Source organism: Curtobacterium sp. HSID17257 (genome assembly GCF_003989515.1).
Lineage (GTDB): Bacteria > Actinomycetota > Actinomycetes > Actinomycetales > Microbacteriaceae > Curtobacterium.
On record NZ_RBLU01000011.1, the window covers coordinates 1 to 51,197 of the forward strand.

The window sequence follows — 51,197 nt, forward strand, 5'->3', positions numbered from 1 at the left end:
TCGGCCGCGCGGGTTCAGCCGGCGGCCCGGCGCACCAGCTCGCGCAGCCGCTGCTCGACCTCGTCGGTCCACTCGACGACGGCGAACGAGGTCGCCCACATCGGCCCGTCGTCGAGCGCAGCGTCCTCCTGGAACCCGACGGTCGCGTACCGCGCACCGAACTTCGACGCCGGCTGCACGAAGGTGACGACCTTGCCGTCCCGCGCGTAGGACGGGAACCCGTACCAGGTCTTCGGATCGAGCTCAGGAGCGACCTCGGTCACGAGCACGTGGTACCGCGACGCCAGCGTCTGGTCGAAGCCCTCGAGCGCCTCGATCGCGGCCGTGCAGGCCTCGCGTTCGGCCTCGCGCTTCGCGGCGCCCTTCAGCCCACGTGTCGCCTTCCGCTCCTCCGCCGCCTGCTGCATCGCGGCACGCTCCGCGTCGCTGAACACTCCAGCCATGTCCGTCTCCCTCGCCGTTCCCGGTCGGTCTGCCCGGTCCGCGACCGGTGCTGACGGCATCCTGGCACCGCGGGTGCGCACCGCACCACCCGGCGGACGGGAGGCACGGTGCCGGACCGCCACGAGCCTCCCGTCCGGCACACGTCCGGGTCGCGCAGACGACAGGAGCGCGCCGGTCCGAGGACCGACGCGCTCCTGTCTGCGCTGGGCTGCGTGTCAGCGGGTGGTGCGGGCTCCGGCGCGGGGCAGGAGCACACCGAGGACGATCATCGCGACCGCGAGGAACGCGTGCAGCACGTTGTCGGCGCTGTTCAGCGGGACGAAGTTCGCCGCGCCGGCCATGTTCGCGACGAAGAGACCGAACACGAACAGCACGGCGTAGATGATGCCGCCGACGAGCAGGTACGAGCGCGAGCCCGCGGCCGAGCGCGCGGCGAGCAGACCGACGATGCCGAACAGCAGGTGCACGATGTTGTGGAGCACCGAGACCTGGAACAGGCCGAGGAGCATGGCCATCGAGCTGTTGCCGGCGAAGGACAGCGTGCCCATGTCCATGGTCAGGCCGGGGATGAAGCCGGCGATGCCGACGATGAGGAAGACGATCCCGAAGAGCAGTGCGCCCTTCTGGACGAGGGTCGAACCGGTACGGGGGGATGCTGCGCTGGACATGTGGTCTCTCCTTGTGTGCGAGGACCGGGTCGTGGTTCCGGTCGATGAGGTGACGAGCGTCACGCTCGGTTGGGTTTCACGGTAGACATGCAGCCCGCTCTCGGTTTCCCCCCGTCCGGGGGGACGCGTCGAACGGACAGGACCCGCCGTACGGTGGGACGGTGCGGGGACTCGACTGGGACGGCTACCGGAACGTGCGTGACCTCGGCGGGCTCCCGACCCCGCTGTCCCCGACCGGTGCGACGCAGCTCGGCCGGATCGCACGCGGTCCGCGCCGCGAACTGCTCACGGACCGGGGCTGGCAGGACGCGCGTCGATGGGGCCTGCGGTCGGTGATCGACCTGCGGTGCGCCGACGAGGTGGGGCGGCGCGACGGCGATCCGCTCGTCGCTCCGGACGCCCTGGCCGGGATCACCGTCGTCGCGGCGCCGACGGAGGACCAGGACGAGCCGGAGTTCCGCGAGGTCTGCTTCCCGATCCTCGACTCCCCCGAGTACTGGCGGCACAACTGGCGGATCCTGCCCGACCTGGTGCTCGGTGCGCTGCGGGCGATCGCGGACGCGCCGTCCGGGGTGCTCGTGCACTGCAGTGCGGGGCGCGACCGGACGGGCATGATCAGCACGCTGCTGCTCGCGGGCGCTGGCGTCCCGCCGACGGTCGTCGCCGAGGACCACGCGGCCTCCGTCCGGGCGATGGCCGGCACCGGCACCCACGCACCGGGCGACCGCCAGGCGACCTGGGATGCCGAGCAGGTGACCGAGTGGCTCGCCACCGTCACACCGATCGTCGAGGACGTCGCCGCCGACGTCGACGCGGCGTTCGCCGCCGTCGGGGCCGACGACGACCTGCGCGCACGGTTGTGCGCTCGGCTCACCACGCCCTGACCACGCGCGTGCTGACGGACGGGAGGCGCGGTGCCGGACCGCACCGCGCCTCCCGTCCGTCAGCCGCTCACGTCCGTCGTGGTCACGGTCCGGGGACGGTGACGCGGACGGCGCTGATCCGGCCGGCGCGCGTGCGCGCCGTGGTGTCCGGGTCGTAGCTGTCGGCGGTGGCGAGGTAGAGGGTGCGGCCGTCCTCGCCGCCGAGGGCACAGTCGATCGCGCACAGTCCGGGGGCGTCGACGCGGTCGGTGACCTCGCCGCCCTCGACGACCCGGAGGAACTCCCCCGTGTCCACGGAGCAGACCCAGATCGCGCCCTCGGCGTCGACCGTGCTGCCGTCGGGGGTGACCCCCTCGGGCAGCGCGGCCCACTCGCGTCGACCGGTGAGCGATCCGTCCGGCTCGATGTCGAACGCGGTCAGTCGACCGCCCCAGGTCTCGCTGACCACCAGGGTCCGTGTGCCGGGGAGCACGTTGGCGCTGTTCGGGAACACCAGACCGTCGGCGGCGAGCCGCGCGGAGCCGTCCTGGTCGACGAGGTAGAGCGGCCCCGGGCGCAGCTCCTCGCCGCCGTACAGGTCGTAGCCGAACGCGCCGACGTACGTCCGACCGGTCGCCTCGTCGACGACCAGGTCGTTGAGGAGCGAGGGCTCGGTCGACGACAGGTCGGCGAAGGGCTCGTTCGTGCCGTCCGGGCGGACGACCTGGATCGTCCGCGAGTTCATGGCACTGACGATCAGTCGACCGTCGGCGAGCCACCCGAGGCCGGACGACTGGCCGTCGATGGTCGTCTCGAGGCGCGGCCGCACGTCCGGCGAACCGGGGTCGACCGAGAAGACCTCGCCCGTGTGCATGTCGGAGTACCAGAGCCGGCCGTCGTGCCAGCGGTTGCCCTCGGGGAACCGGATGCCGGAGACGACCTCGGTCGCGGAGTCGATGGTGGTGTGCACCCGTCCAACCTGCCAGTCGGGACTGGCGGTCACCTGGCGCTCGTGGCCGGCGTCCAGCCGAGCTCCGGACCCAGGCGCCCGGCCGTGTCCTCGATGATCTGCGCGTAGTCGTCGGGTGCGAACGAGAACGGCAGCGCGAAGGCGACCTCCGTCGCCACCTGGTACCCGGCGTCCGCGCGGAGTCGGTCGGCGATCTCGGCCGAGCTCCCGACCAGGTCGGCGGCGAACAGCAGCTGGCCCGGCCCCTGCGGCACCCCGACCCGACCGGCCCGGGACTCGGCGTACGCCCGGTAGCGTGCGACCTGCTCCGGCGTCGCCGTGTCGGTCGGGATGACCACGAGGCCCTGCGACACCCGCGCCGCAGCGGGGTCCGGGTGCGCGTCGAGGTACGCCTCGACCTGGGCGCGCTGGTTCGTGGCGAAGTCCGTGCCGACCTCGCTCCGCGTCACGCTCGAGGTGAGCAGGTGGAAGCCGTTCTCGGCCGCCCACACCGCGGACCGCGTGCTGCCGGTGCCGTACCAGATCCGGTCGGCGAGCCCGGGGCTCTGCGGTTGGACGGTGGTGGCGAACTCCTCGATCCCGCGTCGCTCGACGACCGGCGTGACGGCGTCGCCGCGCACGAGGTCGCGGAAGCGCAGGAGCCGGTCGTTGCCGAGGTCCTCGTGCTCGGCGGTGTCCGGGTGGATCGCGTCGCGGTAGAGGTCGTAGTGCATCGGCGTCCCCACGGAGAACCCGGGCTGCAGCCGACCGCCGAGCAGCACGTCGACGGTGCCGAGGTCCTCGGCCAGGCGGAACGGATTCTCGGCGCCGATCGGGGTGACTGCGGTGCCGAGGGCGATCCGCGAGGTGCGCTGCGAGGCGGCGGCCGTGATCGCCACGGGTGACGAGATGCCGTGCTGCAGGTGGCGGTGCCGGAGCCAGGCGCTGTCGAAGCCGAGGGCTTCGGCCCGTTCGATCACGCGGAGTGTCTCCTCGTGGCCGTCGGCCGGGCGCGCGGGGTCGAACGAGCCGATGGTCAGGAAGCCGAGGCGCTCGAGGGGACGGTCGTCGGAGGGCATGCTCCGATCGTGGCAGACCGGGGCGCGGGGCGTCGGTGGTCCCGACGTATCCTGACTGCATGAGCATGGAAGGCGCTGCCTGGAGCTCGCTGTACAAGATCTCGTCCGCGAAGGACGCCGGGCGGGGCTTCTCCCGCGAGTCGCTCCGGCGGATCATGACGTTCGCCGTGCCCTACAAGGTGCAGCTCGTGGTGTTCATCGCGCTGTCCGTCGTGGGGGCGTTCCTCGCCGTCGCGACGCCGGTGCTCGCCGGTCAGGTCGTCGACGTCATCGCGGCCCGCGGCGCCGTGTCGACCATCGTCTGGCTGGCCCTGGTCATCGCGCTCGTGGCCGTCGCCGACGCCGCGTCGTCGCTGCTGACCCGCTGGTACTCGGCGCGGATCGGCGAGGGTGTCATCCTCGACCTCCGCACCGCGGTGTTCAACCACGTGCAGAAGATGCCCATCGCGTTCTTCACCCGCACCCGCACCGGCGCGCTGGTCAGCCGGCTGAACAACGACGTGATCGGCGCGCAGCAGGCCTTCAGCGGCACGCTGTCCGGCGTCGTGACGAACTCCGTGGCGCTCGTGCTGACCCTCGTCGTCATGCTGAGCACCTCGTGGCTGGTGACGGTCATCGCCGTGGTCATGCTCCCGGTCTTCCTCGTCCCCGCGCGTCGGATGGGCAGCCGCCTCGCGGCACTCCGCCGCGAGGCCGCCGACCACAACTCCGCGATGAGCACGCAGATGACCGAGCGGTTCTCCGCGCCGGGCGCGACCCTCGTCAAGCTGTTCGGGCGCCCCGACGAAGAAGCCGAGGAGTTCCGCGTCCGCGCCGCCCGCGTGCGGGACATCGGCGTCCGCACCGCGATGCTGCAGTTCGTCTTCGTGACCGCACTCATGCTCGTGTCGGCGCTCGCGCTCGCACTCGTGTACGGCCTGGGCGGCACGCTCGCCCTCGGCGGCCAGCTGAACACCGGCGACGTCGTCACCCTCGCGCTCCTGCTCACCCGCCTCTACGCACCGCTCACCAGCCTGGCGAACGCCCGGGTCGAGATCATGAGTGCCGTCGTGAGCTTCGAGCGCGTCTTCGAGGTGCTCGACCTCCGGCCGCTCATCCAGGAGAAGCCCGACGCCGTCACCCTGCCCGACGGTCCCGTGGCGGTCGAGTTCGACGACGTCCGCTTCGCCTACCCGTCCGCCGACAAGGTCTCGCTGGCCTCGTTGGAAGAGGTCTCCACGCTCGACACCCGCGGCGGCGACGAGGTCCTGCACGGCGTCTCGTTCCGGATCGAGCCCGGGCAGACCGTCGCCCTGGTCGGGTCCTCCGGCGCCGGCAAGTCCACGATCGCGCAGCTGCTCTCCCGCCTGTACGACGTCGACAGCGGTGCCGTCCGACTCGCCGGCACGGACGTCCGCGACGTCACCTTCGAGTCGTTGCGGCACACGATGGGCATGGTCACCCAGGACGGGCACCTGTTCCACGAGACCATCGGCGCCAACCTGCGCCTGGCCCGCCCCGAGGCCACCGACGACGAGGTGTGGGACGCCGTGCGACGCGCGCGCCTCGAGCCGCTGATCCGGTCGCTGCCCGACCAGCTCGACACCATGGTCGGGGAGCGCGGCTACCGACTGTCCGGCGGCGAGCGCCAGCGCATGACGATCGCCCGACTCCTGCTCGCGCAGCCCCGCGTCGTGATCCTCGACGAGGCGACGGCGGCGCTCGACTCGACGTCCGAGGCCGCCGTGCAGGCCGCCCTGAGCGAGGCGCTCGACGGCCGGACGGCGATGGTCATCGCGCACCGGCTCTCGACCATCCGGAGTGCGGACCTCATCCTGGTGATCGAGGACGGCTCCGTCGTCGAGCGCGGCACGCACGAGGAGCTCCTCGCCGCCGGCGGCCGGTACGAGGAGCTGCACCGGACCCAGTTCGCCGTGCAGGCGGACCAGGCACCGGACCCCGCTCCGCTGCCGGAGACCAGCGTCCGCTAGCGCCTGCCGTCGCGGCGCCTCCACCTGCACGACACCTCAGCCGATCCGCCGGACCTCGGGAGCGACATCGGAGCACCGTGGGCAGCACCGGACCCACAGGAGGAACCATGCTGCTCGAGGGCAAGACCATCGTCGTCACCGGCGGGAACAGCGGGATCGGTGAGCAGATCTGCCTCGCCGCTGCTGCCGAGGGCGCGAACATCGTCATCGACTACGTCGCGCACCCGGAAGCGACCGACTCGCTGATCCACCGCATCGAGGAGGCCGGTGGGCACGCGGTCGGCGTCGACGCCGACATCACGAGCGCATCCGACCTGCACGCGATGGTGCAGAAGGCCGTGGACGCGTTCGGCTCGCTCGACGTCCTCGTCAACAACGCCGGGATCGAGGACCGCAAGTCGCTGCTCGAGGAGACCGAGGACGGCTACGACGAGGTCATGGCCGTGAACATGAAGAGCGCGTTCTTCGGCACCCAGGCGGCAGCGAAGCAGTTCATCGCGCAGGGGCACGGCGGACTCGTGCTCAACATCTCGAGCGTGCACGAGGACTGGCCGATGCCCGGCAACCTGGCCTACTGCGTGTCGAAGGGCGGCATGCGGATGCTCGCCCGGAGCGGCGGCGTGGAGCTCGGGCCGCACGGCATCCGGATCGTGAACATCGCTCCCGGTGCGGTCGACACCCCGATCAACACGGCGACGACCTCCGATCCCGACAAGCTCGAGCGGCTCGACGACGCGATCCCGCTCGGGCGTCCGGCGAAGCCGCACGAGATCGCCGAGGTCGTCGTGTTCCTGGCGTCGGGCAAGGCCGCCTACATGACGAGCACCACCGTCACGATCGACGGCGGGATCTCGCAGGGCAGCGTCGGGCTCTGAACGCGACCCGCTGACGGCCGGGAGGCGCGGTGCCAGCTGGCACCGCGCCTCCCGTCCGTCCTGTGGTCGCGTCTACCGGACCGCCACCACCCGCACGTCCCAGGCCCCGAGCGACAGCTCGGATCCTGCGGCGAGCGCCGCGCCGTCGAGGACGTCCTCCGCGTCGACCGGCACGGTGAAGGTGCTCGGCGTCCAGGACCAGTTGTGCACGACGTGCACGGTCTCGCCGCGGGCGTTCGTGGCGGTCTGCACCGACTGGGTCTCCGTCTGCGGACGCCAGGCCGTCGCCCAGCTCCCCCGTTCGACCGCCCAGGCGGCGACCGCCGCGGCGAGCGCCGGGTCCGGCACCGTCCCGACGTACGTCACCCGGCCGGAGCCGTGCGCACGGGTGGTCACGGCGGCGAACCGGCCGTGGTGCGGGTGGTCGTAGTCGACGAGCACGTCGGCGTCGTCGACGAGCAACCCGTCCGCCCAGCGGGTCGCCGTCGCGCCGGTCGGCACCGTGAAGCCGTGGTCCACGGCAGCGGTGCCCGCGGACACCGGTACGCGTCGGCTGAGGTTGCTGAACTCGTCGTAGTGCACGCCGGCGGCCACGTCGAGGAAGGCCGGCTTGCGCTCGAGTCGGGCGCGGGCCTCCTGGTCCTCGTACCCGGTGCGGATGCCGACGACCAGGTGTCCGCCGGCCTCGGCGTAGTCCGCGAGCCACCGCAGCTGGTCGTCCGTCGCGATGGTGAACGCCGCTGCGACGAGGACCGGGCGCTCCCGGGCGACCACGGCGGCATCGCGGTCGAACACCTGCGACGGGTGCACCGTGTTCGCCTGCAGGCCGGCCTCGAACACCCCGCGGGCGAACGCGTCGTACACGGTCTGCCACGAGCGGCGGTCGGGCTCCGCTCCGTCACCGAGTGCCGGGTGCTCGTTCAGCGCCCACTTCGACTCGTTCGAGAACAGCAGGGCGACGTCGGCGTGCGGCCGGAGCCCGGCGACCCGGTCCCCCGCGTGCCGGAACTCGGCGCCGATGCGGGCGATCTCCTCGTAGGTGCGGCCCGGCTGCTGCGAGTGCGGCAGCACCCCGCCCCAGTAGGTCTCGACACCGAAGTGCAGCGTGTGCCAGTGCCAGTACTCGATCATCGACGCGCCGCGGGAGACCAGCGCCCACGCGGCCTGCCGCCACTGACCCTCGTAGGCGGGTTCGTTCATCCACGAGAAGCCGATCGCCTGCGCGTTCGTCTCGGTCACCAGGAACGGGGCCTGCTTCGACCCGTACATCCGGTCGCCGGTCGCGACGACGGACCACGCGCCGGAGGACGTCCAGTACTGCGGCGCTTCGTCGGTGTTCGGGAGTTCGAGGGCGTCCTGCATCCGGTAGTACGGGTTGCCCGCGGTGACGTCGAGGGCCCGGGTGAGGGCGTCGTCCTCGACCGTCGGTCGCTCGTACGAGATGCAGGTGGTGACGAACTGGTCCTCGCGGGCGTACTCACGCACGATCTCGGCCTGCCACGCGATGAAGTCCGTCGTGAGGGACGCCTGGAACCGGCGCCAGGCCAGGTCGTACTGCGGCTGCACGTTGCCGTCCGGTGTCCACAGGTCCGCCCAGGTCGACAGCCGGTGGGACCAGTAGGTCAGGCCCCACTCCTCGTTGATCCGCTCGACGCTGCCGTAGGTGTGGCGGAGGTGGTCGACGAAGCGCTGGAACACCTCGGGGTTGGCGATGAGCTCGTTCCCGGGCTCGTTGTCGACCTGGTAGCCGATGACGGCCGGGTGCTCGGCGTAGCGGGCGACGATCTTGCGGATGACCCGCTCGGCGTGGAACAGGAAGGCGGGGTGGGCGTGGTCGATCTCCTGGCGGGCGCCCCAGCCGATCGACTCCCCCGCGGTCCGGCGTCGCACGTTCACCTCGGGCACGATGCGGGCGAGCCACATCGGCAGCGCGTAGGTCGGCGTGCCGAGGATCACGCTGATGCCGTGCTCGTGCGCCGCGTCGAGCACGGGCGCGAGCCACTCGAGCTCGAACCGGCCGTTCTCCGGCTCCCAGGTGCTCCAGACGGATTCGCCGACCCGGATCACCGTGAAACCGGCCTCCTGCATGAGGCGCATGTCCTCGTCGAGCCGTGGGGTGGGCTGGTACTCGTGGTAGTACGCGGCGCCGAAGAGGACGCGGTCGTGCTGCATGGTGCGGGGTGCTCCGTTCGTGGTGCGGTGGTCCGTGGTGCGGTGGCCCGAGGTGCGGTCCGTGGTGCGGTGGTCCGTGGCGCGGTCCGAGGTGTCGGTCATCCCTTGACCGCCCCCGCGGTCAGGCCGTCGAGCAGCTGCTTCCGGAGGAGCAGGAACACGAGGATCGTCGGCACGCTCGCCAGCACGGCGCCGGCGAGGACGAGGTCGTAGGACCGGTTCTCCGACGCGAAGATCGCGTTCAGCCCGAGCGGCAGCGTGTACTGGTCGGAGTTCGACACGAGCACGAGCGGCCAGAGGAACGAGTTGTAGCTCTGCAGGAAGCTCCACACGGCGAGCGCCCCGAGGGACGGCCGGAGCAGCGGGAGCACCACGCGACGGAAGGTGCCGAACTCCGAGTTGCCGTCGATGCGGGCGGCCTCGATGATCTCGTCCGGGATCGACTGGGTGATGAACTGCTGCATCATGAAGATCCCGAACGCCGGCGCCACCCACGGCACGATGAGCGAGAACCACGGGTTCGCGAGCCCCGACTTCACCACGAGGATGAAGAGCGGCACGAGGATCACCGCGAACGGGACCGACAGCGACGAGAACATCACTGCGAACAGGACCCGCTTGCCCCGGAACCGGAACTTCGCGAACCCGTACCCGGCCATCGCGCAGACGAAGACCGACACGACGGTGGCGATCACGGCGGTGCCGACGCTGATGCCGAACCACGCCCAGAACGGCTGCGTGGTGAGCAGGTTCACGTAGTTCTCACCGGTCGCCGGGCTCGGGACGAGCGTGGGCGGGGTGGAGAAGATGTCGCCGCGGCGTTTGAACGAGCCGGACAGCGCCCACAGCAGCGGGAACACGAACACGAGCAGCAGCACCACGAGCGTGGCGTAGAGCAGGCCGCGGCGGGCGATCCACCCGGGGGTGCGCGGCGGGCCGGACCGGGGGCGGCGTGCGCCGCCTCTGGTGGTCACGGCCTCGGTGACGGTGGCGGTCATGCGTCCCTCCCGATGGCGAGTGCGCGGTTGAGGATCTGGCTGACTCCGAAGACGACGACGAACAGGACGACACCGGCCGCGGCCGCGTAGCCGAACTGCTGCCGTTCGAAGGCGGCGCGGTAGATGAACATGGCGACGGAGAGCGTCGCTTCGCCCGGGCCGCCCTTCGTGAGCAGGTAGGGCTCGTCGAACAGCTGGGCGGCGCTGATGAAGCTCGTCACCACGACGAAGGCGGTCACGGGGCGGATCGCCGGCAGGGTGACGTTCGTGAACTTCCGGAAGGTGCCGGCCCCGTCGAGCGAGGCGGCCTCGTACTGCTCCGGTGAGACGTTCTGCAGCGCGGCGAGGAAGAAGATCGTCAGGTACCCGACCGTGCGCCAGAGGAGCACGAAGCCGATCGCGACCTTCGCGAGCGTGGGGTCGCCGAGCCAGTCGGTGTTCGGCAGCCCGAACAGGGCCTTCAGCGTGGCGTTGAGCAGCCCGTAGTTGGTGTCGAAGACCAGGCTGTAGATGAGCGCGATGACGATCGGCGACAGCACCATCGGGATGAAGAACGTGACGCGGAACAGGTCACGCGCTCGGAGCCCCTTGGCGTTGAGCGCCTGTGCGACGAGCAGCGAGACGGGCACGATGACGAACACGGCGATGAGCGTGTAGATCAGCGAGTTCACCAGGGCCGTGCCGAAGCTCGTGTCCCGGAACAGGTTCGCGTAGTTCCGCAACCCGATCCAGTTCGGTGTCCCGAGGCCCACCCACTCGGTGAGCGACAGGTACACGGCGGCGAGCACCGGCACGATCATGAACAGGGCGTACAGCACGTAGAACGGCGCGATGAACAGGTACGGGGCACTGCCGCCGTTCGTGTTGAGGCGGCGCCGCCTGCCCGGTGGATCGGCTGCTGCGGGCGAGGCGGACACCGGGATGCCGGTGGCGGTGGATGTGGACAACGTCGTCCTCCTCAGGCGCGGGTCTGACCGCGGAAGTCGGCCGCAGCGGCGTCGAGCGCCTGCTTCGGGGAGATCTGGCCCTTGTAGGCCTTGATGAGGTAGCCGCTCAGGACGGTCTGCAGGATCGCGGCGTTCGCGCTCTGGTGCTGCGAGGGCACCTCGTCGATGACCGACTCGTAGACGCCGAACAGCTGCTGCCCGCCGAAGTACGGGTCGCTCAGCGCTGCGAGCCTCGGGTCGTCGTACACGGAGCGGAGCGTCGGCAGGTACCCGAGGTCCTCGTACCGCTTCACCTGCTGGTCGGGGTCGAGGTACGCGGCGAGCACGAGGTCGATGCCGGCCTGCGTCAGCGGCTTGTCGCGGAGCACCGCGAAGCCCGTCCCGCCGCCGACGCTCGTCGTGCTCCCGCCGCCGGCGAACCGCGGCAGGTTGCGGACCCGCCACTTGCCCTCCTGCTCAGGCACGTTCGGCTTGATGCCGTAGCTCGCGTACCAGGAGGGCATGTCGACCGCCAGGATCGTGCCGCCCTTGAGTCCGGACTGCAGGCTCGGTCCGTACATGTCGGCGACGGTGGCGATCGCGCCGGTCTGCACGCCGTCGACCAGGAACTGCAGGGTCCGCTCGGCCTCGGGCGTCTGGATCGCGATGTCGCCGGACTCGTCGTACAGGTCGCCGCCGCGCTGCAGCAGCAGGATCTGGTAGCTCTGCAGTGTGCCGCCGGGGTCGGTGACCGCGACCGCGTGGAGCGAGACGCCCTTGCTCTTGTTGAGCTTCGCGCCGACCGCCATCGTCTCCTCCCACGTGGCCAGGTCGTCGGGGATCCCGAGCGCCCGGAACTGGTCGGCACGGTGGTAGTAGACGCAGAGCGGGGTGTCCGAGTCGAGCGCGTACAGGCGCCCGTCCTTCGAGAACGGTGTCAGCCGCGCGCTGATCAGGTCGTCCCGCTTCGACGCGACCGACGACGACAGGTCGCTCAGCAGCTCCTTCGCGATGTCGCCGCGGAGCATCCGGCAGAACGCGCCGATCTCGAGACCGGCCACGTCCGGCGTCCCCGTCCCCGCGACCGCCTGTGCGATCAGCTTGGTCGGGATGTCCGCCGCCGCGATGGTGGTGATGTCGAGGGCGTAGTCGAACCGCGACTTCCGGTCGGCGACCGGGAGGGCCTCGGTGAAGAACTTCTCGTAGCCGGGGTCGTGCGTCCAGAAGGACAGGTCGGCCCTGCCCGAGCGGACGGCCGCGGTCGACTGCGGGGAGCAGGCGGCGAGCAGCCCGCTCAGTGCGAACGCGCCGCCGGCGGCGGCGCCCCAGCGGAGCAGGTCGCGCCGGCTGGGCGCTCGGTGGCCGTCGCGGCCGGGAGGCACGGCTCCCGTCGATCCGGGAGGTCGCGTTGGTACTGGGGTCACGTGCTGACTCCTGACGTCGTCGTCGGGGTGATCGGTGGGTTGGGTGGCGAGCGCTCGTGAGCGCTCACTCGTCGGACCGACGCGAGTCGCGCCTCCCGGCCGGGTTCAGTCGGCGGGGCGGAGGTGACGGCGCTCGGCGGAGGGCGGCGCGCTGGTGGCGCGCGTGATGAGCTGGCCGGGGAGCATCCGGTGCCGCTCGGCGGGCGGGTGGCCGTCGAGGGTGCGGAAGAGGCGGTGCATCGCGAGACGGGTCGACTCGTCGAAGTCCTGGCGGATCGTGGTGAGGGGCGTCGGGAGGAAGGCGGCGATGGGCATGTCGTCGAAGCCGACGATGCTGATGTCGCGTGGGACGGAGAGCCCGGCCTGCTGGATGGCGGACATGGCGCCGATCGCCATCTGGTCGTTCGCGACGAAGACCGCGGTGACGTCCGGCCGGGTGAGCAGCGAGCGCATCGCATCGTGGCCGCTCCGGGGAGACCAGTCCCCCTCGACGGGTGCGTGCTCGGCGACACCCGCGTCCTGCAGAGCGGCGCGCCAACCCTGCTCGCGGCGGACGCTCGACGTCCAGTTCGCCGGGCCGGCGATGTGCCAGACGGTCTCGTGACCGAGGGCGAGCAGGTGGTCGGTCGCTGCGAAGGCGGCACCGCTCTCGTCGAGACCGACGGCCAGGGTGTTCTCGCGGTCGGCGACGTCGGGCGGGCCGAGCGTCAGGACCGTGACGCTGGTCGGTATGCGCAGCTGGTCCATCTGGTTCTCGACCGGCTCGGACAGGACGATCGCCTCGACGCCCTGTTCGACGAGGGAGTCGACCGCGGGCTGGAGCTCCTCGGCCGAGGCCGTCACCGTGCGGACGATCGACAGGGCGTAGCCGTTCGAACGGCAGGCCTGCTCGACGCCGGTGAGCATCGCGGTCGGGCCGTACAGGTCCGTGCCGATCGTGATGATGCCGACGCGTCGGGATCGCTGGGACTTGAGGGTCCGTGCGGCGGCGTTCGGGCGGAAGCCGAGCTCGGCGATGGCGGACTCGACCTTGGCGCGGACGGCCTCGGTGACGTGGGGTTCGCCGTTGACCACGCGCGAGACGGTCTTCTGCGACACCCCGGCGAGGGCGGCGACGTCGGTCATCGACGCTGGGCGGAGGCGGCGCACGGGGGCGGTGTCGCTCATGGGCCAGCTCCTTCGCTGCGTCGGGTGGTCACCCGTCGAGCGGGCGTGGGAGCAAGACAACCACGGCGATGACTACGTAGTCAAGACCCGACCGGACCTCGCCGCCCAGGGTGTGGGCCGTGCGGCGCACTGCACGCGGCGGCCGCGTCCGGTCACCCCAGCAGCTCGACCCCGTAGCTCACGACGACCGCCCGCAACTCCTCCAGGTACGTCTGCGCCTGCTCCGTCAGGGGCACTGACGAGTGCGCGATCCACCCGATCTCGATGCGCTCGTCGACGTCGAGCGGGATGGCGAGGATCTCCGGGTCGAGGTCGTCACTGATGAGCCCGGTCGAGATCGTGTACCCGCCGAGCCCGATCATGAGGTTGAAGATCGTCGCCCGGTCCGACACCCGGATCTCCCGCTTGCTCGACATCGTCGACAGGATCTCCTCGGCCAGGTAGAAGGAGTTGTTCGCGCCCTGGTCGAACGTCAGGCGCGGCAGCTCGGCGAGGTCGTCGAGCGTCGCCCGCTCCTGCGTCGCCAGCGGGTTCCGTCGGGCGACGAAGACGTGCGGCTGCGCGACGAACAGCGGCGTGAACACGACCCCGGCGTCCCGCATCAGCTTGCCGAGGACCTGTCGGTTGAAGTCGTTGCGGTAGAGGATGCCGAGCTCGCTCCGCAGCGTCCGGACGTCCTCGATGATGTCCCACGTGCGGGTCTCGCGCAGCGAGAACTCGTACTGGTCGGCGTCCGCGCCCTCGACCATCCGGACGAAGGCTTCGACCGCGAACGAGTAGTGCTGCGCCGACACCCCGAGCAGCCGGCGCGAGACCTGACGCCCGACGTACCGCTGCTCGAGCAACGACACCTGCTCGACCACCTGCCGGGCGTACCCGAGGAACTCGACGCCGTCGACGGTGAGCACGACCCCACGCGCAGAACGGGTGAAGAGCGGCCGGCCGATGCGCGCCTCCAGGTCCTTCATCGCAGCCGACATGGTCGGCTGCGAGACGTAGAGCAGGTCTGCGGCCGCGCTGATCGATCCTTCGGAGGCAACCTCGATGAAGTACCGCAGCTGCTGCAGGGTGATGTCGTTCGACACGCGAGCCATAGGAACAGGCTATGCGACCGTATAGCGTCTCGGTATTACCTGATGACCCGCGCCTCCCGTCATGATCGGAGGACTCATCCCACAGTGCCCGCGGGCGCTCGACGACCGGACTGCGGACCATGACGAACGACATCACCTTCAGCATCAGCAGGACACGCTTCGACGAGGACTACTCGCCCGCCGAGAGCTCCCGTCTGACGACGAACTTCGCGAACCTGGCCCGCGGTGCGCACCGCCAGCAGAACCTCCGCAACGCCCTCGCGCTCATCGACGCGCGGTGCAACGACCTCGCCGTGGACCCGGACGGTGACCGCTACCGGATCGAACTCGACATCGTGTCGGTCACGATGCAGTTCGAGGACGGCGGACAGGTCGAGCGCTTCCCCCTGATCGAGGTGCTCGACGTGACGATCGTCGACCAGCACTCCGGCGAGCGCCACCAGGGCATCGTCGGCAACAACTTCTCGTCGTACCTCCGCGACCACGACTTCGCCGTCCGCCTGCCGTCGGCGCCCTCGATCCCCACCGACTTCGGGCAGCTGCACGGGCAGCTCTTCCAGCACTTCCTGCGGTCCGACGCCTTCCGGGCGGAGTTCGACGCGGAGCCGGTCGTCTGCATCAGCGTCTCGACGAGCCAGACCTACCGGCAGACCGGCTTCGTCCACCCCGCCCTCGGCGCGGAGTACGAGCACGAGCACTCGTCGCTCACCGACGACTACTTCGGCCGGATGGGCATGCAGGTCCGGTACTTCATGCCGCCGGGATCGAAGGCACCGCTCGCCTTCTACTCGCCCGGCGACGTCGTCAGCGACTACTCGGACCTCCAGCTCATCGGCACGATCGCCACCATGGAGACGTTCCAGAAGATCTACCGCCCGGAGATCTACAACGCGAACGAGACCGCTCCGAGCGCCTTCCGCCCGACGCTCGACCACGACGACTGGACGTCGACCGGCATCGCCTACGACCGCGAGGAACGCAGCCGGCTCGGCGTCACGCAGGGCCGGTGGACCGAGGAGCACCTCGTCACACCGCACCGCGACTTCCTCGACCGCTGGCTCGCCGAGCAGACCGCACACGCCGGCCAGGCTCTTCCCGCCGCCCCCGCCGCCCTCGCCCACTGACCGACTGGATCTCCACGCGCATGAGCACGCTCCTCCCCACCTCGATCGTCGGCAGCCTGCCGAAGCCCTCCTGGCTCGCCGAGCCCGAGCGACTGTGGTCTCCCTGGCTGCTCGAGGGTGACGCCCTCCTCGAGGGCAAGCAGGACGCGCTCCGCTCCGCCGTCCACGAGCAGGAGCGGAACGGCATCGACATCGTCAGCGACGGCGAGCAGACCCGCCAGCACTTCGTCACCACCTTCATCGAGCACCTCGACGGCATCGACCAGGAGCGCAAGGAGACCGTGCGCATCCGCGACCGCTACGACGCCGCGGTGCCGACGGTCGTCGGCGCGGTGAGCCGCCGGAAGCCGGTCTTCGTCGACGACGCTGCATTCCTGAGGGCTCAGACCGATCGCCCCATCAAGTGGGCGCTTCCCGGCCCGATGACCATGATCGACACCCTCTCCGACCAGCACTACAAGAGCCGCGAGAAGCTGGCGTGGGAGTTCGCCACGATCCTCAACCAGGAGGCACTCGAGCTCCAGGACGCCGGTGTCGACGTGATCCAGTTCGACGAGCCGGCCTTCACCGTGTTCCACGACGAGGTGCAGGACTGGGGCGTCGCCGCGCTCGAGCGCGCCACCGAGGGTCTGCGCGTCGAGACCGCCGTGCACATCTGCTACGGCTACGGCATCGAGGCGAACAACAGGTGGAAGGAGACCCTCGGCGCCGAGTGGCGGCAGTACGAACAGTCCTTCCCGCTCCTGCAGCAGTCCTCGATCGACATCGTCTCCCTCGAGTGCATCCACTCACACGTCCCGCTCGAACTCGTCGAGCTCATCCGCGGCAAGAAGGTCATGCTCGGCGCGATCGACGTCGCCACCGAGCAGGTCGAGACGCCCGAGGAGGTCGCCGCGGTCCTCCGCCGGGCCCTCGACCACGTCGATGCCGACAAGCTCATCCCGAGCACCAACTGCGGCATGGCGCCGCTGGCGCGCGGGGCGGCCCTGCAGAAGCTCGGTGCGCTGTCCGCCGGCGCGGACATCGTGCGGGCCGAGCTCGCGAACGTCGCGGTACCGGCAGCGCGGTAGTCCCCCTGCTCCGCAGGACGGCTCGCCCCAGCAACGGGGCGAGCCGACCGCCGTGTCCCCGCCTGCGCTGGTCTCGATCCGGCCTGGAGGCAGGGGTCGCTCCTGGCGGGTCGGTCACATGTGTAGGCACCTGCGCGTCGGCGCAGGGCTGGCCGCCAGTCAGCTCGAGTTGGTCACCTCCTGACCGCCGCGGCTCATCTCATCGAAGTCGCTCGCCACGCCCTGCGAGCTCCCGTTCGATGACGGCTGAGGCGATGCGGTCCGGAGTGAAGAGCCGCTGCGCCAAGGCATGTACGACCGCCGTCACGCCACCCGCAGACACGATGGCAGCACCTGCAGCACGTACCTGTCCGTTGATCCAGACCGTCGCCTCCCGTCGTTGCCAAGCAACCGTCCGCGCCGGGTCGTCCAGGTCTCCCAGAGTCCAGTCCGCATATCGGCAGAGGTCCTCGAACGTCGACCAGATGCCCCCTGCAGCTGCATAGGGCGACCCGACCATCCTCCACGGCTCGACGGGCCGACCAAGCCTCCGCGGCACGACCCTCGCAGTCTCCAGCGGAGCTGTCGTGGCCGTGGTGATCCCCGCTGGCTCGAGGACGAGCTTCCGCACCGTACGGAACCAGTTGCCGTCGACGTCGTCGAGCAACTCGCCGAGCAGGGCGTAGCCGAGGTTCGAGTACGCGAACAGTCCGCGATCCCCGCTCCGAACGACGCTGTCCGGATCCAGAGGGGCTCCGACCGTCGGGAGGTACGGATCACGGAACGGCACCAGTCCCATCCCGAAGTGCAGGCGAGGGAGTCCCGAGGTGTGCTCGATCAGGTCCTGGACGGTGAAGTCAGCACCCGGGAACCGGGGCGCGAACTGACGGACCTCGCGATCAAGCGGAAGCACCATCGTTGCGGCTGTCCCTACGGGTCCCTTGGTGATGCTTCCCCACTCGACCAGAGCAGCCCTCGCGTACGGCCCGCTGGCGGGACGCACAGGCCGCCAGCCACGCTCGTCGCGGATGCTCGCCCGCCAGTGTCGCCGTGCTCTCAACAGGTCTTTCTCCTTCCAGAGCAGCTTGCAACCTCGGCGTCGGCCCGATCACTCGGTGGGCGGCCCTGGTCGAGTGGTCAGCGTTGCCGGACGGGATCGCTCCAACACGGGAACGGCTTTGTGCGCGCCGAGCTCGCGAACGTTGCCGTGCCGGTGAGGCGGTAGCCCTCGCTCTGCAGGACGCCTCGCCTCGGCAACGGGGCGAGCCGTCCGTCAGGTGCCCAGCTCGGTCCGGCTTGGAGGCGCGGGTTGATCGGGCGATCAGGTCGCCGTCGTCATTCCTGGCCTTCGAGGCTCATCTTGTCGAAGTCACCCGGGACGCAAAGCGAGCTGCCGTCGATCGTGTACCCGCGGGGATCCGCGCGGAAGTCGGACGACTCCACCGGGCCACCCCTGCCTCGAACGCCGAGGATGGGGTCCTCGCCGCCGGTCTGGTACCGCTCCGTTGTGACCCCGAGCTCCTTCCAGTGCCGCTCCACCGCCTCGACGTCGGCCTTCGGGTCAGCGCTCGCTGAGCGAACCTTGGCGTAGACGTACTGCACGCCCCCTTGTCCCAGGCCGACACCACACTTCCCGAGCCCGGGGCCCTCACCGATCTCCCAGCCGTCCCCCACCACGTCGGTCGATCCCTCGACGAACGTCACGATGGACTGCTTTGCTTCTTTCGTGTTCATGCCAGACCTTTCGGTGCAACCAGTGAGAACGGTGACGGCGAGCAGCACTGCCCCGACCGACCTGACGACGGAGACGGTCTGCCGCCTACTTGACCTCATTCGAGAGTTCCTTCCGCATCAGTTCGCTTCTGCGACATCGGGGGAATCACTTCGTCAACCGTTCAGGTTGGCCCGTGGTTGCGTATGCAACGTTTTGTAGCGACTGCGTGTCCTTGTCCAGATAGCCGCCGCCGTACCATGTGTGTACGCCGTGGTCGCGAACTGGCTTGAGGCCTGGCGCCCCGTCGGCGCCGAAGCTGGTCGCACCGAACTCCGGCGCAGTCGGATCCTGATGGTGATCGGAGCTGAGGCCCCGACCGACCGCCGCCCACTCGTCGCCACCCCAGTGCTCGATGATCGGCTTCGCCACTTCCGCTTGTCCGGCGTACACCCTATCGGCGTGGATGTCGTCCGCTCCGTGGATGCTGTCCGGAATCCCGGCCGACGCGATGGCGGTGAACGAATCCACGTGCACGCCCTCCGTTGTGAGTGCGTAGGACGCTGTCGTCGTGCCGTATGAGTGCCCGAGGACGTTGACCGTCGGCATTCCTCCGGCCCTCGTCGCATCAAGCCCCTTGATCGAGTCAGCCAGCTTCTCGCCGCCGGCCTTCGCGTAGTTGCTGCCGAAGACGGTGAAGCTCGCCGGAGGGACCGGCGGTGCTTCGTATCCCATCCAGGCGACGATGGCGTTCGTGGAACCACGGCCGGATGGGGTCGCCTTCGCCTGCTCGCCGTAGACGTTCTGAGCGGCGCTCGTCCAGTCGGTCATACTGCCCGTGCTCGATCCCATCCCCGGTACCGCCCACGTGACGTTGGTCGCCTCGTCGAGATCTCCGATGGACACCGCCGCCAGGGGCGGGTGGTCTGTGCTGAGCATCGTGAGCGTTCTGGTTCCGTTGCGACCGTTGGGGTTGAGAGAAGACTTGATTGATTCGAGTGCGGAGAGGTCTGCCGCGTCCTCCCGCGCCTCCGCACTGTAGACGCGATCTGGGCGACCGATGTCGTCGAGGAACTGCTTGGCGGATGCGATGCGGCGGTCGAGAACGGCGACGTTCGCGGCGCCGCGTGCCCAGTACGGAGCCCCTTCGAGGTTTCCCAGAGCAGTCAGCACCGAACAAAGGTCCTCGGCAGGCGGTCCTCAAGGTTGCGGCGCAACCGCGGACGTGCACGCTGCGCCGATATGTGCTCGTCGAGTCGGACGCGGGTGACGAGAACAGCAGCGAGGAGGTAGGTCACCGCGTCAGCGGCACGATCCACGACAGGAGCGACTGCGTCGCGGCGGAGCCCACGATCCGCGACAGGAGCGACTGCGTCGCGGCGGAGCCGATGACGAACAGGATGCCGAACACGGACAAGGCGGCTGCGATCGCCCAGAGATCGAGCACTCCGACCGCCTCGGACTCCGTCGTTCCGCCCGTCTCGCTAGGGTCGAGGCGTGGGGAACAGGGCGGACATGAAGACGGTACGTCGCCTGCAGGTTGACAGGATCAGCGGCTCCGCGGTGTCCGTCGCTGCTGCGGCGCTCGCACTGATGGGGTGCTCCGGAGGGCCCTCCTCGGAGAACGAGCAGCCCCCCCCCCCCCCCCGACCGGGCGAAGGACGCCGTCGTCACGATCGTCGACGACACCGCCGGTGCAGTCGGCGGCACTTGGTCGGCCGCGAGCGGTCCGGCGGTCCAAGGCTGCATGCGCGACAACGGTGCACCTGGTGCCGCCTACTTCTTGACGGAGATGCGCGAACAGCGTGCAGGAGATCCCGCCGACGACGTCGCCACGGTCGAACGGCTGTGGAAGGACAAGGGCCTCACGACCGAACGCCACGAGAGCGGAGGCACCGACCCGACGCTGGGCGTCCGGGGAACGGGCGGCCCGGCCACGAGCACGGACTTCCTCGCCGACGAACGCGGGTACAGCCTCGACGCCGTCTCCGTCTGCACCGCTGGCGATGCAGAGGATCTCCAGCGGAACGGCGAGTGACAGACCCGCGGAGCATCAGGCACAGGGCGTTGACTACGCACATGATCACCAAGGCGAAGATCCACGAGATCGAGAACGCTCCTGTCAAGGACCGCGACGGCGCATCCATCGGCAAGGTCGCGCAGGTCTTCCCCTCCGCCGAGGACGGCAGTGCCGCGTTCATCAGCGTCGCAACGGGACTCCTCGGGGGTCACACCGTGCTCGTCCCGGTCGAGGACGCCACGTTCGACGGCAACGACCTGCACGTCGGCTACTCGAAGAGCGCGATCAAGGATGCCCCTTCCCCAGGAGCCGGGAACGCCTTGACCGACACCCAGGCGAATGCCGTCCGCAAGCACTTCGGGCTGTCCCCGGCAGGCAAGGCGACCGGCGACATGGGCGACCCGCACGAGAACCTCGACCAGGCCGGTACCGGTCCGGCGGGCGCCGACGACACCGAGGGCGCGGGAGCGACGCCGCCGGCGTGAGCCGCACCAGGATGCTTTCGTGAGCGACGACCGAGACATCTTCGCACCGGAGGTGCGAGGCACCTTCTTCCGCGCGGTGGACCCGCGCTTCCGCGCATCCGCCATCGCAGGGTCACGGTCCGCAGGCCGGTACTCACGTGCTGACGAGCCCACGCTGTACCTCAGCTCGTCCGTCGAGGGTGTGGAAGCCGCACTGGTGGCGCATCCGGACACGCGCGCCACGGAGCCGATGATCGTCGAGGTGGACGTGGTGGCGTCCCGGATCGTCGACCTCCGCGACGCGACCGCTCGTGCTGCGGCCGGGGTCGACCTCGAGGACGCGACCGCTCCGTGGCAGCAGGTCGTCGCCGACGGTGGCGTCCCGGCCTCGTGGCAGGTCCGAGACCGCCTGGTGGCACTCGGCGCCGACGGCCTGATCGATCCGTCGAGGAAGCGCCCGGGCCTCTGGCACCTCGTGTTGTTCCGCTGGAACACCGACGGTGCGCCGCAGGTACGCGTCCGGACAGAGGCAGGCTGAGACCGTGCCGGGTTCGACGACACGTAGGTGACACTGATACTTCGCTGTTCTCCGCCGGGGGCGCTAGCGTCGTCGGCATGGACGGTGCGGTGGTGGTGTTCCCGATGGCCCTCGAGATCGGGGCGGCTGCGCTGGTCACGTGGCTGACGTGGCGGGCCGCCAATGGCTCCCTGCCACGGAACAGCCTCGCCGGCGTCCGGACGTCGGTCACGATGTCCAGCGAGGCGGCCTGGCGGATCGGCCATCGTGCAGCGCTGCGCCCGACGATCATCTCCGGCCTCCTCGTGACGGCGTGGTGCGCGATCAGCATCGGAGTTCCAGCGCTCCACACACCTGCCGCCGTCCTCGTCGCCGCTGGTCTCCTCGTCGGTGGAGCACTCCTGTCCATCCCGGCCGCCCACCGCGCCGTACGACGAGCGTTGCCCGAGGCTGGAGGCGACGGTTCTCACCCCGATGGCTCCCCCCGCGACCCCGTCGCCCGTCTCGAACGGGGGGGACACTGACGACGCCGGTACGGTCGGATGATGCTGTGCACGTGGGTGTCCCATCCCGAGGTGATCGTCGACCCAGCCGTCCGGATCCAGGACTGGGGTCTGTCACCGGCCGGACGTGACCGTGCAGCACGCATCGCGGCACTGTTCCCCCATCCCCTCCGCATGGTCAGCAGCAGCGAGCGGAAGGCCCTGGACACCGCTGAGATCATCGCCGGGCAGTGGGGCACGGAGTTCGAGGTCGACGAGGACCTCGGTGAGATGGACCGCAGCGCGACCGGCTACCTCGACCCGAGCGAGTTCGAACCGACCGTCGACGCGTTCTTCGCCGAACCGCAGCGGTCCGTCCGCGGCTGGGAACGTGCGATCGACGCCCAGAGCCGTGTCGAGCGCGCGGTCCGACGCATCGCGGCGCAGACGCCCGAGCGGGGCATCGCGTTCATCGCCCACGGCGGGGTCGGCGCGCTCCTGCTGGCGAGCCTCCGACGCGAGCGCATCAGCCGCGCACTCGATCAGCCCGCGATGGGCAGTTCGTTCACCTTCGACCCGCAGGACTGGACGGTGCTGTCGTCGTGGGAGCACGTCCGCTGAAGCGGCGCGTGGGTAGGCCAGCCCGGACCGGACAACGGTTCATCCGCTCGACGCCAGTACCCTGACCGCAGGGGAACACGAGGGGGAACCGATGAGCGACGACGTCCGGGAACGATCGACGGCATGGCAGCTGGGGTGGCTCGCGGTGTCCGGACCAGCCGTGGTCGTCGTCGGCGTGGTCCTGTACATCCTGCTGCACGCCGCCTTCATGGGCTACGCCGTGGTGTTGCTGCAGCTCTGGGTCCTCGCTGCCGTCGTCTTCGGCATCTGCGCCGTCGTCACCGGCACGCGTGACCGGGGGCGGCAGCGGCGGGACGCCACCCGCGGCGCGGTGATCGGCGTCGTCGGGGCCGTCCTGAGCGTCGCCGAACTCGTCGCCTTCGGCTCCCTCGTCGCCTTCCTCAGCCGACAGTCCTGAGCGAGGGCTCCGCGTGGACGACCAGCGCACCATCGCCGAGATGAACAGCCCCCGGAAGGCGTTCCGGGTCACGGCCCGGACCGGGTTCATCGTCGCGGCGGCGATGTTCGTCCTTCCACTCGTCCGCCCGCTGGTCGGCGCCGGCGCCCACGCCGTGGCGATCGTCAGCATGACGGCGGCGTGGGCGGTACTGGTGTCCGCGTCGTCGTTCGCGGCGATGGCGGCGACGAAGCCGGGCGGCCACCCGTGGGTGCACCAGCTGTGGGCCGTCCCCGTCGCGATCATCGCGATGGTCCCCGGCGCCGCGATCGCACTCCTGCTGTACGGGTGGCTCGCGTAGCCGGCTCAGCACGCAACCACGCGACGGGCGGGTGCCGTCGCGCCCGCGGGATGCGCGCCTCCAGATCCGGACTGGAGGCGCGCCAGCGGTCCGTCCGGCCGCTCCCGTGATGACGGGGTCGCCTCGGCGGACCGGTCGGGCCGTGAGAGAAGCTTCCGGTCAGTCCGACGACGAACGGACGAAGAGGTAGTCGGGACGAGGCACATCGAGTGATCCGCTGTAGAAACCGAGGGCTCCGCTGGTCGGGTAGCCCTGGCGCACGAAGTGGTCATCGAAGTAGAACCGGATGCCGGTCGAGTCGCCGTCGGCCGCCTTCCATCGTCCGGAGAAGCTCGCCGAGTCGCCGTTCGCACAACCCGGAGGGCTCGTCGCAGCGTTGCCGGTTCGGCACGCGAGGTCGAGCGGGATGTTGCGCGCTGTGTACGTCCGGTCCGCCGACACGGTGAACTCCGTCGCTCGATCACCGTCCGCACCCTCGAGCACCCAGGTGCCGGTGTAGTCCTCCGGCTCGGTCTGTGCCGTGACGGTGCAACCGGTCAACAACAGCGTCAGCACCGCGATCGACGTCGCGATGCCCACCGAGTGTTCGAGGATGTCCCTGCGCTGGTCACCCGGCAGCTCGTTCTTCACGACCTGCGTCATCTTGCTGTCCGATCCGTAGAGCAATGTCCGGGGTGACGTGCCAATTGCCCGCCCGAACAGCATCTCGCCCTGCCCAATCGTCAGGACGGTTCCGGCGTAGAAGTCCGCCGCCATTCCTCGGCGCGCGCGGCATCGCTCAGCGCACGGATGCCGCTCGCGACCTCGCCGAGCTTCGTGGTGAGCTCGCGCGCATCCTCCTGGGCGATCTCAGCGTTAGACCGGAACGTCTCTGCGGAACCGCCTGCGAAGTCGGTGCCGGCCAGCGTGACGAACGCCGCGCGCAACGGAGACTGGAGCTCCACCTTTCACTTCGCCAGGTCGCACTGCCGTGCGAGGTCGTCGGCCGCGGCGAAGTCGTACGTCAGGTCCGGTAGCGCGCAGGCGGTCAGGTCCGTCGGTCCAGTCACCGTTGTCCCCCCCCCCCCCCGGAATGCGGTGTTGTCTCAGTGGAACCTAACGCAAGCTTGTCGCCCGTGCCGCTAATCCTCAAGGGAGCCGGCCCGAAGGGTTGGTACGCCCGACCGCGGTGCTCGTATTGTGGCGAGGACCGGCTTCATCGTCGCGACGGTGATGTTCCTCCTCCCGCTCGCTCCCGCCCTGCTCGACCGTTGGTGGAACTTCCTGCCGATCGTGTTCATGACGGCCGCGGGGGCCGTGCTGGTGTCCGCGTCTTCGTTCGCGGCGATGGCGGGTACGAAGCCGGGTGGCCCACCCGTGGGTGCAGCAGCTATGGGCCGTCCCCCTGGCGATCATCGCGACGGTCCCCGGCGTCGCGATCGCACTCATGCTGTACGGCCGGCTCGCGTAGCCGGCCCAGCACGCAACCATGCGACGGGCGGGTGCCGTCGCGCCTGCGGGATGCGCGCCTCTAGATCCTGATTGGAGGCGCGGTGCCGGTCCGTTCTGCCGCTCGCGTCGCCGCGCGTCACCCTGGCACCGGGCGTTGATCAGTCCCAGGGACCGTCCGCGGTTCCGAGGTGCTCTGCACCGAGCGATGTGATCGGCAGTACCGCGAGGCTCGCGATCCCCACCTGCAGGAGCGCCGCTCATGAGGTCCCGACGCGCCCGATCGCCCCGCATCCCTTCGATGACCGCGCAGAAGTAAGTGCGGAGCGCATCGGCGTCGGCGTCGGCGTCGGCCTCGCCGGCTGCCTGCGCGTCCACGATCGAGGCCGTGTAGCCAGCGCGGATGGTGTCGGACGTCTTGAGCCTTTGGGTCCCGAGCTGACATCTCAACGGCGGCGCCGAGCAGCAGCAAGGGCGCCTCCTTGATAGGAACCGTCATAGTTAGCCCGCCGACCGGTAGACCGAAAGCCATTTAGTGCACTTTGAAACTTACCGATGCGTCGTTGAGGATGCGTTTCACTCGGTCGACTCCCGCACCTTCCGCCCAAATCATGAGAAGCAATCTGGCCCGGCTCGCACCCACGTAAAGGACACGCTTCGATTCCGCATCCTCGCCCTCCGCCCAATAATCAAGAACATGCTTCCGATCACGGCCCGAGCGAGACGGCACAGCTAAGAGAACAGCATCGCACTCAGTGCCCTTGGCTCGATGTACTGTTGACGCTTGCCATCCCTCTCGGGAGATTGCGGACAAGTTCTCGAGGCCGGCTCGCCAGCAATCCCAAATATCGACTGTCGGTTTAGGGAAAACAGATCTCAATCGAGGCCGGACCGGGAGGCCTAGCACCGTCCCGCATCTTTCGACAGCTTTTACTAAGCTGTCCGAGTACGCGATTGGCGATTCCCAGTGGCGGCTTTCGTTCAAAAGTTGCTTGACAAGCAGACGAAAGTTTACCTCGTCGACGTCGACATGAGCAGCGATTGCTCCGATCGAGGGCAGCTGAACATTCGGCGGCAGCGCGAGTCCTGAGACCAGGATGTGCGCGATATTCCGACTAGCTTTTTGGCGCTGGGCAACGTCGTGCGAGCTTCGCAGAACCAATAGGCTCTCGAGACATCTACGCGAAATAGATCGCCCCTTGAAAGGTTTCCTCGTGTCCAGTAGTTTCTGAGCGACGGTGCCGCTGTGCGCCAATACCTTTGCGCCGTCGGCGGACAACCCGTGCTGTATGAGCAGCCTATTTGCCTTCACCAAAATAGTTCCGACTGGTCCAGACAGGATATGCACGGAATCAGCACCACGTGGGGCGATCGACGATGGGACGATCGGCGGTAGTTGCGGACTGCGCAACGAAGTGACAACCTCGCAAATTACTCGACTCGATCGATGGCACTCATCAAGAATCGCAAGGGCCTCGGACTCAAGAGAAGCTCGGTAAGTTGAATATAGATCCCCTCGAGTATTGCGCCTGAAGCCGTAGATCGATTGCTCAGGGTCAGCAACTGTCGTAACACGGATACCCCCGCCCCTCAGGGACTCCAGGAGAGAGTACTCCGTGATATCACAGTCCTGGAACTCGTCAACGATGATTTCGGAAAACCGTAGTCGGAGACGCCGTACAACTTCCTTTCCCCTTTTTGTCTCAAGCACCTCAGCCGCGTAGGAGCGAGCATCATCTGAGGAGAACACGGCAGCTTTGCGGAGACCGTCGATCCGCTTAGCGGCATCAGCGGAAAGACGCATTTTTGCCCTCTCGGACAAATTGTCCCAGGCCAGCGCCTGCTGCCGATCCATCAGCGAGGGAATGCCCTCTAATCCTAACTTCGCGACCTCGCTGAAGGCTGTTAACGGGAAGGATCCCCCACCACTCGTCGGCCGAAGCTGCGACAGATGATCAGGAAGGTCACTCCACGACGCTAGATAGGTTGGCTCATTCCCGCCGGTGGCTAGCAGCGCCGGCGTGGTCACAAACCTATGGAAGAAGGAATCGAACGTTCCAACGAAATTAGGGTGGGCTAGCATACTTGGTACTGCGAGCCGAGACTTGGCCTCGAGTACGGCCGCGTTGGTGAAAGAGACAAGCGCTGCATACTTGTGCGGATTATCAACAACTCGTCGGAACCGCTCGACAACAACGCGAGTCTTGCCCGAGCCGGGACCCGCCTCGATGTGACGAACTTCAGGCCGAAGTGCCTCGCGCTGCTTCGTGGTCAACTCGAAATCGGTCATCTCTCGGCCACGAATCTGATGGCGCGTTCCAGGTACGGAGGCAACGCGAGAGCTTGAGACGAACGTTTTGCGCTTTTCAAAGCACTCTCGATCACAAGTTGCGAATAGTCACCCTTGCCAATATCGAGCGAGGGCTTAGACGACGACGGCTTAGTTTTCAAAGCCGCAGCGAAGACGTCCGCCCGCGCATCTGGTTGAAGGCCCGCGGCCGCAGCCGACAGCGCATCCCATCGCGCGGCAGACTTGGTCCGCAAAGCCACAAAGGCGGACCGCAGGATGGGCTCATTCTCCCGGATAGCGAAAAGATCAGCCTCAAGCGAGCGTGAGCCGACGAAGACCCCCAACACTCCTCTCGCGCTCAAACTACTGAACAGTTCTCGATATGTCTTCTCCCGGCGAGCACCAGCGCCTTTGTCGCCATCCGTGACGACTGCGACACGGTCAACACGAGTAGCTTCACCATTCAGGAGAAGCTTCAGATAAGGCTTGAAGTCGACGCCATCTACTGCGATAATTGACGCAGAATTGAACTGGCGAAGGTTTCGGGCGGCTATACGGTTCCGTGTTTTTCGCGCCTTACGATCACCGTCGCTTTCACCGACTGCGGCAACCTCCTTGGCATAAAGTATCCTCGCGAGTTCAGGAAGCATCACCGACTCGGCGACTCCTTCCACCAGTATGACATCGCGCGCGAAGAGCAGAGACGCGCGGGTAGCATGCAAATAGCGATCAATTTTCCTGACATCCTCTCCTTTCAATCCGAGCTGAGCGACAGCCGAGGCAACTGTGCTCCAGGAAGATCTCGCGGGGGAGGCAGTTTCCTCCGCAGTCGCCTCACTCGCGACGGCAGGAATATCGGCCGCAGGTTGCATCAGTGCATCGGCGAGGGTGCCGCCAGCGTCTACCTGACGTAGGGAGTCCGAAGCCTCCTCCCTCGTCACCACAACTATATTCTTTACGCTAACGGCGCTCGCGAGCACTGGCGAATGTGTAGTCACAAGGACTTGCACCCGCCCGGCTGGTGTGAGCCCCTCCTTTTCACGTCCGCTTTCTCTTGCGCGTTCTCGCAAATACTCCAGGAGCACTGACTGCAACTGAGGGTGCAGATGAGCTTCTGGCTCCTCCACGAGAAGAATGGTCAAGTCATACTCCGCTGCACGCGAGAGCTGCAATACGATCATCGAGATGTAGAGCAGGTTGGCGTAGCCGAGACCCGACCGCGCCACCTGAGCCGGCTGGAAGCCTGTTTCCGCGAGCTGCACTTTCAGGAGTTGGGCGAGCCGCCTTAGCTCACGCTCGCGCGAAGATACACCGACATCATGCGCTCGCGAGGGCGGGGTGGCCGCGCGAAGTTGCTTTTCAATGGCCTTTGATGCAGCTTGAGCGACGTTATGCGCCGCAATCTGCGCTAGTCGCTTATTCGCTTTATCCACGAATTTCTTCTCGCGGGAGTGCTTGTTGCCGATCAAGACTCTCAGCACTTCGTAGAGCTGTGCTCCGTCTCCTGCATCCAAGTCTTTGACGGCGTCCCGTAGAGGTGGAAGATACACGTGAGCCACCCGCCGTCTAGCCGCGGGATCAGGATCATCAGAGCCGTGTTCTCCGACCGAGATTCGCTGCTGGCTTCTACGTGGTATGTCCTCGGCACTCGACCAAGCGGTTCTGAAGACGAGGTCGGGCACCTCATCCACGAGGTGCTCCAGGTATATTGCTGTCTCCGCGTCGGTTAGATCTGTGTAAATAGCCTTCGCCTCTACCGACAGGCCGGGAGCGGCACCCACACTTACGTCGCGATCCCTATCAAACCATATGGTCGGCCTTCCCGACGCCGGGTAAGTCGACAGCCGAAGCGCGTCAACAATGGCGCTTTTCCCAGAGGCATTTTCCCCGACAAGAACCGTTACGTACTTGTCCAGTGTGACCCGTGTCTTTCTGCATGCTCGGAAGTTGTCTAGGTGGAGCTCTGCAAGCCTCATCCGCGCCTACCGATACAGTCGACAGTCGACGGCCGTCCGGAGGACGGGGCGCCTAGCTCCCAAGCCTGATCAATCATCACCTTGGCAAGGGTGCCAGACGTCCCTCGGTGCGCACGACGCCACGCCGGTGCCGTCGACGCCGAGTAGTTCAACCGCCCTGTGGGCCTCAGAGCAACACTGCCGACCCTTTCAGATATTGGCTCGGGAAGGCATCCCCACCGGAAAGTGCTATTTCCTCCGCGAATGCCGGAACGCCCCGCCGGCCGCAGCCGACGGGGCGTCCCCACACGAGTCAGACGAGGGTCAGAAGTCCCAGTCCTCGTCCTCCGTCACGACGGCCTTGCCGATGACGTACGACGAGCCCGACCCCGAGAAGAAGTCGTGGTTCTCGTCCGCGTTCGGCGACAGCGCCGACAGGATCGCCGGGTTCACATCCGTCGTCTCCTTGGGGAACATCGGCTCGTAGCCCAGGTTCATCAGCGCCTTGTTGGCGTTGTAGTGCAGGAACTTCTTGACGTCCTCGGTCAGCCCGACACCGTCGTAGAGGTCCTGCGTGTACTGCACCTCGTTCTCGTAGAGCTCGAAGAGCAGGTTGAACGTGTAGTCCTTGATCTCCTGCTTGCGCTCCTCGGAAGCGCCCTCGAGACCCTTCTGGAACTTGTACCCGATGTAGTACCCGTGGACGGCCTCGTCGCGGATGATCAGGCGGATCAGGTCAGCGGTGTTGGTGAGCTTCGCGCGCGAGGACCAGTACATCGGCAGGTAGAAGCCGGAGTAGAACAGGAACGACTCGAGCAGCGTCGAGGCGACCTTGCGCTTCAGGGGGTCGTCACCGGTGTAGTAGTCGAGGACGATCTGGGCCTTCTTCTGCAGGTTCGGGTTCTCCGTGGACCAGCGGAAGGCGTCGTCGATCTCGGGCGTCGAGGCGAGCGTCGAGAAGATCGACGAGTAGCTCTTCGCGTGCACGGACTCCATGAACGCGATGTTCGTGTAGACGGCTTCTTCGTGCGGGGTGATCGCGTCGGGGACCAGGCTGATCGCACCGACGGTGCCCTGGATGGTGTCGAGCAGCGTCAGTCCGGTGAAGACCCGCATGGTGAGCTGCTGCTCCTCCGGCGTGAGCGTGTTCCACGACTGCACGTCGTTCGACAGCGGCACCTTCTCGGGCAGCCAGAAGTTGTTGACCAGACGGTTCCAGACCTCGACGTCCTTGTCGTCCTGAATGCGGTTCCAGTTGATGGCCTGGACCCGATCGATGAGCTTGAGCTTCTCGACCAACGTGACTTCCTAAGAGTGAGATTGCGGCGGGTGGAGGGTGGGACCCGAGGTTCCCGGGTCCCACCCTAGGTCTCGCTAGACCATCTGACGGATCGTGCGAGTGGGGTTGCGATCTGCGAAAGCAGCAGTCACGAACTCCCCTGTGGCGGCCGACCGGTAGACCGGACGGTCGTTGCTGGTCCCGGCTCCCACTCGCTCGGTGGTCGTCGTCGTGGGCCGACGAACCGCCACAGAGGGCGAGACGAACTGCCCGGTTCCAGCATCCCTATTTACTTTGTGTGCCACGGTGGGCTCCCTTGCGGGTAGCGCCTCGGCTGGGCCTCACGTTGTCTGTGAGAGCTGACCCGTGTAGCGTTGAGGATCCAAGTGCATTGGAGTCCCGCTTGCCGGGGCTATCGAGGCCGACTCTTACTGGAGTCGGCCTCGACTTATTTGTGCCTGGAGGCGCGGGGCGGGCCCCGCCCCGCGCCTCCAGGAAGAGAGCAGCAGCTCTACAGCATGCAGCTGACGCAGCCCTCGACCTCGGTGCCCTCGAGGGCGAGCTGGCGCAGACGGATGTAGTAGATCGTCTTGATGCCCTTGCGCCATGCGTAGATCTGGGCCTTGTTGATGTCGCGCGTGGTGGCGGTGTCCTTGAAGAACAGCGTCAGCGACAGGCCCTGGTCGACGTGCTGCGTGGCAGCGGCGTAGGTGTCGATGATCTTCTCGGCACCGATCTCGTACGCGTCCTGGTAGTAGTCCAGGTTGTCGTTCGTCATGAACGGCGCCGGGTAGTAGACGCGACCGAGCTTGCCTTCCTTGCGGATCTCGATCTTCGACGCGATCGGGTGGATCGACGACGTCGAGTGGTTGATGTACGAGATTGAACCGGTCGGCGGGACGGCCTGCAGGTTCTGGTTGTAGATGCCGTGCTCCTGGACGGACGCCTTCAGCGCCTTCCAGTCGTCCTGCGTCGGGATCGCGATGTTCGCGTCGGCGAACAGCGATGCGACACGCTCGGTCGCCGGGGTCCACTCCTGGTCGGTGTACTTGTCGAAGAACTCACCCGACGCGTACTTCGAGTCGCGGAAGCCGTCGAACGTCTCCCCCGTCTCGATCGCGATGTTGTTCGAGGCACGCAGGGCGTGGAACAGCACCGTGTAGAAGTAGATGTTCGTGAAGTCGATGCCCTCTTCGGAGCCGTAGAAGACGCGCTCACGAGCGAGGTAGCCGTGCAGGTTCATCTGGCCGAGGCCGATGGCGTGCGACTTGTCGTTGCCGTCCTCGACGGAGCGCACCGACGAGATGTGCGACATCTGCGAGACCGAGGTCAGGCCGCGGATCGCCGTCTCGATGGTCTTGCCGAAGTCCGGCGAGTCCATCGTCAGCGCGATGTTCAGCGACCCGAGGTTGCAGGAGATGTCCTTGCCGATCTCCTTGTAGGAGAGGTCCTCGTTGAAGGTCGTCGGGGTGTTGACCTGCAAGATCTCCGAGCACAGGTTGGACATGTTGATCCGACCCTTGATCGGGTTCGCCTTGTTCACCGTGTCCTCGAACACGATGTACGGGTAGCCCGACTCGAACTGGATCTCGGCGATGGTCGTGAAGAAGTCACGCGCCTTGATCTTCGTCTTCTTGATGCGCGAGTCATCGACCATCGCGCGGTAGTTCTCGGAGATCGGGACGTCGCCGAAGGGCATCCCGTAGACCTTCTCGACGTCGTACGGCGAGAACAGGTACATGTCCTCGTTGTTCTTCGCGAGCTCGAACGTGATGTCCGGCACGACGACGCCGAGCGACAGCGTCTTGATGCGGATCTTCTCGTCAGCGTTCTCGCGCTTGGTGTCGAGGAACTTCATGATGTCGGGGTGGTGCGCCGACAGGTAGACGGCACCGGCACCCTGACGCGCACCGAGCTGGTTGGCGTACGAGAAGGAGTCTTCCAGCAGCTTCATCACGGGGATGATGCCCGACGACTGGTTCTCGATCTGCTTGATCGGGGCGCCGGCCTCGCGGATGTTGGAGAGGAGCAGGGCCACGCCGCCGCCGCGCTTCGAGAGCTGCAGCGAGGAGTTGATGCCGCGCGAGATCGACTCCATGTTGTCCTCGATGCGGAGGAGGAAGCACGAGACGAGCTCGCCGCGCTGGGCCTTCGCGGTGTTGAGGAACGTCGGGGTCGCGGGCTGGAAGCGGCCGGCGATGATCTCCTCGACGAGGTCGATCGCGAGCTGCTCGTTGCCCTGCGCCAGGCCGAGGGCGGTCATCACGACGCGGTCCTCGAAGCGCTCGAGATAACGCTTGCCGTCGAACGTCTTGAGCGTGTAGCTCGTGTAGTACTTGAACGCACCCAGGAACGTCTGGAACCGGAACTTCTTCGAGTACGCCAGGTCGTTGAGCTGCTGGATGAAGTCGAGCGAGTACTGCTCGATCGTCGCGGCTTCGTAGTACTCGTTCTCGACCAGGTAGTCGAGCCGCTCCTTCAGGTTGTGGAAGAAGACGGTGTTCTGGTTGACGTGCTGCAGGAAGAACTGCTTGGCAGCCTCACGATCCTTGTCGAACTGGATGTTCCCGTCCGCGTCGTAGAGGTTGAGCATCGCGTTGAGGGAGTGGTAGTCCATCCCCGTCTGCGGCGACGTCAGATCGACGTCTGCAACTGCTGCGTCCAAAATGCATCCAATCCTGAGTTGACCGCCTGCACGTCGTCAGGCGTTCCGAAGAGTTCGAAGCGGTACAAGAGCGGGACGCCGCACTTCTCGGCGATGACGTCCCCGGCGAGGCCGTAGGCCTCGCCGAAGTTCGTGTTCCCTCCGACGATCACGCCGCGGATGAGCGAGCGGTTGCGTTCGTCGTTGAGGAACTTGATGACCTGCTTGGGCACCGCACCCTGACCGTTGCCGCCACCGTAGGTGGGCAGCACGAGCACGTACGGCTCGTCCGCGTGGAGGAACGGGTCGCTCGGGAAGAGCGGGATGCGGTCCGCGTCACGGCCGAGCTTCTCGACGAAGCGGGCCGTGTAGCCGGACACGCTCGAGAAGTAGACGAGGCGACTCATGTGCGCGCTCCTTGTGAGAGGTGCGGACAGCAGATCGGGGGTGGCCTGACGGAGGTGCTGGGTGCCTCCAGGCCGGCGGAGGCGCGGGTCCCGGTGACGGGACCCGCGCAGCTCACGCGAGTTCGGCGCTGAGCGTCGCGATCTTGTCGGGACGGAAGCCCGACCAGTGATCGTCGTCGGTCACGACGACGGGAGCCTGCATGTAGCCGAGCGACTTGACGTGCTCGAGTGCGGCTTCGTCGGCGGAGACGTCGAGCACCTCGTACTGGATGCCCTTGTTGTCGAGCGCGCGGTACGTCGCGGTGCACTGGACGCAGGACGGCTTGGTGTAGACGGTGACGGCCATGATCTCCCCTGGTTCTTGCTGGGTGTTTCGTGCTGTGGAGGGTGGTGCTGATGCCTGTGCGCAGACGAGTCCGGGAGGGGCCGCTGCGATGGCATCCACACTACATCTAGTGGCTGGCTGCGTCACCGACCACAAGAGGAAGTGTTACAGCCGTGTAGTTCTCCACAAGCCCCTCCACAATGTGAACACCTCGGGGAGGCCCGTGATTCCGCCAGTCTGCGGCCGACCACCGACACTTCCCCACACCCGTGGACAGCGTCGATCCACATGTGTGGAATCGGCGCGTCGGCGTGTCGCGGGAGCGTCCTCCGAGCACGGCGAGCACCCCGTCTGTCCACAGCACCCCCGGACGGGTGACGGCCCGATCCGTCCGGTCGGTACGCTCGTCCCGTGAGCGCCTACGGACCCCTGCTGAAGACCCCCGGAGTCGGTCGCGTCATCGCAGCGCAGCTCACCGCGCGCTTCCCGTTCGGCATGCTGTCGCTCGCGTACCTGCTGCACGTCGAGCACGTGTTCCACTCCTACGGCGCCGCGGGGCTCGTCCTCGCGACGACGAGCATCGGCCAGGCGATCGCCGGCCCGCTCACGAGCCGGTGGATGGGCAGCTGGGGCATGCGCCCGGTGCTGATCCTGACGAGCGCCGTCGCCCTGGCGAGCATGGTCGTGATCGCGTTCGTCTCGATGCCGCTCTGGGGCTACGTCGTCGTCGGGTTCCTCGGCGGACTGGCGGTCCCGCCCGTGCAGCCGGCGGTGCGCACCATCTACCCGAAGATGGTGACCTCGTCGCAGCTCACCCCGCTGTTCTCGCTCGACGCCAGTGCGCAGGAGCTCATCTGGGTCGCCGGCCCCGTCATCACCACGTTCGTCGCGACGCAGGTCGGCACCGTCCAGGCCATCGTCGTCGCGATGGTGTTCCTGGTCGTGGGCGGGGTGTGGTTCATCGCCTCCCCCGAGCTCGGCCGGGTGCGCATCCCCCGCTCGAAGCGTGCGTTCGGCGTCGTGCTGAAGCGCCCGTCGGTGATCGTCGCGACCCTGACCGGCCTGCTGCTGATCGGGGCGTGCTCCGCGGTCGAGGCGAGCGTCACGAGCGTCTTCGGCGAGGGCAGCCCGAACGCCGGCATCGTCCTCGCGGTCTTCGCCGTCGGGTCGCTCGCCGGCGGTCTCGCGCTCGGGCACCGACCGATCTCGAAGAACACGCTGTGGGCTCGCATGTCGATCGTGTTCGTCGGCCTCGCGCTGGCGGTCGGCGGCACCGACTTCTGGTGGCTCTGCCTGGCCCTCGTGATCGCGGGTGCCGGCATCGCGCCCGCCCTCGCGGTCATGTTCGGCTCGGTGTCCGCGACGGTGAAGTTCTCCGACACCGCCGAGGCCTACGGCTGGATGGGGACCGGCCAGCTCATCGGTGCCGCCGGCGGGTCCGCGGTCGCCGGCTTCCTCATCGACGCGAACGGCCCGACCGGAGGCATGACCGTCGGGGCGGTCATGGCGGCGGCGGGGGTCGTCCTGCCGCTCGTGACGAAGCGGTGGCTGCCCGACCTGCGCGGCCGCGACGCGAGTCCTCTCCCCGACACCGAGCCGGTCACGCTCCCGAGCTGACGGCCTGGAGGCACGGCGCACCCCCGCCGCGATGGGCAGGATGGGTGCATGGTCACCTCCTTCCCCCTCCGTGACGGCCGGTCGATCCCCGCGATCGGGTTCGGCGTCTACAAGGTCGACGACGCCGGGGCGGAGACCGCCGTCGCGACGGCGCTCGACGCCGGCTACCGCCACGTCGACACGGCCGAGATGTACGGCAACGAGCGGGGCGTCGGGAAGGCGATCCGTGCCTCCCGGCTGGACCGCGACGACGTCTTCGTGACCACGAAGGTCTGGAACGACCACCAGGGGCGCGACGCGACCCTGCGCGCGTTCGACGCGAGCCTGGACCGGCTCGGACTCGAGTCGGTGGACCTGTACCTGATCCACTGGCCGGCGGCGGCGAACGACCGGTACGTCGAGACGTGGCGGACGCTCGTCGAGCTGCGCGAGCAGGGGCGCGCGCGGAGCGTCGGTGTCTCGAACTTCCAGGTGCCGCACCTGCAGCGCGTGGTCGACGAGACCGGCGAGGTGCCGGCCGTCAACCAGGTCGAGCGGCACCCGTGGCTGCCGCAGCGCGAGCTGATCGCGTTCCACGAGGAGCACGACATCCGGACCGCGGCGTGGTCACCGCTCGGACGCGGCCGGCTCGTCGACGACCCGGTGCTGACCCGCATCGCGGAGTCCCACGGGGTGAGCGTGGCGCAGGTGCTCGTACGGTGGAACGTGCAGCAGGGGGTCGTCGTGCTGCCGAAGTCGGTGACGCCGTCGCGCATCCGGTCGAACCTCGACGTCGACGGGTTCACGCTGACCGCCGAGGACCTGGCGGCGATCGACGGGCTCGAGAACGGACAGCGGACCGGGTCGCACCCGGACGCGGTGTCCTGACGCCGCTCGGGCGCTCCTAGCCCTGGCGGTCCTCCTCCGACTGCCACGGCAGGTGCAGGTCGCCCGGCTCGGGCTCGACGTCGCCGGCGTCGTCCGCGCCGCCGGTCCCCGGTGCCGCCACCACGCGGGACGGGTCGATGCCGTCCGCCTCGAGGTCCGCGTCGTCGCGCTGCTGCGTCTGCGAGGCGACCGTCTCCCGCTCGCTCGACGGGCTGTAGGACGTGTCGGCAGCACGCTGCTCGCGGTCGCTCACCCCGTCGACGTCGTCGCTGTGCGCCGCGTCACGGAGTTCGTCGTTCCGAGCACGGTCGTCGGACTCGTCGGGGCCGGGCACGTTCGGGATGCTGTCGCTCATGCCCCGCACAGTAGGCCGCGGCTCCTGGTACCGGTTCGGTCACGACGGGCGTGATCCGGTTCCCGCTCGGGTACCGTCGTCGCGACGAAGGGGGCCGGACGATGGGTCGGACGAGGGCACGGGGCGTGACGGCAGTCGCACTGGTGGGGATGAGCGCGCTGCTGCTGACGGGGTGCTCGCTGTTCGGCGACGACGCCCCGCTGCCGAAGCCGACCGGGCACGCTGCGCCGAGCGCCTCCGCGTCGCCGGGGCCCGTCGACGATCCGGGCGACACCGCTCAGCCCGTCGCGGCAGCGCAGGCGGTCCCGGCGGGCACGGTGGTCGCGGAGACCGACGCCGTGTCGAAGACCGGCGACACGTCGATCCACGTCCGGGTCGTCGCGAACGACCACGGCACCTTCGACGCGCAGCTGTCGGACTACCGCACCACGCAGCCGCAGCCCATGGGGGTGCAGTTCCGCCGCACGGCGCAGTACGGGGACGGCGGTGACACCGAAGCGGTCGCCACGACGCAGTGGGACGCCGACGGCCAGCCGCCCGCGACGGTCAGCCTGAGCGACGGCGGCCCTTATCCGGACTGGCTGCACACGGTCGTCCTCGTCCCGCAGTCCGACGGCGACGACAGTGCCCGCCCGTGGGTCTACAAGGTGCTCGCGATCGGGAAGCTCTCCTGGTCCACCCCGAACCCCGACCCGGACCTGCACGTCACGCTCGGCACGGCTCGCCCGGGGGCGTACGGATACGCGTTCGACGCCGACGACGAGACGCTCCGTGGGACGACCGGTACTCCGGTCGCCTACCGGGTCAACGAGGGCGACGACCAGACGACGATCGCCGAGCGCTTCGGCATCACCGTGTCCCAACTGCGGTGGCTCAATCCCAGCATGCAGACGAACGGCCAGGGGTGGGTGCTCGCCGGCTCCTGGATCAACCTGGACCCGGCCTCGCGCTGACACGGAGCCGGATGCGGGTCCGTTACGCTCGATCCGCACCCCGCACCACCCAGGAGGCCACATCGTGACCATCGTCGCCGCCGCAGACGGCTCCGCCCTCGGCAACCCCGGACCGGCCGGTTGGGCCTGGTACGTCGACGACGACCGCTGGGCAGCCGGTGGGTGGCCGCGGGCGACGAACAACATCGGTGAGCTGACGGCCGTGCTCCAGCTGCTCCGCGCCACGAAGGACACCGGCGAGCCGCTGCACATCCTCTGCGACAGCCAGTACGCGATCAAGGCATGCACCGAGTGGCTCGCCGGGTGGAAGCGCAAGGGCTGGCGGAAGGCCGACGGCAAGCCCGTGCTGAACGTCGAGATCATCAAGGAGCTCGACGCCGAGCTGCAGGGCCGCAAGGTCACCTTCGAGTGGGTCCGCGGGCACGTCGGTCACGAGATGAACGAGGCCGCTGACGTCCGTGCCCGCGGCGCTGCGACCGCCTTCCAGAATCACACCGAGGTGCCGACGGGACCGGGTTGGCCGGACACCGTCGTGCCGCCCGCTCCGGAGCCGGTGCAGGTCGAACCGCCCGCCACCCTGTTCTGACGAGCCGCACGCCCTGTCGGGCCGCGCGACGACGGGCCGCACGACGACGGGCCGCACGACCACGGGCCCGGGCGATGTCCTCGCCCGGGCCCGTGGTCGTCCGCTTAGGACGTGCGCTCAGTAGGTGCCGTCGCGGCGGTCCTGCCGGGTGATCTGCTCCCCCGACGCCGGGTCGACGCCCGACCGGGTGGTGGTCGTGGTCCGACGCCCGCCGAACCCGACCGCCAGGCTGATGATGAGCAGCACGACGCCGGCGGCCATCAGGATGTAGCCGATCAGGCGCAGGTCGATGCCGGCTACCTGGTAGTCGACCGCGAAGGCGACGATCGCTCCGATGACGATCAGGGCGATGCTCGATCCGATGCGCATGACGGGTCCTTCCGTGGTGCCCCGTCCCGGGTGTCCGGGGCTGGCGTCGAAGGTACCCGGACCGCGGCGGCGAGGTTCCGTGTGACCGCCGAGCGAGGCCGGCATCAGTCGACGTCGACCTCGGCCCAGCCGTCGAACCGGCCGATCTCCGTGACCCGCACGACGGCCTCACCGGTCTCGTCGGAGGCGTCCAGGTCGACCGTCGCCGAGAACCCGAAGTCCTTGTCGCCCTCGGGGTCGGCGAAGATCTGCCGCGCCCGCCAGGTCCGTCCCGGCCCGTGCTCGTCGAGCACCAGGTACGCCATCGACCGGGCGTCGCCGTCGGTCCCGATCGTGTCGTGCTCCTCGTAGTACTCCTCGAGCACGGCGTCCCACTCGTCCTGCCCGAACCCCGCGGCGCCGTCGAGCGCGGCGAGCCCGGCGACGTCGTCGGCCGCGGCGAGCAGCACCCGCTGGAACAGGGCGTTCCGCACGAGCACCCGGAACGCCCTCGGGTTGCCGGTGAGTCGGGCGGGCTGCGGCGGCGCGATCTCGTCGTGTTCGGCGGCCGCCTCCGCGACGGAGCCGTTGACCAGCGCCTCCCACTCGTCGACGAGCGAGGAGTCGGTCTGCCGCACGACCTCGCCGAGCCACTCGATCAGGTCGTCGAGCTCGGGCGTGCGCTGTTCCTCGGAGATGGTCTGGCGCATGGTCCGGTAGGCGTCGGAGAGGTACCGGAGGACGAGCCCCTCGGAGCGGGTCAGCTGGTAGAACCGCACGAAGTCGCCGAAGGTCATCGCCCGCTCGTACATGTCGCGCACCACGGCCTTGGGTGACAGCGTGAAGTCGAGCACCCACGGTTGCTCGGCCGCGTAGGCCTCGTACGCGGCCGTCAGCAGTTCGTCCAGCGGCTTCGGCCAGGTGACCTCCTCGAGCAGCTCCATCCGCTCGTCGTACTCGATCCCCTCGCGCTTCATGCGGGCGACCTCCTCGCCACGCTCCTTGAACTGCTGCTGCGCGAGGATCGCGCGCGGGTCGTCCAGGGTCGCCTCGACGATCGACACCATGTCGAGCGCGTACGTCGGGGAGTCCGGGTCGAGCAGTTCGAAGGCGGCGAGTGCGAACGGCGACAGCGGCTGGTTGAGCGCGAAGTTCACGGGCAGGTCGACGGTCATCCGGTACTGCCCGTCGACCTTCTCGATCACGCGGGCGTTGATGAGCGTGCGAGCGATCGACAGGGCGCGTCGGGCCATCGCGAGCTGCCGGGAGCGCGGCTCGTGGTTCTCGAACACGAGCGACCGGACGTCGGCGAAGGCGTCTCCCCCGCGGGCGACGACCGCGAGCACCATCGCGTGCGTGATCCGCATCCGCGACACCATCGGCTCGGGCTCCGCGGCGATGAGCCGGTCGAACGACGCCGGCCCCCAGGAGACGAACCCCTCGGGAGCCTTCTTCTTCTTGACCTTGTTCTTCTTCTTCGGGTCGTCCCCGGCCTTGGCGACGGCCCGGGCGTTCTCGATGTCGTGCTCGGGCGCCTCGGCGACGACGTCACCCTCGGTGTCGTAACCCGCGCGACCGGCTCGTCCGGCGATCTGGTGGAACTCGCGGGCGGAGAGCTGTCGCATCTTCGTGCCGTCGAACTTCGTCAGCCCGGTCAGCAGCACCGACCGGATCGGCACGTTGATGCCCACGCCCAGGGTGTCCGTCCCGCAGATCACCGGCAGCAGACCGCGCTGGGCCAGCTGTTCGACGAGCCGCCGGTACTTCGGCAGCATGCCCGCGTGGTGCACCCCGATGCCGGCCCGGATCAGCCGGGACAGGGTCTGCCCGAACCCGGCGCTGAACCGGAACCCGGCGATGGCCTCGGCGATCGCGTCCCGTCGTTCGCGGCTGGCGACCTTGGCGGACATCAGCGCCTGCGCCCGCTCGAGCGCCGCAGCCTGGGCGAAGTGCACGATGTAGACCGGCGCTTTGCCCTCCTCGAGCAGCCGTTCGACGGTCTCCTGCACCGGCGTCATGACGTACTCGTAGTCCAGCGGCACCGGCCGCGAGACCCCGGTCACCCGGGCGGTCGGCCGTCCGGTCCGGCGCGACAGGTCGTCGGCGATGGTGGTGACGTCGCCGAGCGTGGCGGACATGAGCAGGAACTGGGCCCGCTCGAGCACGAGCAGCGGCACCTGCCACGCCCAGCCGCGGTCGGGGTCGCCGTAGAAGTGGAACTCGTCCATCACGACGACGTCGACCTCGGCGTCGGGGCCCTGGCGGAGCGCGGTGTTCGCGAGGATCTCGGCCGTGCAGCAGATGATCGGGGCGTCCGCGTTGACGCTCGAGTCACCGGTCACCATGCCGACGTTCTGCGCGCCGAACAGGTCGACGAGCTGGAAGAACTTCTCGGAGACGAGGGCCTTGATCGGCGCCGTGTACCAGCTGCGCTTGCCCTCGGCGAGCGCAGCGAAGTGCGCTCCGGCCGCCACGAGCGACTTGCCCGTGCCGGTCGGCGTGCTGAGGACGACGTTCGCCCCGGAGACGAGCTCGATGAGCGCTTCGTCCTGCGCCGGGTAGAGCGGTCGCCCGCCGGCTTCGGCCCAGTCGGCGAAGGCCTGGTAGACCGCGTCGGGGTCGACGACGCCGTCGACCGCCGCCGGCAGGGCGGCGAGGAGCGGCGGGGTGGTGGTGACGTCGGTCATGTGTCCATCCTCCCAGGTGGGTGGTGACCCGGAGACGGGCTGGAGGCTCGTGGGGAGCCCGCCACGAGCCTCCCGTCCGCCGCCCTGTCGCGATTGAATGCACGCGCATAGACTCGGGGCGTGCGCGAACTCGGCTTCCTCTCCTTCGTCCCCAACCACGGCGGCACCGCCGGTGCGGCCGCCGCGCTGGAGGACGGCCTGCGCCTGTTCGAGACGGCCGAGTCGCTCGGCTACGGCACCGGCTGGGTGCGCGGTCGCCACTTCGAGCCGTTCCTCACCAGCCCCATGACCTTCTTCGCTGCCGCCGCGCAGCGCACCAGCACCATCGGGTTCGGCACCGCCGTCCTCGGCATGCGCTACGAGGACCCGATCCGTCTCGCCGAGGACGCCAGCACGGTCGACCTGCTCAGCGACGGTCGGGTGCAGCTCGGCATCAGCACCGGGATCGCCGGCTACGGTCCGATCCTCGACCCGGTGTTCGGCGCGTCCGAGCGCAGCTTCCGCGACGAGGCCGAGGCCCGGGCTGCCCGGCTGCTCGAGGTCCTGCAGGGCGAACCGCTCGGCACCGCGGGGAAGGGCTACGAGAGCATCCCGGCCGGCGCGGACCTGGCGCTGCAGCCGTTGTCCCCGGGCCTGCGTGACCGTGTCTGGTGGGGTGGCGGGAGCACGGGCACGGCGGTCCGCACGGCCGAGAAGGGCCTGCTGCTGCACTGTTCGACGCTCAACACCGAGGACACGGGCGCCCCGTTCGCGCGCGCACAGGCCGACCAGCTCGCCGCCTACCGTGACCGGTTCGCCGAGCTGCAGGCAGCCGGCGAGCACCCGGGCCGGACGCCGCGCGTCGCCGTCGGTCGGATCGTCGTGCCGCTGCTCGACGAGCACGACCGCCGGGTGCACGAGGAGTTCCTCACCGGCTACGCGAGCGGGATGGACGACGAGGGCCGCCCCCTGAGCGGTCCCCCGTTCCGCTTCAGCAGGATCGTGTCGGGCGGCGTGGACGAGATCGTGGACACGTTGGCGGCGGACCCGGCCGTGCAGGCGACCGACGAGCTCGTGATCACCCTGCCGGCGAACGGTGACGCCGCCGCGCACGAGCGCATCCTGCGGATCGTCGCGGAAGAGGTCGTCCCGCGCCTGGGCTGACGCTCCACCGGCGATCGGCCACGTGGCGAGGGGGCATCCGGCCGGGGCTCGAGTCGGGTTGGTGAGGTCCGACGAGCCCCGGTCCGGATGACCATCTCGTCCCTGATCCGCACGGGATGGTGGCCCCACTCTTTCACTTCTCGAAGGATTTGTCATCATCGATGCGCGGATGATGACGAACTGTCGCCTACGCGTGACAACCCCTGGTCAGCAGGGGAAAGGTGCGCCCGCAGACCTTTGTCCCCGGAACGACGAATGCGCCCCCGCGCGGACGCGGGGACGCATTCTGGACGCACCGGGCTCGAAGGGGCTCCACGACCGGATCAGGAGGCCGCTTCGCTCACACGACGAGCCCTCGGTGGTGCGCGCGCCGACGGTAACCAGCCGACTGGCGCGGGTTCATGTTACTGAATGAACCCGCGCGCGTGCGGAAATCGGCTCACTCCAGTTCGAGGGTCGCCGAACCCGCGAGGTCGACGACCGACGCGCCGACGTGGAGCTCGAACGTCCCCGGCTCGTACCGCCAGGCTCCGTCCCAGTGCGCGAAGGCACGCGCCGGGACCTCGACCGACACCTCGGTGGACTCCCCCGCGCCGAGCCGGACGGGCGCGAACCCGACGAGCCACCGCACCGGACGGTCCACCGACGACTCCGCACGCGAGGCGTAGACCTGCACGACGTGCTTCCCGGCGCGGTCACCCGTGTTCGCGACGGTCGCGGTGACGATCGCGGCGTCGCCCTCGGTCACGGTCGGCGACGCGGAGACGCCGTCGATCGTCCACGTGGTGTAGCCGAGGCCGTGCCCGAAGGGGTAGGCGGGCTCGGTGCCCGCGCGCAGCCAGGCGCGGTAGCCGACGTGCACGCCCTCGTCGTACGCGACCTTGCCGTCGACCGGCGTGACGTCCTGCACCGGGACGTCGGCGAGGGTGACCGGCCACGTGGTGGGCAGGCGACCACCGGGCTCCGCGGCTCCGGTCAGGACGTCGGCGAGCGCGTTGCCGTACTCCTGTCCGCCGAACCAGGTCAGGAGCACCGCGGCGACGTCGTCACGCCAGGGCATCTCGACCGGCGAACCGGAGTTCACCACGACGATCGTGTTCGGGTTCGCGGCGGCGACGGCACGGACCAGGTCGTCCTGGTGGCCGGGCAGTGCGAGCGACGAGCGGTCGTAGCCCTCGGACTCGACCTTGCTGTTCGTGCCGACGACGACGATCGCCACGTCGGCGTCGCGGGCCGTGGCGACCGCGGCCTCGATCAGCGCTGCGGGGTCGGCGTCGCTCGGCTCGGTGCCGAACTGGTAGGCGAGCACCCCGCCGAGCGCCTCGTCCTGCACGATGTCGTGCTCGATCCGGATCGCGAGCTGCTGCCCCGCCTCGACCGACACCGGCACCGAACGCGCGGGCGGGTTGAGGAACGCCGCGCCGAGCTGGTCGCCCTCGACGGGGACGGTCTCGTCGAGCAGGAGCGCACCGTCGACCCACATGCGCGAACGGCCGGCGGCGCCGATGCCGATCCGCACGGTGCCCGTCGTCTCGGCCGTGTAGGTCGTGGTGACGTCGAGTCGGTCGGACTCCCGGATCGGGGCGTCGCCGCCGAACCAGAACAGGGCGGTGGCACGGCGGTCCTCGACGAAGACCTCCTCGCCGTCCTTGACGAACGCGACCCGTGCTCCGGGCTCGCCGGTCGCGGGGTTCGTGATGGTCGACAGCGGGAACTCGGCGATGCCCTCCTGCACGACGGCACCGATGGCGTAGTCCACCGTCGCGCCCGGGAAGGCTGCGCGGATGCCCTCGATGGGCGTGACGACGTGCTCGGGCACCACCGTCGCCGATCCGCCGCCCTGGGTGCGGGCCTGGTCGGCGTTGTGCCCGAGGAGCGCGATCCGCGACACCGCAGCTGCGTCGAGCGGCAGGATCCCGGTGTTGCGCACCAGGACGGTGCCCTCGGCCTCGGCCTCGCGGACGAACGCGACGCCGTCCTCGACGTGCACGGGCTCGGCCGCGACGGGCTCGAAGCCCTCGAGCGCGCCGACGCGGGCAGCCAGGGTCAGGATGCGCCGGACCTTGCGGTCGATCGCCTCCACCGGGACCTCGCCCGACTCGACCGCCTGCAGCAGCGGCCCCTCGCTCCACCACTGGTTCGGGCCGGGCATCGCGACGTCCTGCGACGCCTTCGCCGCGTCGACCGAGCGGACGCCGGTCCAGTCGGACACGACGATGCCGTCGAAGCCCCACTCCGAGTTGAGCGGGGTCTCGAGCAGGTCGTTCTCGGACGCGGTGACGCCGTTGATCGCGTTGTAGGACGACATGACCGCCCAGGCGTGCGCCTCGGTCACGGCCTTCTCGAACGCGAGCAGGTACAGCTCGCGGAGGGCACGGTCCGACACCTCGGTCGAGGCGGTGAAGCGGTCGGTCTCGTAGTCGTTGGCGACGTAGTGCTTCGGGGTCGCGGCGACGCCGTTCTCCTGCACGCCGTCGACGTACGACGCCGCGAGGTCCCCGGTGAGCACCGGGTCCTCGCTGAACGCCTCGAAGTGTCGGCCGCCGAGCGGGGAGCGGTGCAGGTTGATGGTCGGACCGAGCACGACGTCGACGCCCTTGCGACGCGCCTCGACCGCCGCCGCGGCGCCGTAGCGCTTCGCGATCGCCCGGTCCCAGCTCGCCGACAGCGCGGTGGCGGACGGCAGGTTGAGCGACGGGTCGCGCTCGTCCCAGACCTCGCCGCGAACGCCGGAGGGGCCATCGGACATCAGGATCCGGCGCAGCCCGATCTTCTCGACCGGCCAGGTCGTCCAGAAGTCGCGTCCGGTCAGGAGCTGGACCTTCTCCTCGGTCGTCAGCTGCCCGAGGAGCGCGTCGATGCGCTCGGCCAGCGGCGACGCGGCGGTCGGACGGGAGGCGCGGGTGGTGTCGTCCACGGTGGTCACGATGGTCGGTCCCTTCGTTGTGCGACGGGCGCCGGGGCATGACCTCCGCGCGCCTTCGTCGGCGGCTGGCGTCAGCGTAGCAGGCAAAACCTATCGCGAGTAGGTTTCTCGGGCCGGTATCGCGCTGTACGCTCGCGCCATGGCACGACGGGGTTCGTACGCGAAGGGGATCGCGAAGCGCGAGGAGATCCTCACGGTCGCGCTCGACCTCGTCGCACGGCAGGGGTTCCGGCGCACGAGCATCAAGGACATCGCCGACGCGGTCGGTCTCACCCAGGCCGGGCTGCTGCACTACTTCGACTCGAAGGACGACCTCTGGGTGGAGATCCTCCGGCGTCGCGACGAGGTCGACCTGGCGCACGACTGGGGTACCGCGGCCGAGGACCCCGGCGCGTTCCTCGCGGCGATCGTCCGGCACAACACCGAGGTCCCCGGCCTCGTGCAGATGTTCGTGAACCTGTCCGCCGCCGCCGCGACCGACGCCGAGCACCCCGCGCACGAGTACTTCCGCGAACGCTACGAGCGCAGCCGGGGCGACTTCGCACGGGACTTCCGCGCGATGCAGCAGGACGGGCGGCTCCGCACCGACGTGGACACCGAGCAGCTGGCGAGCGTGCTCCTGGCGATCTCGGACGGCATGCAGATCCAGTGGCTGTACGACCCGTCGCGGGACATGGCCGAGCACGTCGAGCTCGTCGCGCGGCTCGCGGTCGCCCAGTCCGTCACGCCCGCCTCGGCCTGACGGCACCCTGCGGCCGACGCCCGACATCGAGGAGCCGTACCGGGCCGCGCCGCTCGGACAGGTACCACCAGTGCCTGGTCCCGGTGCAGGCGCGCACGGCAGGATGGGCTCCGGCCGACCAGGCCGTCCGACGACGATGTGGAGTGACGCGATGACGCGTGTTGTGGTGACCGGAGGCAGCGGCAAGCTCGGACGGGCGGTCGTCCGCGACCTCGACGAGCACGGGTACGACGTGGTCCTGCTCGACCGGGTGCCCTCCCCCGACAAGCCCGAGCGGGTGCCCTTCGTCCGCATCGACCTGAGCGACTACGGCCAGGTGCTCGGCGCGCTCACCGGCATCGACGACCGCTACGACCGGGTCGACGCCGTGGTGCACCTCGCCGCCGTGCCCGCGCCGGGTCAGGTGCCCGACGTCGCGCTCATCACGAACAACGTCACCGCGTCGATCAACGTCTTCCACGCCGCCCGCGTCGCTCGCATCGGGAACGTGGTGTGGGCGTCGAGCGAGACCCTGCTCGGCATCCCGATGGGCGAGCACCACCCGCCGTACCTGCCCGTCGACGAGGAGTTCGCGGTCCGCCCGCAGTCCTCGTACTCGCTCGGCAAGGCGGTGGAGGAGGAGATGGCCCGCCACTTCACCCGCTGGGACCCGGAGCTCAAGATGATCGGGCTGCGCTTCTCGAACGTGATGGACGAGACCGACTACCCGTCGTTCCCCTGGGACGCCTCCCCCGAGGCCAAGACCTTCAACCTGTGGTCGTACATCGACTCACGCGACGGAGCGCAGGCGGTGCGGAAGTCCCTCGAGGCCGAGCTGACCGGGTTCGAGGCGTTCGTCATCGCGAGCCCCGACACCGTGATGGACACCCCGACGATCGAGCTCGTCGAGCGCTTCGTGCCGGACATCGAGCGCCGCACGGACATCGACGGCACGAGCTCCCTGCTCTCGAGCGAGAAGGCCCGCGAGCTCCTCGGCTACGCCCCCGAGCACACCTGGCGGAACCACCGCTCGCACTGACCCCTTCCGCGGGACGCAACGTCGGCGGTTGCTCGCAGCGCTCCACCGCTGCGAGCAGCCGCCACAGTTGCGTTCCGCGACCGCGCCGCGTCCGCACTGACCGGACGGGAGGCGCGGGGCGGCCTCAGGACGTCGGTGCGAGCAGCAGGCCGTCCAGCACCAGGTCGCGCACGCGCGGCAGCAGGTCTGCCGCGAGCGCGCGCTCGTCGACGCCGGTGATCTGCGCGATGGCGCCGACGATGGCCGCGACCGACAGCTCCCCGTCGCAGGCACCCACGAACGCGGCGAGCGCCGTGTCCGCGTCCACGCGTCGGCCGAAGCCGCCGCCCTGCACGAGGGTGATCACCGTCGGGTCGTCGTTCCCGGGCCAGTAGTGCCGTTCCTCGGTGACGTCACCGGCGACCCGCAGGTGTGCGGCGGAGAGGGCCCCGTCGTCGTGCGCGCCGAGCCACTCGGCAGCGTCGAGCACCCGCGCGACCGTCGCGCCGAGCCCCACGGGGTTGGAACCGAGCGCCTCGGCGACCCGCTCGGCGCGGCGGAGGCGAGCCGTGCCTCCCGGCCGACCGGCGTCCGTGGCCGACGCGCGCCGGACGACCACGTACCCGAAGCCGACGCCGGTGACCCGACGCGTGGCGAAGTCGTCGAGCCAGGCGTCCACGAGCCGGTCGAACGCCTCGGTGCCGGGCTTGGTGCCGCCGTCGCGGATCCAGGTCTCGGCGTATGCCGGAGGGTCCTCGCGCTCCCGTTCGACGACCCACAGGTCGAGGTCCTCGGCGTCCGCGAACCACGAGCGCACCCGGTCGAGCCCGTCGACGCCCCAGCGGTACTCCCAGTTGCCGAGCAGCTGCGCGGTGCCTCCGGGCTCGAGGTGGTCGGCGAGCCCTCGGAGCACGGTCTCGACGAGCGCGTCGCCGACCATGCCGCCGTCACGGTACTCGTAGGAGGGCACGTCGTCGCGACGCGGCGTGATGACGAACGGCGGGTTCGACACGATCCGGTCGAAGCGCTCCCCCGCGACCGGCTCGTAGAGCGACCCGAGCCGGAACTCGATGCCGTCGATGCCGTTGAGCGCCGCGTTGAACCGGGCGATGTCGAGCGCCCGGCGGGAGATGTCCGTGGCGACGACCTGCTCCGCGAAGCGACGGGCGTGCATGGCCTGGATCCCGCACCCGGTCCCGAGGTCGAGCACCCGGCGGACCGGCACCGGGACCTGGAGCCCGGAGAGCGTGGTGGACGCGCCACCGATGCCGAGCACGTGCTCCTCGCCGAGTGCGGTGCCGAGCGCGAGCTCCCCGAGGTCCGAGACGATCCACCAGCTGCCGGCGCCCTGGTCGTCGACGAAGGCGTAGGGCCGCAGGTCGACGGTCGGGTGGACCCGTCGGTGCTCGGTGTCCGGCAGCCCGGAGTCGTCGATCTCGTCGCGGTCGGTGCCGGCGTCGGTGCGCAGGAGTCCCGCGGCCAGGACCCGGTCGAGCCCGGCGGACGGGAACGCCCGCTCGGCGTCGCTCCGGTCGACCGGCAGGCCGAGCACGAACAGTGTCGCGAGGGTGGTCAGCGGCGTGGTGTCCCGCGCGGCGAGCGCCCGGAGCGCGGCGACCCGCGAGCCCCGGTGCAGCGACGCGGCCGCCTCGGTGCCCCAGAGTGCGTCGATGCGCTCGACGGTGAAGCCCGCTGCGTCGAGGTCCGCGGCGAGCGCCGTCGTCACCGCGGGGTCGGTCGTGATCGTGGGGAGCTCGTGTGCCGCTGCTGCCCGCGCCCGCCCGGTCACGCGGGGGCCTCCACGCGCATGACGGAGGCGGGGACCTGCCACGCGGCCACCAGGTCGAGCAGCCCGGGGAAGCGCTGCTGCACGTCCTCGATCCGGACCCGGCTCGAGCGCGTCAGCCCCTCCTGGTGCTGCTCGAGCAGGCCGGCCTCGCGCAGGACACGGAAGTGGTGCGTCAGCGTCGACTTCGGTCGGTCGACCCCGACCCACCCGCAGCTGCGGACGCCGCCGGCCGCGTCCACCAGGTAGCGGTGCAGGATCGTGAGCCGGATCGGGTCGCTCAGTGCGTCGAGCACGACGGGCAGGTCCAGCTCGGCGACGGTCGGCTGCGGCAGGCGTTCTGGGGTGACGACGGAGTCCACGGGCGCGGCGGGCATGCGACGACGGTAGCACCGCCGACCGGACAGTACGACTTGCGTCGTACTGATGGACTGCTGTACGAATGCTGTCGTACAGCAGTCCATCCGACGGGAAGGCACCACCATGCAGTCAGCACGCGGAGTCGCGGGGTTCTGGATCCTCGCCGCCATGCTCTTCGTGGCGATGGCCTCGTCCTCGGTCCCGTCCCCGATCTACCCCGTCTACGCCGCCGAGTGGGACCTCACACCGCTCATGCTCACGGGGGTGTTCGCGATCTACGTCGCCGGGCTCCTCGTCACCATGCTCGTGGCCGGTCGGCTGTCGGACCACGTCGGCCGGAAGCCCGTGCTCGTCGCCGGCGGGCTGCTGCTCGTCGTGTCGCTCGTGCTGTTCACCGGTGCCGACGGGTTCACGGCCCTCGTGGTCGACCGGATCGTGCAGGGCGTCGCGGTCGGGCTGCTCATCGGGGCCCTCGGCGCGGCGCTCATCGACAACTCGCTCGAGCGCTTCCCGTCGCTCGCCGGCGTCCTGAACGGTGCCGTCCCGCCCTTCGCCCTGGCCACCGGCGCGGTGTCGAGCGGCGCCCTGGTCGAGTGGGGTCCGGCACCGGAGCAGCTCGTCTACGTGCTCTTCGGCGCGCTCCTGCTGCTGCTCGTCGCCGCCCTGGTCGTCGTGCCCGAGCGGGTCCCCCGCCGACCGGGCGCACTCCGCTCCCTCCGCCCGACCGTGTCCGTCCCCCGGGCGTCGCGCGCGCTGTTCCGCGGCGTCGCCGGTGCCCTCGTCGCGAGCTGGGCGCTGGGCGGGCTGTTCCTGTCGCTCGTGCCGTCGGCCCTCGGTGCGGTGTTCGGCATCCACGACCACTTCGCGGCCGGGGCCCTGATCGCGGTCGTCACCGGCGTCGGCGGACTCACCGGACTCGCCATCCAGCGCCTCGACACGCGCCGGAGCCTGTTCCTCGGACTCGTCGCGCTCATCGTCGGTCCGGTCGTCACCGTGTCGTTCGTGTTCGCGCACTCGCTGCCCGGGCTCGTCGTCGGCAGTGCGATCGCCGGCGTCGGCTTCGGCGCGGGCTTCCAGGCGCCGCTGCGGATGCTGCTCGCGACCGCCGCCCCCACGCACCGCGCCGGGCTGTTGTCGTCGGTCTACATCGTCAGCTACCTGGCGTTCGGCGTGCCGGCCGTCGTCGCGGGCCTCGTCGAGCCGGCGTTCGGCTTCGTCCCCGTGCTCGCCGGCTACGGCGCGTTCATCGTCCTCGCCGCGGCGATCGCCCTCGTGCTGCAGCTCGCGTCGCGCAGCGCGGCCGGGGTCGAGGAGCGTGCCGCCGAGGCCGTCGAGCGCACGGCGACGGGCTCCGTCCGCACCGCCGACTAGGGCCGCCCGGGGCTGGTGTCAGCTCGAGGTCAGTGACCCGGTCGCGCCCGGTTCGGTCGCTGCGCGCGGACCCCGGTGCTGCGGTGCGCATCGGCGTGCGCCGCGTCGACGTCGGCCTTGCCGCGGTCGGCAGCCTTCCGCAGCCACTGCGGCCCGTGCGCCTTCGCCCAGTCCCAGAAGCGGTGCAGCTGCGCACGCAGCCACGTGATGATGCGGTGGAAGAAGTGGAACTCACTGGCCAGGATCGTCAGGCCGATGAACACCACGAGCCACCCCGGACCGGGCAGCGGCACGAGGATGAGCCCGATCACCACGACGAGCCCGCCGACGATCCCGACGAGCACCTTGTAGAACAGGTGCACACCCGGCCGCGCGTGGATCCACGCGCGCATCCGACGGAACCACCGGAAGCGGTGGTGCCGGTCGTCGGCGTCGGTCTCGGGAGCCGTGGTGTCGGCACGCACGACCGCGTCGGGTCGCTCGTGGGTGTCGTCCATGGCGGCAACCTAGGGCGCGCGGCTGGGAAACGGCGGCGCAACCGGTCCACGCGACGTGAGCGGCACCGGCGGGGGTGCGCCGCGCCTCCCGGCCGTCACGGGCCTCGATCTGCAGGCGCCCTCGTTCCGTCGAGACGCCGCGCTCGTGCCGAGACGGCGTCAGAAGTGGCGGCGTCTCACGCGCCCCGCGCCGTCTCGCGCAGACGGGGCCGTGTCGCGCCGGTCAGCGCCCCCGCCGGCCTGGAGGCTCGTCACGCGT

General features: G+C 69.2%; 49 protein-coding genes. 20 read left to right on the top strand and 29 right to left on the bottom strand.

Translation table 11 applies throughout. The features are described from left to right. Positions 1–14 precede the first annotated feature (14 nt). Positions 15–443: a hypothetical protein gene (locus D8M35_RS03685; RefSeq protein ID WP_126890622.1), complete on the bottom strand. Its 429-nt coding sequence runs from the start codon at positions 441–443 to the stop codon at positions 15–17. Between the two features lie 216 nt (positions 444–659). Then, a complete protein-coding gene (locus D8M35_RS03690) occupies positions 660–1,112 on the bottom strand; it encodes a DUF4383 domain-containing protein (RefSeq protein WP_126890623.1) in 453 nt (150 codons plus the stop codon). 161 nt (positions 1,113–1,273) lie between these two features. Between D8M35_RS03690 and D8M35_RS03695 the strand changes: the two genes are divergently transcribed. After that, the gene (locus tag D8M35_RS03695) at positions 1,274–1,996 is read left to right on the top strand and encodes a tyrosine-protein phosphatase (protein ID WP_126890624.1); all 723 of its coding nucleotides are present in this window, start codon (positions 1,274–1,276) and stop codon (positions 1,994–1,996) included. An 82-nt stretch (positions 1,997–2,078) separates the two neighbouring features. Here D8M35_RS03695 and D8M35_RS03700 read toward each other — a convergent pair whose 3' ends face one another. Both D8M35_RS03700 and D8M35_RS03705 read right to left on the bottom strand, forming a co-directional pair. After that, positions 2,079–2,945 (bottom strand): SMP-30/gluconolactonase/LRE family protein, encoded by an 867-nt coding sequence (locus D8M35_RS03700; protein WP_161972588.1) that lies wholly within the window; start codon positions 2,943–2,945, stop codon positions 2,079–2,081. 29 nt (positions 2,946–2,974) lie between these two features. Continuing rightward, a complete protein-coding gene (locus tag D8M35_RS03705; RefSeq protein ID WP_126890625.1) occupies positions 2,975–4,003 on the bottom strand; it encodes an LLM class flavin-dependent oxidoreductase in 1,029 nt (342 codons plus the stop codon). Positions 4,004–4,062: 59 nt separating this feature from the next. Between D8M35_RS03705 and D8M35_RS03710 the strand changes: the two genes are divergently transcribed. Together D8M35_RS03710 and D8M35_RS03715 are read left to right on the top strand one after the other, a co-directional pair. Continuing rightward, positions 4,063–5,973 (top strand): ABC transporter ATP-binding protein, encoded by a 1,911-nt coding sequence (locus D8M35_RS03710; RefSeq protein WP_126890626.1) that lies wholly within the window; start codon positions 4,063–4,065, stop codon positions 5,971–5,973. Between the two features lie 107 nt (positions 5,974–6,080). Next, entirely contained in the window at positions 6,081–6,848 is a 768-nt protein-coding gene (locus tag D8M35_RS03715; protein ID WP_126890627.1) for an SDR family NAD(P)-dependent oxidoreductase, read from the top strand. Between the two features lie 72 nt (positions 6,849–6,920). Here the strand turns inward: D8M35_RS03715 and D8M35_RS03720 are convergent, their stop codons facing one another. From D8M35_RS03720 to D8M35_RS03745, 6 genes are all read right to left on the bottom strand, one after another. After that, positions 6,921–9,122 carry a beta-galactosidase gene (locus D8M35_RS03720; RefSeq protein ID WP_238638079.1) on the bottom strand — a complete coding sequence of 734 codons (2,202 nt, stop codon included), beginning with the start codon at positions 9,120–9,122 and terminating at the stop codon, positions 6,921–6,923. Further along, positions 9,119–10,018: a carbohydrate ABC transporter permease gene (locus D8M35_RS03725; protein WP_126890628.1), complete on the bottom strand. Its 900-nt coding sequence runs from the start codon at positions 10,016–10,018 to the stop codon at positions 9,119–9,121. The genes D8M35_RS03720 and D8M35_RS03725 overlap by 4 nt, the downstream gene beginning before the upstream one ends. Then, positions 10,015–10,965: a carbohydrate ABC transporter permease gene (locus D8M35_RS03730; RefSeq protein WP_238638080.1), complete on the bottom strand. Its 951-nt coding sequence runs from the start codon at positions 10,963–10,965 to the stop codon at positions 10,015–10,017. Before D8M35_RS03730 ends, D8M35_RS03725 begins: the two co-directional genes overlap by 4 nt. A gap of 11 nt (positions 10,966–10,976) precedes the next feature. Then, the gene (locus D8M35_RS03735) at positions 10,977–12,326 is read right to left on the bottom strand and encodes an ABC transporter substrate-binding protein (RefSeq protein WP_126890629.1); all 1,350 of its coding nucleotides are present in this window, start codon (positions 12,324–12,326) and stop codon (positions 10,977–10,979) included. A 147-nt stretch (positions 12,327–12,473) separates the two neighbouring features. Beyond that, a complete protein-coding gene (locus D8M35_RS03740; RefSeq protein WP_202976520.1) occupies positions 12,474–13,535 on the bottom strand; it encodes a LacI family DNA-binding transcriptional regulator in 1,062 nt (353 codons plus the stop codon). A 152-nt stretch (positions 13,536–13,687) separates the two neighbouring features. Next, positions 13,688–14,629, bottom strand: a complete 942-nt coding sequence (locus D8M35_RS03745; protein ID WP_126890630.1) for a LysR family transcriptional regulator — start codon at positions 14,627–14,629, stop codon at positions 13,688–13,690. 119 nt (positions 14,630–14,748) lie between these two features. Here D8M35_RS03745 and D8M35_RS03750 point away from each other — a divergent pair, with 119 nt between their 5' ends. Together D8M35_RS03750 and D8M35_RS03755 are read left to right on the top strand one after the other, a co-directional pair. Next, positions 14,749–15,753, top strand: coding sequence for a putative oxygenase MesX (locus tag D8M35_RS03750; protein WP_126890631.1), 1,005 nt, complete (start codon positions 14,749–14,751; stop codon positions 15,751–15,753). A 20-nt stretch (positions 15,754–15,773) separates the two neighbouring features. Continuing rightward, the gene (locus D8M35_RS03755) at positions 15,774–16,823 is read left to right on the top strand and encodes a methionine synthase (protein ID WP_126890632.1); all 1,050 of its coding nucleotides are present in this window, start codon (positions 15,774–15,776) and stop codon (positions 16,821–16,823) included. Between the two features lie 199 nt (positions 16,824–17,022). On the opposite strand, the gene D8M35_RS03760 is transcribed toward D8M35_RS03755, so the two are convergent. The 4 genes from D8M35_RS03760 to D8M35_RS16340 all read right to left on the bottom strand — a co-directional run bounded on the left by D8M35_RS03760 (position 17,023) and on the right by D8M35_RS16340 (position 19,960). Next, positions 17,023–17,862, bottom strand: a complete 840-nt coding sequence (locus D8M35_RS03760) for a serine hydrolase domain-containing protein (RefSeq protein ID WP_274542762.1) — start codon at positions 17,860–17,862, stop codon at positions 17,023–17,025. 275 nt (positions 17,863–18,137) lie between these two features. Further along, complete coding sequence (locus D8M35_RS03765) at positions 18,138–18,506, bottom strand: hypothetical protein (protein WP_126890634.1); 369 nt, start codon at positions 18,504–18,506, stop codon at positions 18,138–18,140. A 175-nt stretch (positions 18,507–18,681) separates the two neighbouring features. After that, on the bottom strand, positions 18,682–19,686 hold the full coding sequence (locus D8M35_RS03770; RefSeq protein WP_126890635.1) for an alpha/beta hydrolase: 1,005 nt from the start codon (positions 19,684–19,686) through the stop codon (positions 18,682–18,684). 121 nt (positions 19,687–19,807) lie between these two features. Next, on the bottom strand, positions 19,808–19,960 hold the full coding sequence (locus D8M35_RS16340; protein WP_153257428.1) for a hypothetical protein: 153 nt from the start codon (positions 19,958–19,960) through the stop codon (positions 19,808–19,810). Positions 19,961–20,260: 300 nt separating this feature from the next. Between D8M35_RS16340 and D8M35_RS16515 the strand changes: the two genes are divergently transcribed. The 7 genes from D8M35_RS16515 (at position 20,261) to D8M35_RS03800 (ending at position 23,375) form a co-directional block, all read left to right on the top strand. Next, positions 20,261–20,551: a hypothetical protein gene (locus D8M35_RS16515; RefSeq protein WP_161972590.1), complete on the top strand. Its 291-nt coding sequence runs from the start codon at positions 20,261–20,263 to the stop codon at positions 20,549–20,551. Positions 20,552–20,592: 41 nt separating this feature from the next. Next, a complete protein-coding gene (locus D8M35_RS16990; protein WP_161972591.1) occupies positions 20,593–21,018 on the top strand; it encodes a PRC-barrel domain-containing protein in 426 nt (141 codons plus the stop codon). 19 nt (positions 21,019–21,037) lie between these two features. Further along, positions 21,038–21,535 (top strand): RES family NAD+ phosphorylase, encoded by a 498-nt coding sequence (locus tag D8M35_RS03780; protein ID WP_238638081.1) that lies wholly within the window; start codon positions 21,038–21,040, stop codon positions 21,533–21,535. 104 nt (positions 21,536–21,639) lie between these two features. Beyond that, positions 21,640–22,038: an SdpI family protein gene (locus tag D8M35_RS17275; protein WP_161972592.1), complete on the top strand. Its 399-nt coding sequence runs from the start codon at positions 21,640–21,642 to the stop codon at positions 22,036–22,038. Between the two features lie 51 nt (positions 22,039–22,089). Then, positions 22,090–22,617 carry a histidine phosphatase family protein gene (locus tag D8M35_RS03790; RefSeq protein ID WP_202976521.1) on the top strand — a complete coding sequence of 176 codons (528 nt, stop codon included), beginning with the start codon at positions 22,090–22,092 and terminating at the stop codon, positions 22,615–22,617. A gap of 91 nt (positions 22,618–22,708) precedes the next feature. Beyond that, a complete protein-coding gene (locus D8M35_RS03795) occupies positions 22,709–23,035 on the top strand; it encodes a hypothetical protein (RefSeq protein ID WP_126890640.1) in 327 nt (108 codons plus the stop codon). A 13-nt stretch (positions 23,036–23,048) separates the two neighbouring features. Then, the gene (locus D8M35_RS03800; protein ID WP_126890641.1) at positions 23,049–23,375 is read left to right on the top strand and encodes a hypothetical protein; all 327 of its coding nucleotides are present in this window, start codon (positions 23,049–23,051) and stop codon (positions 23,373–23,375) included. Positions 23,376–23,534: 159 nt separating this feature from the next. Here D8M35_RS03800 and D8M35_RS03805 read toward each other — a convergent pair whose 3' ends face one another. From D8M35_RS03805 to nrdH, 8 genes are all read right to left on the bottom strand, one after another. Then, positions 23,535–24,017 carry a hypothetical protein gene (locus D8M35_RS03805; protein WP_126890642.1) on the bottom strand — a complete coding sequence of 161 codons (483 nt, stop codon included), beginning with the start codon at positions 24,015–24,017 and terminating at the stop codon, positions 23,535–23,537. A gap of 80 nt (positions 24,018–24,097) precedes the next feature. Further along, positions 24,098–24,319 carry a hypothetical protein gene (locus D8M35_RS03810; protein ID WP_126890643.1) on the bottom strand — a complete coding sequence of 74 codons (222 nt, stop codon included), beginning with the start codon at positions 24,317–24,319 and terminating at the stop codon, positions 24,098–24,100. A 1,016-nt stretch (positions 24,320–25,335) separates the two neighbouring features. Continuing rightward, positions 25,336–27,093: a UvrD-helicase domain-containing protein gene (locus D8M35_RS17280; RefSeq protein WP_126890644.1), complete on the bottom strand. Its 1,758-nt coding sequence runs from the start codon at positions 27,091–27,093 to the stop codon at positions 25,336–25,338. After that, positions 27,090–29,069, bottom strand: coding sequence for an ATP-dependent endonuclease (locus D8M35_RS03820; protein ID WP_126890645.1), 1,980 nt, complete (start codon positions 29,067–29,069; stop codon positions 27,090–27,092). The genes D8M35_RS17280 and D8M35_RS03820 overlap by 4 nt, the downstream gene beginning before the upstream one ends. 303 nt (positions 29,070–29,372) lie before the next feature. Beyond that, positions 29,373–30,347 carry a class 1b ribonucleoside-diphosphate reductase subunit beta gene (gene nrdF, locus D8M35_RS03825; protein ID WP_126890646.1) on the bottom strand — a complete coding sequence of 325 codons (975 nt, stop codon included), beginning with the start codon at positions 30,345–30,347 and terminating at the stop codon, positions 29,373–29,375. Between the two features lie 491 nt (positions 30,348–30,838). After that, the gene (gene nrdE, locus D8M35_RS03835) at positions 30,839–32,944 is read right to left on the bottom strand and encodes a class 1b ribonucleoside-diphosphate reductase subunit alpha (protein ID WP_126890648.1); all 2,106 of its coding nucleotides are present in this window, start codon (positions 32,942–32,944) and stop codon (positions 30,839–30,841) included. Between the two features lie 17 nt (positions 32,945–32,961). Continuing rightward, the gene (gene nrdI / locus D8M35_RS03840; protein WP_126890649.1) at positions 32,962–33,378 is read right to left on the bottom strand and encodes a class Ib ribonucleoside-diphosphate reductase assembly flavoprotein NrdI; all 417 of its coding nucleotides are present in this window, start codon (positions 33,376–33,378) and stop codon (positions 32,962–32,964) included. A gap of 112 nt (positions 33,379–33,490) precedes the next feature. Next, the gene (gene nrdH, locus D8M35_RS03845) at positions 33,491–33,724 is read right to left on the bottom strand and encodes a glutaredoxin-like protein NrdH (protein WP_058727719.1); all 234 of its coding nucleotides are present in this window, start codon (positions 33,722–33,724) and stop codon (positions 33,491–33,493) included. Positions 33,725–34,114: 390 nt separating this feature from the next. On the opposite strand from nrdH, the gene D8M35_RS03850 reads away from it, so the two are divergent. Both D8M35_RS03850 and D8M35_RS03855 read left to right on the top strand, forming a co-directional pair. Continuing rightward, on the top strand, positions 34,115–35,320 hold the full coding sequence (locus D8M35_RS03850; RefSeq protein WP_126890650.1) for an MFS transporter: 1,206 nt from the start codon (positions 34,115–34,117) through the stop codon (positions 35,318–35,320). 48 nt (positions 35,321–35,368) lie between these two features. Next, complete coding sequence (locus tag D8M35_RS03855) at positions 35,369–36,187, top strand: aldo/keto reductase (RefSeq protein WP_126890651.1); 819 nt, start codon at positions 35,369–35,371, stop codon at positions 36,185–36,187. Positions 36,188–36,203: 16 nt separating this feature from the next. On the opposite strand, the gene D8M35_RS03860 is transcribed toward D8M35_RS03855, so the two are convergent. Further along, a complete protein-coding gene (locus D8M35_RS03860) occupies positions 36,204–36,542 on the bottom strand; it encodes a hypothetical protein (protein ID WP_126890652.1) in 339 nt (112 codons plus the stop codon). Between the two features lie 125 nt (positions 36,543–36,667). Between D8M35_RS03860 and D8M35_RS03865 the strand changes: the two genes are divergently transcribed. Further along, the gene (locus tag D8M35_RS03865; RefSeq protein WP_126890653.1) at positions 36,668–37,495 is read left to right on the top strand and encodes a LysM domain-containing protein; all 828 of its coding nucleotides are present in this window, start codon (positions 36,668–36,670) and stop codon (positions 37,493–37,495) included. A 64-nt stretch (positions 37,496–37,559) separates the two neighbouring features. Further along, complete coding sequence (locus D8M35_RS03870; protein WP_126890654.1) at positions 37,560–38,081, top strand: ribonuclease H; 522 nt, start codon at positions 37,560–37,562, stop codon at positions 38,079–38,081. A gap of 117 nt (positions 38,082–38,198) precedes the next feature. Here the strand turns inward: D8M35_RS03870 and D8M35_RS03875 are convergent, their stop codons facing one another. Next, positions 38,199–38,450, bottom strand: coding sequence for a DUF6458 family protein (locus D8M35_RS03875; protein ID WP_126890655.1), 252 nt, complete (start codon positions 38,448–38,450; stop codon positions 38,199–38,201). 104 nt (positions 38,451–38,554) lie between these two features. Next, entirely contained in the window at positions 38,555–41,116 is a 2,562-nt protein-coding gene (locus tag D8M35_RS03880; RefSeq protein WP_126890656.1) for an RNA helicase, read from the bottom strand. Positions 41,117–41,236: 120 nt separating this feature from the next. On the opposite strand from D8M35_RS03880, the gene D8M35_RS03885 reads away from it, so the two are divergent. Further along, entirely contained in the window at positions 41,237–42,259 is a 1,023-nt protein-coding gene (locus D8M35_RS03885) for an LLM class flavin-dependent oxidoreductase (RefSeq protein WP_126890657.1), read from the top strand. 439 nt (positions 42,260–42,698) lie between these two features. On the opposite strand, the gene D8M35_RS03890 is transcribed toward D8M35_RS03885, so the two are convergent. Then, the gene (locus D8M35_RS03890; protein ID WP_126890658.1) at positions 42,699–45,185 is read right to left on the bottom strand and encodes a beta-glucosidase; all 2,487 of its coding nucleotides are present in this window, start codon (positions 45,183–45,185) and stop codon (positions 42,699–42,701) included. A 139-nt stretch (positions 45,186–45,324) separates the two neighbouring features. Here D8M35_RS03890 and D8M35_RS03895 point away from each other — a divergent pair, with 139 nt between their 5' ends. Together D8M35_RS03895 and D8M35_RS03900 are read left to right on the top strand one after the other, a co-directional pair. Beyond that, the gene (locus D8M35_RS03895) at positions 45,325–45,927 is read left to right on the top strand and encodes a TetR/AcrR family transcriptional regulator (RefSeq protein ID WP_126890659.1); all 603 of its coding nucleotides are present in this window, start codon (positions 45,325–45,327) and stop codon (positions 45,925–45,927) included. Between the two features lie 151 nt (positions 45,928–46,078). After that, positions 46,079–46,945: an NAD(P)-dependent oxidoreductase gene (locus tag D8M35_RS03900; protein WP_174234684.1), complete on the top strand. Its 867-nt coding sequence runs from the start codon at positions 46,079–46,081 to the stop codon at positions 46,943–46,945. 124 nt (positions 46,946–47,069) lie between these two features. Here D8M35_RS03900 and D8M35_RS03905 read toward each other — a convergent pair whose 3' ends face one another. Together D8M35_RS03905 and D8M35_RS03910 are read right to left on the bottom strand one after the other, a co-directional pair. Beyond that, entirely contained in the window at positions 47,070–48,713 is a 1,644-nt protein-coding gene (locus D8M35_RS03905; RefSeq protein WP_238638082.1) for a methyltransferase, read from the bottom strand. Next, the gene (locus D8M35_RS03910; protein ID WP_126890660.1) at positions 48,710–49,087 is read right to left on the bottom strand and encodes a helix-turn-helix transcriptional regulator; all 378 of its coding nucleotides are present in this window, start codon (positions 49,085–49,087) and stop codon (positions 48,710–48,712) included. Before D8M35_RS03910 ends, D8M35_RS03905 begins: the two co-directional genes overlap by 4 nt. A gap of 106 nt (positions 49,088–49,193) precedes the next feature. On the opposite strand from D8M35_RS03910, the gene D8M35_RS03915 reads away from it, so the two are divergent. Further along, positions 49,194–50,441, top strand: coding sequence for an MFS transporter (locus D8M35_RS03915; protein ID WP_126890661.1), 1,248 nt, complete (start codon positions 49,194–49,196; stop codon positions 50,439–50,441). Between the two features lie 29 nt (positions 50,442–50,470). Here D8M35_RS03915 and D8M35_RS03920 read toward each other — a convergent pair whose 3' ends face one another. Continuing rightward, positions 50,471–50,938 (bottom strand): TIGR02611 family protein, encoded by a 468-nt coding sequence (locus D8M35_RS03920; RefSeq protein WP_238638083.1) that lies wholly within the window; start codon positions 50,936–50,938, stop codon positions 50,471–50,473. Positions 50,939–51,197: the final 259 nt, after the last annotated feature.

Bases quoted from the DNA above. Each gene is read 5' to 3' on its own strand.
- D8M35_RS03685 (WP_126890622.1), bottom strand. From the start codon at position 443: ATGGCTGGAGTGTTCAGCGACGCGGAGCGTGCCGCGATGCAGCAGGCG.
- D8M35_RS03690 (WP_126890623.1), bottom strand. From the start codon at position 1,112: ATGTCCAGCGCAGCATCCCCCCGTACCGGTTCGACCCTCGTCCAGAAG.
- D8M35_RS03705 (WP_126890625.1), bottom strand. From the start codon at position 4,003: ATGCCCTCCGACGACCGTCCCCTCGAGCGCCTCGGCTTCCTGACCATC.
- D8M35_RS03710 (WP_126890626.1), top strand. From the start codon at position 4,063: ATGAGCATGGAAGGCGCTGCCTGGAGCTCGCTGTACAAGATCTCGTCC.
- D8M35_RS03715 (WP_126890627.1), top strand. From the start codon at position 6,081: ATGCTGCTCGAGGGCAAGACCATCGTCGTCACCGGCGGGAACAGCGGG.
- D8M35_RS03720 (WP_238638079.1), bottom strand. From the start codon at position 9,122: ATGACCGACACCTCGGACCGCGCCACGGACCACCGCACCACGGACCGC.
- D8M35_RS03725 (WP_126890628.1), bottom strand. From the start codon at position 10,018: ATGACCGCCACCGTCACCGAGGCCGTGACCACCAGAGGCGGCGCACGC.
- D8M35_RS03740 (WP_202976520.1), bottom strand. From the start codon at position 13,535: ATGAGCGACACCGCCCCCGTGCGCCGCCTCCGCCCAGCGTCGATGACC.
- D8M35_RS03745 (WP_126890630.1), bottom strand. From the start codon at position 14,629: ATGGCTCGCGTGTCGAACGACATCACCCTGCAGCAGCTGCGGTACTTC.
- D8M35_RS03750 (WP_126890631.1), top strand. From the start codon at position 14,749: ATGACGAACGACATCACCTTCAGCATCAGCAGGACACGCTTCGACGAG.
- D8M35_RS03755 (WP_126890632.1), top strand. From the start codon at position 15,774: ATGAGCACGCTCCTCCCCACCTCGATCGTCGGCAGCCTGCCGAAGCCC.
- D8M35_RS16515 (WP_161972590.1), top strand. From the start codon at position 20,261: ATGCGCGACAACGGTGCACCTGGTGCCGCCTACTTCTTGACGGAGATG.
- D8M35_RS16990 (WP_161972591.1), top strand. From the start codon at position 20,593: ATGATCACCAAGGCGAAGATCCACGAGATCGAGAACGCTCCTGTCAAG.
- D8M35_RS17275 (WP_161972592.1), top strand. From the start codon at position 21,640: ATGGCCCTCGAGATCGGGGCGGCTGCGCTGGTCACGTGGCTGACGTGG.
- D8M35_RS03795 (WP_126890640.1), top strand. From the start codon at position 22,709: ATGAGCGACGACGTCCGGGAACGATCGACGGCATGGCAGCTGGGGTGG.
- D8M35_RS03805 (WP_126890642.1), bottom strand. From the start codon at position 24,017: ATGACGCAGGTCGTGAAGAACGAGCTGCCGGGTGACCAGCGCAGGGAC.
- D8M35_RS17280 (WP_126890644.1), bottom strand. From the start codon at position 27,093: ATGACCGATTTCGAGTTGACCACGAAGCAGCGCGAGGCACTTCGGCCT.
- D8M35_RS03820 (WP_126890645.1), bottom strand. From the start codon at position 29,069: ATGAGGCTTGCAGAGCTCCACCTAGACAACTTCCGAGCATGCAGAAAG.
- nrdE (WP_126890648.1), bottom strand. From the start codon at position 32,944: ATGGACTACCACTCCCTCAACGCGATGCTCAACCTCTACGACGCGGAC.
- nrdI (WP_126890649.1), bottom strand. From the start codon at position 33,378: ATGAGTCGCCTCGTCTACTTCTCGAGCGTGTCCGGCTACACGGCCCGC.
- nrdH (WP_058727719.1), bottom strand. From the start codon at position 33,724: ATGGCCGTCACCGTCTACACCAAGCCGTCCTGCGTCCAGTGCACCGCG.
- D8M35_RS03855 (WP_126890651.1), top strand. From the start codon at position 35,369: ATGGTCACCTCCTTCCCCCTCCGTGACGGCCGGTCGATCCCCGCGATC.
- D8M35_RS03860 (WP_126890652.1), bottom strand. From the start codon at position 36,542: ATGAGCGACAGCATCCCGAACGTGCCCGGCCCCGACGAGTCCGACGAC.
- D8M35_RS03875 (WP_126890655.1), bottom strand. From the start codon at position 38,450: ATGCGCATCGGATCGAGCATCGCCCTGATCGTCATCGGAGCGATCGTC.
- D8M35_RS03880 (WP_126890656.1), bottom strand. From the start codon at position 41,116: ATGACCGACGTCACCACCACCCCGCCGCTCCTCGCCGCCCTGCCGGCG.
- D8M35_RS03895 (WP_126890659.1), top strand. From the start codon at position 45,325: ATGGCACGACGGGGTTCGTACGCGAAGGGGATCGCGAAGCGCGAGGAG.
- D8M35_RS03900 (WP_174234684.1), top strand. From the start codon at position 46,079: ATGACGCGTGTTGTGGTGACCGGAGGCAGCGGCAAGCTCGGACGGGCG.
- D8M35_RS03910 (WP_126890660.1), bottom strand. From the start codon at position 49,087: ATGCCCGCCGCGCCCGTGGACTCCGTCGTCACCCCAGAACGCCTGCCG.
- D8M35_RS03915 (WP_126890661.1), top strand. From the start codon at position 49,194: ATGCAGTCAGCACGCGGAGTCGCGGGGTTCTGGATCCTCGCCGCCATG.
- D8M35_RS03920 (WP_238638083.1), bottom strand. From the start codon at position 50,938: ATGGACGACACCCACGAGCGACCCGACGCGGTCGTGCGTGCCGACACC.